The sequence below is a fragment of the Pseudomonas fildesensis genome (assembly GCF_001050345.1).
GTDB lineage: Bacteria > Pseudomonadota > Gammaproteobacteria > Pseudomonadales > Pseudomonadaceae > Aquipseudomonas > Aquipseudomonas fildesensis.
Window position 1 is genome coordinate 1 of sequence record NZ_LFMW01000003.1, and the last position, 57,026, is coordinate 57,026.

A 57,026-nucleotide genomic window follows, 5' to 3' on the forward strand; every position below is an offset into this window, starting at 1 on the left:
CCGCTTTCGACCGAGAGGATCGAAACGTTAATAGAGCCAAACTACACCGCTCTATCAACTCCTTCTGGGCTTCGATGAACTGAAGCAACCCGCTGTCGAATCTCGCATAACTCTTTGTTTACCAAGGAGTTTTCCGTTTCGACTGCGCCGGAAGTGGGGCGAATTATAGACTTCCAGGATCTGCCGTCAACCCTTAATTTGTCTTTTCTATCAATTAGTTATGTTTGGTTAAAAAACCACCAATACATTCATGGAAAAGGCCTCGCCAGCTTCCTCTATATAGAAGAGAAGATTCAAATAACCCCCGCCGCCTTCAAAGCCGCAACACTATCCGGCCCCAACCCCAGCACTCCCCGCAACACCTGAACCGTATGCTCCCCTAATAGAGGAGGCGCGCTACGGTACTCCACAGGCGTCTTGGACAGCCGTATCGGACTGGCAACCTGAGGCACCATCCCCGCCAGTACATGAGGCAGCTCCATCACCAATCCACGCGCCTTGACCTGAGGATCGGCAAATACCTGCGCCAGGTCGTTGATAGGCCCACACGGCACACCCACCCGTTCCAGTTGCGACACCCACTCCGCCGTTGTCTTGAAGACCGTGGCCTGACGAATCAACGGGATCAGCTCCGCACGATTGGCAACCCGCACCTTATTAGTCGCGAAACGCGGATCAACCGCCCACTGCGGCTGGCCCGCCACTTCAGCAAACTTGCGAAACTGCCCGTCATTGCCCACCGTCAGAATGAAGTCGCCATCGGCAGTGGGGAAATCCTGATAAGGCACGATATTCGGGTGCGCATTACCCAAGCGCTTTGGCGCCACCCCCGTCGTCAGGTAATTCATTGCCTGGTTGGCGAGACACGCCACCTGCACATCCAGTAGCGCCATATCGATATGCTGGCCACCACCGTCGTGATCTCGATGCGCTAGCGCCGCCAGGATAGCCACGGTCGAATAGAGCCCCGTAAGGATGTCGGTCACCGCTACCCCAACCTTGACCGGCCCAGCCCCCTCATCCCCCTCTGGCCGACCGGTCAGACTCATGAGCCCTCCCAGCCCTTGAATCATGAAGTCATATCCGGCGCGAGCGGCGTAAGGACCCGTCTGGCCGAAGCCCGTGATCGAGCAATAGATCAACTCCGGATTGACCTCCCTGAGCGACTCATAGTCCAACCCATACGCTGCCAGACCACCCACCTTGAAATTCTCGATAAGGATGTCCGACTTGGCCGCCAAATCACGCACCAGCTTCTGCCCCTCCGGTCGCGTGAAGTCGATGGTCACTGACTCTTTATTACGGTTGGCCGACAGGTAATACGCCGCCTCACTGGTGTTCTCTCCATAGGCATCCTTAAGGAAGGGCGGCCCCCAGGCGCGCGTGTCGTCGCCATTACCCGGCCTTTCGACCTTGATCACCTCAGCCCCAAGGTCTGCAAGAATCTGCCCGGACCAGGGGCCCGCCAATACTCGCGATAGATCCAACACCCGCAGATGCGAAAGCGCGCCCATGCCCATGCTCCTATTAATAGAACGCCTGAAGACCGGTTTGCGCGCGCCCCAGAATCAAGGCGTGCACGTCATGGGTACCTTCGTAGGTGTTTACCACCTCCAGGTTGACCAGATGACGCGCCACTCCGAATTCATCAGAGATGCCGTTGCCGCCCAGCATGTCCCGCGCCATGCGCGCGATATCCAGGGACTTGCCGCACGAGTTGCGCTTCATGATCGATGTGATCTCGACCGCTGCAGTGCCTTCATCCTTCATCCGTCCGAGGCGCAGGCAGCCTTGCAGGGCCAGGGTAATCTCGGTTTGCATGTCGGCCAGCTTCTTCTGAATCAGTTGGGTGGCTGCCAAGGGGCGGCCGAACTGCTTACGATCAAGGGTGTACTGGCGAGCGGTATGCCAGCAGGACTCGGCAGCACCCAAAGCCCCCCAGGAGATCCCGTACCGCGCCGAGTTAAGGCAGGTGAAGGGACCTTTCAAACCACGCACATCCGGGAAGATGTTTTCTTCCGGCACGAACACGTTGTCCATCACAATCTCACCAGTGATGGAGGCCCGCAGCCCCACCTTGCCGTGAATCGCCGGAGCGCTCAGGCCTTTCCAACCTTTTTCCAGGACAAAACCTCGGATATCGCCCGCATCGTCCTTACCCCACACCACAAACACATCAGCGATCGGGCTGTTGGTGATCCACATCTTTGCGCCGGTCAGGCTGTAGCCGCCATCCACCTTGCGCGCACGGGTAATCATCGCGCCGGGGTCTGAACCGTGGTCGGGCTCGGTGAGACCAAAGCAGCCAATCCATTCGCCTGATGCCAGTTTCGGCAGATACTTCTGCTTTTGGGCTTCGGTACCGAACTCATTGATCGGCACCATGACCAGTGACGATTGCACACTCATCATCGAGCGATAGCCGGAGTCGACACGTTCCACTTCACGCGCAATCAACCCGTAGCTGACGTAGTTCAGACCACTGCCACCGTACTGCTCCGGAATCATTGCGCCGAGCAAGCCGGTTTCACCCATTTCACGGAAAATTGCAGGGTCGGTCTTTTCATGGCGGAAAGCTTCCAGCACGCGGGGTGCCAACTTGTCTTGGGCGAACTGCTCGGCACTGTCGCGCACCATGCGCTCTTCTTCGGTGAGCTGTTGATCCAGCAGCAGTGGATCAATCCAGTTGAAGCTTGCCTTGCCAGCCATGAATAAGCCCTCGCGGAAAAAATCAGAAGTCGTGCTTGCAGCCTAGGCCGGGCTAACCCAGAGGGCAAACGAGGTTTCTGCATAGGGTTGTGCTAATTTCTCACTTCGAAAAGACGAAGATGGTCGCAGACGCGCTTTATAAGTGAGCACAACGTACATGCGCAGAAAAATTCCCAGCACTACCGCCCTGGTCAGCTTTGAAGCGGCGGCCCGCCACGAGAGCTTTACCAAGGCGGCACACGAGCTTTCCATCACTCAGGGCGCCATCTGTCGACAAATCGCGAGTCTTGAAGAGTTTTTAAGTGTCGAGCTGTTTCGGCGCTCGCGGCGCGGAGTAAAACTGACAGAAGCAGGGCTGTCCTACAGCCGTCGCGTGGCGACGCAATTGGATGCCGTAGAACGCGACACCTTGTCAGTTATGGGCCAGCAGGGCGCGAACGTCATCGAGCTGGCCGTGGTACCGACCTTTGGCACCCAATGGCTAATCCCCCGCCTCAAGGACTTTCAGCGCCAGCACCCGGAAGTCACGGTGAACCTCACCAACCGCACGCGGCCGTTTCTATTTGCCGATACCGAATTCGACGCTGCGATCTACTTTGGCGATGCCGATTGGTCCGGCACTGAATCTCACAGACTGATGGGAGAAAACCCTGTCCCCGTGTGTAGCCCGCGGCTACTGGGCAACCACACGCACTTCAGCGCTCAAGACATCGCAGAGCTGCCACTGCTGCAGCAGACCACCCGACCTTACGCCTGGCGCCAATGGTTCAATGCCCAACAGCTGAACGTGCCCCGCGACATGACAGGCCCCCGTTACGAGCTATTCTCGATGTTGTCCCAAGCGGCCATGCATGACATGGGCATCGCGCTGATTCCACCCTTTCTTATTCAACGAGAGCTGGAAGAGCAGCAACTGGTGATCGCGAGCCCCAAGGCACTGAGCAGTTCGAAGGCTTATTACCTGATGATTCCCGAGAGAAAGGTCGAATCCGCGTCATTACATGCATTCAGGGACTGGCTGATGGACGCGTCGCGACGCTATAGCCCCAGCATTTAAAGGGCACACCCGGATATCTGACCTTGTAGTCAAATAATTAATGACCCTACAGATATACATATATGTCGCTTTTCAACAGACTGTACTTGTCAGCCATAAACAAGGCTATAAGCCATGATTTTCATGGCCTGTAGCGACTATTACCGGCCAATGTCCGACTATTCACACCGGCCATGTAAAAACGCCGACTGAACTCCTTTAGCCCTTTAAACACCTGTATTTAAAGAGGTTATTTCCAAGTGTTGCGACAATCAGTCACAGGGTGACTTGTAGTTAATTTTTCGTCACCCGTCATAATCCCTTGAAGGCCGTAAAGTTCGCCTGCAAAATGCCGCGCCCCGCTGTCATTTCAGCGGGATCGTGCTGATCGGCCGCCCCAGATGCGCCACTCACGGTGCACTGGCCTTTTTACAAAAAGATCAAAAGCAAAAAGATCATGCAGGAGATTTGACGTGCACATTGGTGTTCCTCTCGAAACCCAGACCGGTGAAACGCGGGTGGCTGCCACCCCGGAAACCATCAAGAAGCTGATCGGCCAGGGCCATAAGGTCACTGTACAAAGCGGAGCAGGTATTAAAGCCAGCGTCGTCGACAGTGCTTACGAAACAGCAGGTGCCACCATTGGCAGTGCCAACGATGCGTTTGGCGCCGAGCTGATCCTCAAGGTGGTTGCCCCAAGCGACAGCGAACTGGCGCTGATTAAAAGTGGCACCGTGTTGGTGGGCATGCTCAATCCGTTCAGCAACGAAACCATTGCCAAGCTGGCCGAGCGTGGCATCACAGCCTTCGCGCTCGAAGCCGCACCCCGTACGTCGCGCGCCCAGAGCCTTGATGTGCTGTCCTCCCAAGCCAACATCGCCGGTTACAAGGCCGTGTTGCTTGCCGCCCATCACTACCCGCGCTTTATGCCGATGCTGATGACCGCTGCAGGTACAGTGAAAGCCGCGCGCGTGCTGATCCTAGGTGCTGGCGTCGCCGGCCTGCAGGCAATTGCCACGGCGAAACGTCTGGGCGCGGTTATCGAAGCGTCTGACGTACGCCCGGCGGTAAAAGAGCAGATCGAATCTCTCGGTGCCAAGTTCGTCGACGTGCCTTACGAGACCGATGAAGAGCGTGAATGCGCCGTCGGCGTCGGCGGTTACGCACGCCCGATGCCAACCAGCTGGATGCAGCGCCAGGCCCTGGCTGTGCACGAACGCGCGAAGCAAGCGGACATCGTCATCACCACCGCGCTGATCCCCGGCCGCAAGGCACCAACACTGTTGAGTGCCGACACCGTCGCGCAGATGAAACCCGGTTCGGTGGTCATCGACCTCGCCGCTGCCCAGGGTGGCAACTGCCCGCTGACGGTCGCCGACCAGGTGGTGGTGGAAAATGGCGTGATCATCTGCGGCCCGACCAACCTGGCAGGTGCCGTCGCCGCCGATGCTTCGGCCCTGTATGCGCGCAACCTGCTGGACTTCCTGAAGCTGGTCTTCAACAAGGAAGGGCAGTTTGAAATCAACCTCGAAGACGACATCGTCGCCGCGTGCCTGATGTGCCGCGACGGCCAAGTCATCCGCAAAAACGCCTAAGCAGGGATTCAGACGATGGAAGAGCTTATCTCCCCCGGTATCTACAACCTGATCATCTTTGTGCTGGCGATTTACGTCGGTTACCACGTGGTCTGGAACGTTACGCCCGCACTGCACACGCCATTGATGGCGGTGACCAACGCGATCTCGGCGATTGTGATCGTCGGCGCGATGCTCGCCGCAGCACTCACTGTGACACCGTTGGGCAAGACCATGGGCACCCTGGCCGTGGCCCTGGCGGCGGTCAATGTGTTCGGCGGCTTCCTGGTGACGCGCAGGATGCTTGAGATGTTCAAGAAGAAAGCCCCGAAAGCAAAAGAAGAGGCGCCATCGGCATGAGCATGAATCTGGTCACGACGCTCTACCTGATCGCGTCGATCTGCTTTATCCAGGCCCTCAAAGGCCTGTCGCACCCCACCACGTCCCGGCCCGGCAACTTGTTCGGCATGCTCGGCATGGCACTGGCCGTGCTCACCACCGTAGGCCTGATCTATAAGCTCGGCGCTGAGCTGGCGACTGCCGGCATCGGCTACGTGATCGTCGGCTTGCTGGTCGGCGGCACTGCCGGCTCGATCATGGCCAAGCGTGTAGAGATGACCAAGATGCCGGAGCTGGTGGCCTTCATGCACAGCATGATCGGCCTGGCAGCAGTGTTTATCGCTATCGCAGCGGTGGTAGAGCCGCAGTCCCTGGGCATCGTCAAACACTTGGGCGACTCGATTCCTGCGGGCAACCGCCTGGAGCTGTTCCTCGGCGCTGCCATCGGTGCCATTACCTTCTCCGGCTCGGTAATCGCATTCGGCAAGCTGTCAGGCAAGTACAAGTTCCGCCTGTTCCAGGGCGCACCGGTACAGTTCGGCGGGCAGCACAAGCTGAACCTGGTGCTCGGCTTGGCAACGTTGGGCCTTGGCCTGGCGTTCATGTTCACCGGCAACCTCACCGCCTTCGCGCTGATGCTGGCGCTGGCGTTTGTGCTCGGCGTGCTGATCATCATCCCTATCGGCGGCGCCGATATGCCGGTGGTGGTCTCGATGCTCAACAGCTACTCCGGCTGGGCAGCGGCAGGGATTGGCTTCTCGCTGAACAACTCGATGCTGATCATCGCAGGCTCCCTGGTGGGCTCAAGCGGCGCGATCCTCTCGTACATCATGTGCAAGGCGATGAACCGTTCCTTCTTTAATGTATTGCTCGGCGGTTTCGGCAACACGCCGGATGCCGGCGCCGCAGCAGGCTCGAAAGAAGCGCGCCCGGTGAAGTCCGGTTCGGCCGACGACGCCACCTTCCTGCTGACCAACGCCGACACGGTAATCATCGTACCGGGCTATGGCCTGGCAGTAGCACGCGCGCAGCATGCGCTCAAAGAGTTGACCGAGAAGCTGACCCACCGTGGCGTGACCGTGAAGTACGCGATCCACCCGGTGGCCGGCCGCATGCCCGGGCACATGAACGTGCTGCTGGCCGAGGCTGAAGTGCCTTACGACCAAGTGTTCGAGATGGAAGATATCAACTCCGAGTTTGGCCAGGCCGACGTGGTGCTGGTACTGGGCGCCAACGACGTGGTCAACCCGGCCGCGAAGAACGACCCGAAATCGCCTATCGCTGGCATGCCGATTCTGGAAGCGTTCAAAGCCAAGACCATCATCGTCAACAAGCGCTCAATGGCCAGCGGCTATGCCGGCCTGGACAACGAGTTGTTCTATCTGGACAAGACCATGATGGTCTTCGGTGACGCCAAAAAGGTCATCGAAGACATGGTCAAGGCCGTCGAATAACACTGCGCCAGCGCAATACCCGAAACTCTGGCCTCTTGTAGGCTGGGGTTTTTTTATCATTCCCATGCTCTGCGTGGGAATGCAGCCAGGGATGCTCTGCGTCCCGCTTTACACACTCACATGAAACCCGACCAAAGACTCTAAATCGCTACCCGGCATTCGACCATGGTAGCGGGCCGAAACTTTTTGAAATCACTAAACTGCGCACCTTGCCTCCGTAGCCCGAGATAACAATCCATGTACCGTGATCGTATCCGCTTGCCGTCGCTGTTGAACAAGGTCATGAGTGCGGCAGACGCCGCCGCACTGATCGAGGACGGCATGACCGTCGGCATGAGCGGCTTCACCCGTGCCGGTGAAGCCAAGGCCGTCCCCCACGCCCTGGCCGAACGCGCCAAGACCTCCCCGCTGAAAATCACCTTGATGACCGGCGCCAGCCTGGGCAACGACCTGGACAAGCAACTGACCGAAGCCGGCGTGCTGTCCCGACGCATGCCGTTTCAGGTCGACAGCACCCTGCGCAAGGCGATCAATGCCGGCGAGGTGATGTTTATCGATCAGCACTTGTCGGAAACCGTCGAACAACTGCGCAATAACCAGCTCAAGCTGCCGGACATTGCCGTGATCGAAGCTGTCGCGATCACCGAACAGGGCCACATCGTGCCGACTACGTCCGTGGGCAACTCGGCCAGCTTCGCGATTTTCGCCAAACAAGTGATCGTCGAGATCAACCTGGCGCACAACCCAAACCTGGAGGGGTTGCACGACATCTATATCCCGACCTACCGGCCCACCCGCACGCCGATCCCGTTGGTGAAAGTCGACGACCGCATCGGCAGCACCGCGATCCCGATCCCGCCGGAAAAAATCGTCGCCATCGTGATCACCAACCAGGCCGACTCCGCCTCCACCGTGACGCCGCCCGACAGCGACACCCAGGCGATCGCGGATCACCTGATCAACTTTCTCAAGCAGGAAGTGGACGCCGGCCGCATGACCAACAAGCTCGGCCCGCTGCAGGCCGGGATTGGCAATATCGCCAACGCAGTGATGTGCGGCCTGATCGACTCGCCGTTCGAAGACCTGACCATGTACTCGGAAGTGTTGCAGGATTCGACGTTTGACCTGATCGACGCCGGCAAGCTGAGCTTCGCCTCCGGCAGTTCGATCACGTTGTCGGAGCGGCGCAATGCCGACGTGTTCGGCAACCTCGAACACTACAAGGACAAGCTGGTACTGCGCCCGCAAGAGATCTCCAACCACCCGGAAGTGGTCCGCCGACTGGGCATTATCGGTATCAACACGGCGCTGGAGTTCGATATCTACGGCAACGTCAACTCCACACACATTTGCGGCACGCGGATGATGAACGGCATTGGTGGCTCCGGCGACTTCGCACGCAACGCACACTTGGCGATCTTCGTGACCAAGTCGATTGCCAAGGGGGGCGCGATTTCCAGCGTGGTGCCGATGGTCAGCCATGTGGACCACACTGAGCATGATGTCGACATCCTGGTGACCGAGATTGGCCTGGCCGACCTGCGGGGCCTGGCTCCACGCGAACGCGCGCGGGTGATCATCGATAACTGCGTGCACCCAGCCTACCGCGATGCGCTGAACACTTACTTCGAAACCGCCCGAGCGATCGGCGGGCACACCCCGCATATCCTTCGCGAAGCCCTGAGTTGGCACATCAATCTGGAAGAAACCGGGCATATGCTCAAGGCTTGATTGATACAGATTCGGGCTGATGCAAATACAGTTTCATCAGCTCGACTGTATCCAGGTCACTTTCTCAGAAAACTGTACTGCTGTACTGGTCATTTCCTACCGAAATATCCCACACCCACAGACGAATTTGCCTATTTCGCACTGTTTGAGTGCAGACAGGTACAGTTGCCCCATTTCCGTACAGTACAGCCGCTATAAACAGTTAACTGGCCCCTCACAATACAGGTGAACTGTATCTAGAGAGTCTTGCGCGGGAGGAGGATCATTGGCATCAGTTAAACCACTACCTAATCCCGCCACAAGCGGAAGGATGTCATCATGGAACGTACACTCAGTTCCGATCTGTTCTTCGAAGAAAAAGCTGTAAACACCCAGGCTTCCATGCCTTTGCGCGTTCTCGCCAACCTGATGTTGTGGCAGCGCCGCATCTCCAGCCGCCATCAACTGGCTCGTCTGGATTCGCGTCTGCTGGCTGACGCAGGTATCAGCGAAGCTCAACGCTACGAAGAGCTGAGCAAGCCGTTCTGGCGCTAATTGGCGCTCGCTGGCCCTGACCCACCGGGTCCACCGCCAGCACTCAGATTTGTCAAAGCAAAGCCCGCCCCGGGTAACCGGAGGCGGGCTTTGCTGTTTCCGGGATTTGGGTTTTCAGCCGCCAAACAGAAGCCTGTCATATAAACAGGTACAGTTTAAAAAACATAACAATTAAGCAGTACAATTTAGCCTCGGTGTATCTGTATCGGTAGAAACAGGCCGCCCAACATGGTGTTCCAACACTTCATGAAAGGGACACCTCATGAATACCCTCACCTCGCCCTATAAACGACTGCTGAGCCGCGCAGCCCGCGCATTCGTCAGGTGGATGCGCCATAGCCATGAGCGTCGCCAGTTGGCCCAACTCGATCCGCGAGAATTGTCCGATGCTGGTATCAGCCAGGGCGATCGAATGGCTGAGCTGTCCAAGCCGTTCTGGCGTGACTAGACGGTCAAGAGGCTTCCCGAACGGACAAGCGTCGGCTTAATATCCCCTCACCACGTGGCGAACCTTGTAGAACGGGCGTCTGATGCCCAATGGCAACAATGTCCGTTTCACAGTGGCCGTTCTGCGCCGCTTTATTTGTTCATCTACAGGAGTCACCCCATGTCCCGTCTTCGCCTGCTGAGTGCTGCCGCCCTGTTGGCCCTGGCTGCCAACGCCACCGCGAGCAGTTTCATCGTGACCACCGACTCGATTGTCGGCGCACTTAAAGCCACCTCCGACGCCAGTTCCGATGCCACGTCCTCCCTGCGTGACAACAAGGTGGTACGCGCCGCCCGTGACGACGCCGCCAGCTTCGTCGCCAGTGAAGGCGCCATCCGTGGCGTGAAGCTGGAAAGCGCCCTGGCACAAATCCGCCAACAAGCTCCGCAACTGAACATCGCGACCGACGCACAGTTGGCACAGGCCATCCTGGCTATCTGACTGCGGGTAACACGAAGGGAGCGCCAGCCGCTCCCGGACGCCTCGGCGCTGGCTCTCGCCCGGGCATTGCAGTAGCCTTGGCGCTCGCTTTCAGTTGTCGAGTCCCATGGCTTTTTCATACCGCCTGTTGATTGTTCCTGTGATGTTTTCTGCCTGCTGGTCGCCATTGGCTTCGGCCTTTGACCTGTCCATCCAGAGCACCGTTGTGAGCGCGTATGCCACCAGCAAGGTGACCTCCGCGCCCTTTGATAGAAAGTGGGTACTGGCCGCCCAGGATGACGCTGCCGCTTTCATTGCCACTGACGGCCAATGGCGGGGAGCCCGGCTGGAGTCAGCGCTGGATTACCTGCGCCGAACCAGGCCAAAACTTAACGCCAGCGACCTTGAACTGGCGCAAGCAATTCTCGTCCAATAATCATCTTTGTATTTCGGAGTCATTCCATGCGTAGCCCGCTGATTGCCGCCACCCTTGGCCTGCTGTTGTTGGCCGACGTTGCCCAGGCACAAACCCTGGTGGCCACCAGTAACATCATTGTTCGCGCCTCAGGCCGCACTATCGATTTCACCTCGGACACCACCACCTCCATCCGTGACTCCAAAGTCGTGCGCGAAGCCCACGATGATGCTGCCAGTTTCGTCGCCACTAATGGCGCAATCCGCGGCGCGCAGCTCGAAGCGGCCTTCGATACGCTGCGAACCCGCGTACCGGAAGCCCGCGATGCCAGTGACCAGACCCTCGCCGAAGCCATTCTCGCGCTGTGAGGCACCTTGCCACCTGGCTCTTGGCCGGGACTGTGCTGCTGTGTGCCGGCGCAGCCCAGGCCAGCCTGCAACTGCGGCTCAAGACCGACGGCTTGAGCCCGGCCGAACAGCAGGCCAGCCAGGCATTGCTCGATGAAGCACTGCGTTCATTGCCGCCACGCTTTATCGAGCAGTTGGACCGGCGCATCGATGTCGGCTGGACTGACAAGATGCCCGAGAACGCTTACGGCCAGGCGTCCCTGGTGTCCGAGCTGGACCTAAACAGTAACTTGCTCGCTAGCCTGACCGGCGGCAGCGCCGCCACCCAAAAGACCAATCGCCCCCACGGCACCGTGCGCAGGGAGATGCTCGCCACCGTGCTGCATGAACTGACTCACATCTATGACCGCGCGCGGCTGTGGCCCAACGACGAGCGCGCGCTGATCCAGCGTTGCAGCCGCCAGAACAGCATCACCGGCCTGATCGGCCTGCCCGATCAATGCCGAGGCCAGAACGATCGGCGCTTCACCCTCAGCGATGACCCGCGCTTGCTGGACCTCGCCGGCTGGCCGCAATACGTCGGCCGCCGTGGCGAGCGTGAGCAGCACAACCGTCAGGTCGTACGCAGCCCGGACATCTACGAAACCACCAGCCCGCTGGAATTCGTGGCGGTCAACATGGAGTATTTCCTCCTCGACCCGAGCTACGCCTGCCGTCGCCCGGCGCTGTTCCGCTATTACAAACAACACTTTGGCTGGGCCCCACCCGAGCAGGACACCTGCGCCAAGACCTACGCCTTCCTCAACGCCGGCAACGATTTCGCCAAGACGCCGCTAGGCCAGGTCGACCCCGAGCGCGTGTATGAAATCGACTACCTGCTGGCCGAAGCCAACCAGAACCTGGTGAGCCGCTGGGGCCACAGCATGTTGCGCCTGGTGATCTGCGCGCCCGGTCGTCCCCGAGGCCCGGATTGTCGGCTGGACCTGGACCAGCATCTGGTACTGTCCTACCGCGCCTTCGTCGGTGACGTACAGCTGTCGAGCTGGGATGGCCTGGTGGGCAAGTACCCGTCACGGCTGTTCGTACTGCCGCTGGCCCAAGTGATCGACGAGTACACCAAGACCGAACTGCGCGGCCTGGCCTCCGTCCCGTTGAAACTGTCACGCCAAGAGATCAACGACACCGTCGAACACGCGGCTGAAATGCACTGGAGCTACGACGGCAACTACTTCTTCATTTCCAACAATTGCGCCGTCGAAAGTTTGAAGCTGTTGCGCAGCGGCAGCGCCAACCCGCAACTGACCGGCCTGGACAACATCACCCCCAATGGTTTGCTCGAAGTACTGCAGGCGCGCGGCCTGGCCGACACCAGCGTGCTGAACGACAAGCGCGAGGCGTTGCGCCTGGGTTATCACTTCGACTCGTTCCGCGAGCGCTACCAGGCCATGTTCGATGTGCTGCGCAAACACTTGCCGATCAAACAGACTCAGGTTGAAGACTGGTTAGCGCTGAGCGCAGCCGAACGCCGCCTGTGGTTCGCCCAGGCCGACTTGCGCACCAGCGCCGCGTTGTTGTTGCTGGAACAAGCGAGCTTTCGCAAGCAACTGATGTTGGCCCAGGACGAAGTCAAACAACGCTACCTCGGTGCCCGCGAGCTGAAAAACGGCGGCATGGAGAAGGCCAACGCGACCTTGCAACAAATCCTCGCCAACAGCGGCTTTCTCAGTCGCCCGGCAGAACTGTTGGGCAGCGGCGGCTACGGCCTGCCGCAAACGTCGGAATCCAAACGCCTGGAATCGGAAAGCGCCGAGCGCCAGAAGCAGCTGCAATCCTTGACCGGCGAGCTGGATAAAGAGGTGAGGGCGCTGCTGGAGCCTTCCCGCGCCGCCGAAATTGCCGCCTGCGAAGCCAACCTCAAGGAAGTTGGCGAGCATTTGCGGGCACTGCACAAGGCGGCGGGAGGGCTGGAACTGCCCTGACATGCCAGACAACCCTTCATCATCTGTTTTCCCGGCGAAAGCTGGCTGAAAGGTTCCCAGACTAGGATCGCCCCCACTGCCGGCAATAGACCGGCCGTTAACAACAACAATGGTGATTCCCGATGTCCGCCCGTACCCGCCTGTTCGTCCCAACTCCACCCGTACGCCTCGTGCCTTTCGTTCTGCGCTGACCCCAACCGGTTCGCCATTCCCTAGCCGCGCTACGCCTGGAGTATTCCTATGCTGACTTTCCTTGGCTTTGCCATGGTCATCACGTTCATGTTCCTGATCATGACCAAGCGCCTGTCCGCGCTGATCGCCTTGATCATCGTGCCTATCCTGTTCGCGCTGTTCGGCGGTTTCGCACCGAAGATCGGCCCGATGATGCTCGAAGGCATCACCAAGCTCGCGCCGACCGGCGTGATGCTGATGTTCGCCATCCTCTACTTTGCCCTGATGATCGACTCCGGCCTGTTTGACCCGGCCGTGCGCAAGATCCTCAAACTGGTCAAGGGCGACCCGCTGAAAGTCTCCGTCGGTACCGCCGTGCTGGCTCTGGTGGTGTCCCTCGACGGTGACGGCGCCACCACCTACATGATCTGCGTGGCCGCCATGTTGCCGCTGTACAAGCGCATCGGCATGAGCCCGCGGATCATGGCCGGCCTGATCATCCTCGCCGGTGGCGTGATGAACATGACCCCCTGGGGTGGTCCGACCGCCCGCGCCGCCAGTGCGCTGCATGTGGACCCGTCGGATATTTTCGTGCCGATGATCCCGGCGATGCTGGCCGGTGTGGTCGCGATCCTGGTGATCGCCTACATGTACGGCAAGCGCGAACGCGCTCGTTTGGGTGAACTGCACCTGCAGGGCGACGAGATCGATCACAGCGAGATCAGTGTTTCGCAATTTCCGGATGCCCGCCGTCCAAAGCTGATCTGGTTCAACGGCGCCCTGACGCTGGCCCTGATGTGCACCCTGATCGCCGGCCTGTTGCCGCTGCCAGTGCTGTTCATGGTGGCGTTCAGTATCGCGATGATCGTCAACTACCCGTGCCTGCAACAGCAGAAAGACCGCGTCGCCGCCCACGCCGGCAGCGTATTGGCGGTAGTGGGGCTGATCTTCGCCGCCGGTATCTTCACCGGCATCCTGTCGGGCACCGGCATGGTCGACGCCATGTCCAAGAGCCTGCTGGCGGTCATCCCTGACGCGCTGGGCCCTTACCTGGCAGTGATCACCGCACTGGTGAGCATGCCGTTTACCTTCTTCATGTCCAACGATGCGTTCTACTACGGCGTGCTACCGGTACTGGCCGAAGCAGCCAGCCATTACGGCATCACCGCCGTGGAAATGGCCCGTGCCTCTATCGTTGGCCAACCCGTGCACTTGCTCAGCCCGCTGGTCCCATCGACCTACCTGTTGGTGGCCCTGGCCGGTATCGAGTTTGGCGATCATCAGCGCTTCACCCTGAAGTGGGCAGTACTGGTTTGCCTGTGCATAATGTTCGCCGCATTGCTGATGGGGATTTTTCCGCTGTTCAGCACTCTATAATCCTACCGACTCACCGCGCGGCGCTGCAGCTTGCGCGGTTTAACACTTGCTCAAAGGAATACACATGGAATGGCTGACCAATCCGGAAATCTGGATTGCCTTCTTCACCCTGACGGCCCTCGAGATCGTCCTGGGCATCGATAACATCATCATGATTTCGATCCTGGTCAGCCGCATGCCCAAGCATATGCAGGCCCGCACCCGGATCTTCGGCCTGGCCCTGGCCATGGTCACGCGAATTCTGTTGCTGCTGTCCATCACTTGGGTCATGCGCCTCACCGACGACCTGTTCGTGGTGTTCGGCGAGGGCATCTCCGGCCGCGACCTGATCCTGTTCTTCGGTGGCCTGTTCCTGTTGTGGAAAAGCTCCCAGGAGATGTACCACGCTCTGGAAGGTGAAGACGAAACCCACGAAGAGCCAGGTGGCAAGGGTGGCAAGTTCATCTACACCATCATCCAGATCGCGATCATCGACATCGTGTTCTCCCTGGACTCGGTGATCACCGCTGTCGGCATGGTTTCCCACGTGCCTGTGATGGTTGCTGCGATCATCGTCGCGGTACTGGTGATGATGCTGGCTGCCGGCACCATCAGCGACTTCATCGACAAGCACCCGTCGCTGAAAATGCTCGCGCTGTCGTTCCTGCTGGTGGTGGGTACCGTGCTGATCGCCGAATCCTTCGACGTGCACGTGCCAAAAGGCTACGTCTACTTCGCCATGGCGTTCTCGCTGGCGGTGGAAGCGGTCAACATCAAGATGCGCACCGCCATCGCGAAAAAGAGGAAACAGCAGGACCCTGTGAAACTGCGCAAGGACATTCCGGGTCAATAAACCTGACCCGCTGCTGAAATGGGGCGTTCGCGCCCCATTTTTTCATCTGCAAAAAATTGATTTCATGACAGTTTTGTTTCAATCCCCACTTTAGCTATGCGATGCTGGCGCACAGCCCATTCGCCAACTACAGCTTAAGTACAAGACGTAGAACGGCACGCGGCAATTCTCCTTTGCTCCTGTTGGAGCGCACCCACACGGGGGGCCGAGCATGCTGACCTTGCTCAATCTGCTTTCCGCCGTGACCCTGCTTATCTGGGGCACGCATATCGTCCGTACCGGCATCCTGCGGGTCTACGGTTCCAACTTGCGTCAAGTCATCGGGCATAACATGTCCAAGCGCTGGCTGGCTTTTGTCGCCGGTATCCTGGTGACGGCCATGGTGCAGAGCAGCAACGCCACGGCGATGCTGGTCACCTCCTTTGTCGGCCAAGGGCTGATGGGCCTGATGCCCGCCCTGGCCACCATGTTAGGCGCCGATGTCGGTACCGCGTTGATGGCCCGGGTGCTGACGTTCGACCTGTCGTGGCTGTCGCCGCTGCTGATCTTTCTCGGGGTGATTTTCTTCCTGTCGCGCAAACAGACGCGGGCAGGGCAGTTGGGCCGGGTAGGGATCGGCCTCGGGCTGATCATCCTCGCGCTGCAATTGATCGTCGAAGCCGCTGGGCCGATCACCCACGCCCAGGGTGTGAAAGTGCTGTTCGCCTCGTTGACCGGCGACATCCTGCTCGACGCCCTGGTCGGCGCCTTGTTCGCGATGATTTCCTACTCCAGCCTGGCCGCCGTCCTGCTGACCGCAACCCTTGCCGGTGCCGGCGTAATCAGCCTGCACGTGGCCATCGGCCTGGTGATCGGCGCCAACATCGGCAGCGGCGTGCTCGCGTTCCTCAGCACCAGCATGCAGAACGCCGCCGGTCGCCAAGTGGCGCTGGGCAGCCTGCTGTACAAATTGATCGGCCTGCTGCTGATCATCCCGGTACTTGACCCGCTCGTACTCTGGATGGACGGCCTGGACTACAGCGCCCAAGGCATGGTCATCACCTTCCACCTGCTCTACAACGTCAGCCGCTGCCTCATCCTGCTGCCCACCATCGGCCCGATGGCCCGTCTGTGCGCGTGGCTGCTGCCCGAGCATGAAGAGGTCAACGGCAAAGCCAAGCCCCGTCACCTTGATCTTGCAGCCCTGGCCACACCGAGCCTGGCCTTGACCAACGCCGCGCGGGAAACCCTGCGCCTGGGTGACCTGATCGACAACATGCTCGCCGCGATGCTGGAAGTCCTGCGCGGCAAACAAACCGCCATCACCCAGGAAATGCGCAGCCTCAGCGACGACGTCGAGGCGCTCTACAGCGCGATCAAACTCTACCTGGCGCAAATGCCACGCGAAGACCTCAGTGAACAGGACAGCCGACGCTGGGCTGAAATCATCGAGCTGTCGATCAACCTGAAGTTGGCCGGCGACCTCATCGAACGCATGCTGCGCAAAGTCCAGCAGCAGAAAACCTCCCAGCGCCGCCAGTTCTCCGAAGTGGGCCTGGAAGAACTCGCCGGCCTGCACAGCCAGTTGATCGCCAACCTGCGTCTTGGCCTGTCGGTCTTCCTCAGCGCCGACCCGGAAAGCGCTCGCCAATTACTGCGCGAAAAACGCCGCTTCCGCGCCCAGGAACGCCGCCTGGCCCACGCTCACGTCAGCCGCCTGCAGCGTAAAGTCGTGCAAAGCCTGGAGACCAGCTCCCTGCACCTGGAACTGATTGCCGACATGAAACGCTTGAACTCGTTGTTTTGCAGCAGTGCCTATGTAGTGTTGGAAACGTCCGACACCGGCGCGCTCTCCGCCGAAGATATTGCCGACATTACGCATTCGCCCTGAACGTACGATGGCCCGTGAAGTCAGTTAAAGCTGACCTCACTCGCCAGGAAGCCAGTTATGCGTCGCCTGTTATTCGCCTGCCTGCTCATGGGCTCTGCACACGCCTTTGCCTTTGACCGCCTGCAAGTCGAGGGCTACACCTTGCCCAACGGCCTGCAATTACTGCTCAAACCGGGCACCGAGCGCGGGCACGTGGCCATTCGTCTGGTGGTGGGTGTTGGCCTGGATGACTTCAGTTGCGAGGACAAGGAACTGCCGCACCTGCTCGAACATCTGCTGTTCAGCGGCATCGACGGCGGCGGCGAAGGCGACCTGGAAGACCGCATGCAGGCCTTGGGCGGCGAGTGGAACGCCTACACCAGCAATGCCGACACCACCTTCGTGATCGAGGCACCCGCGCAAAACCAGCGCAAGGTGCTCGACCTGCTGCTGGCGATCATCACCCGCACCGAACTGACCGACGCGAATATCAACGCGGCCAAGCAGGTGGTCGAGCGCGAAGACGGCGGCCATTACTCACACCTCCAACGCCTGCTGGACCGCCAGGACCTGGGCCACACCGCCAGTAACCAATTAGCGATCGAGCTGGGCCTCAAGTGTGCCGAACGCGCCGAAGTCGGCCACCTGACCCGCGACCAACTGGAGAAGCTGCGCAAGAATTGGTACGCCCCCAACAACATGACCCTGATCATCGTCGGCGACCTCGACAAACTGCTGCCGGCCTACCTGGAACGCACCTATGGCGAACTCGACCCCGTCGATCCTACCGAGCACTTGCCCCTGCCGGACATCCAGCACGCCGCCGCCAGCCACCGCGACCTGATACACGGCTGGGTCGGTGACAGCGCCAAACTGCACTGGCTGTTTCCCGAACCGATGCTGGACGACCAGCATGATGAAACCTACGACCTGCTCAAGGACTACCTCGACTGGGCGCTGTACCGCCAATTGCGCCTCAAGCACGGGTTGTCCTACGGCCCGTGGAGCGAACGCGAAGTGCTCGGCGGTGTCGGCTTCCTCAGTCTGAATGCCGATCTCGAACGGGAAAACCTCCCCGAAGCCGAGCAGGTTCTGCAAGACCTCAAGGCGCAGTTGCTCAAGGACGGCCTCGAGCCGGCGGTGTTCGCCCGACTGCAACAAGCCGCGATCGCGCGCCAGGCCTGGGCGGTGCAGGGCAACAGCGCGCTGGCCGACTATTACTGGAGCGCCTCGGGTGACTATGCCAAGGGACGTATCAGCGACCCGGTCAAGCGCATCAAGGCCGTGAGCCTGGAGCAGACCAACCAGGCCATGCGCGAAGTCTTCAAACAGCCGGGTTACTGGCGCATCGAGAAACCACTGCTGAGCTACGACATGCTCAACTGGATCGCTGCCGGCGTGCTGGTGCTGATCGCCATTGTGTTGATCGGCGTACGCAGTTATCGCAAACGGATCACGTAATGAGGCACCGTACCCAGGGCTAAGACGTTATTCTGTCTGGGATTTTTTCCTACAAAGACTGCGAACCGCCGAATGCCAAACCTGACCCACTACATCCAGCGCATCCTCGAATTGATGAAGCGCTACCCAGGGGTGATCGCACTCGGCGGCTTCATTTCGGGTGTGAGCAGCTTCATCCTGGTGGATCGCCAGCAGGGCATGGCCAGCTGGATCGCCGTCATCATGCTGGTGAGTTGGTTGTGGCTGATGCTGGAAAACAGCTTTACCCAGCTGTTCACCAAAGTCTTCAAGCGGGAAATCCCCGAACCGCTGTTGCGTTACGCCACCCAGATGATCCACCAGGAAAGTCTGTTTTTTGTGCTGCCGTTCTTTTTCATCACCACCACCTGGAACAGCGGCCAATCGATCTTCACCGGGCTGCTCGGCGCGGCAGCACTGGTGTCGATCGTCGACCCGCTGTATTACAAGTGGCTGGCGCCCAAGCGTTCACTGTTCCTCGCGCTGCACACCCTGACCCTGTTCGCCGCGCTGCTCACCGCGTTGCCGATCATCATGCACCTGACCACCGCCGAGAGTTACAAGCTGGCACTGGGTGTGGCCATGGCCCTGTCGATCCCGAGCCTGGCCGTCAGCTTGCCACTGCGCAGCGTCAAAGGGTGGGCGATGCTGCTGGGGGTCACGGCTGCCATCGGCGCAGCGGGTTGGTTCCTGCGCAGTTGGGTACCGCCGGCCACCCTGTGGATGACCGAAGTGGCCATCAGCACGCAACTGCAAGACCGCACACCGGGCGATGACCTCAAGGAAGTCACTGCCGCCCAACTGCGCAGTGGCGGGCTGTACGCCTACACCGCGATCAACGCACCGCGGGGGTTGGATGAGCGGATCTACCACGTGTGGAAATTCAACGGCAAAGAAGTCGACCGCATCGCCCTGGATATCCATGGCGGGCGCAAGGAAGGCTATCGCGCCTGGACCCACAAGCAGAACTTCCCGCCCGATGCCGTGGGCCGCTGGCAAGTGCGGGTACTGACGGAGGACGGTCAGGTGATCGGCGTGCTGCGTTTCAAAGTGACCGACACAGCACAAACGGACAACCCAAAGTAGGCAGGATCGTGCTATTACGTAGGAATTGTGGATAGCCAGACAAGCTCGGAGCTTATGACCAGTAGTACGACGGCCGGCGCGGCCTCCCTCGATACGTCCACCGCTCCTCCGTTACTCAGGATTACGGGGGACTGGACGCTTGCCCACTACGCCAACCTGAAGAAGCTGTCGGACAAACTCGACGGCCAATACGACGCCGGCGCCCGCATCGACCTCAACGGCCTCGGCGCGCTGGACACCGCCGGTGCCTCACTGCTGGTGGAGCTGCTGGGCCCTGACCGCATCGAGCAATCCGCCGAGCAGACCGACTGTAGCCTCTCCGCCGCCGACCGGGCGCTACTCAAGACTGTTTACCGTTCCCTGAATGATTTCTGCGTACCGGACAAAGCGCCGGAAGAGGCCACCGGCATCCAAGTGCTGGCGCGTATCGGCCGGGCAGTGGACACGGTCTGGCAGGACAGCAAGAAACTGCTGGGCTTTATCGGCCTGATCCTCGAAACCTTCGCCCGTAGCATTTTCAGGCCCAAGCGCTGGCGCCTGACGCCGATGGTTGCGCATATCGAACAGACCGGCCTCGACGCCGCCCCCATCGTCGCCTTGCTGACCTTCCTGGTGGGCGCTGTGGTGGCCTTTCTCGGCGCTACAGTGCTCAAGAGCTTTGGCGCGACGATTTTCACCGTCGACCTGGTGGCGTTCTCCTTCCTGCGCGAATTCGGCGTGTTGCTCACCGCGATCCTCATCGCCGGCCGCACCGCCAGTGCGTTTACTGCGCAAATCGGCTCGATGAAGGCCAACGAAGAAATCGACGCCATCCGCACCTTGGGCCTGGACCCGATGGAGCTGCTGGTGTTGCCGCGCGTACTGGCGTTGCTGGTGGCGCTGCCGATGCTGACGTTCGTGGCAATGCTCTCGGGGATAGTCGGCGGCGGCGTGGTGTGCGCCGTGGCCCTGGATATTTCCCCGGCGATGTTCCTCTCGCTGCTGCAATCGGACATTGGCGTGCAGCATTTTCTGGTGGGCATGGTGAAAGCGCCGATCTTCGCCTTCCTGATCGCGGCCATCGGCTGCCTGGAAGGTTTCAAGGTCAGCGGCAGTGCCGAGTCGGTCGGCGCCCACACCACGTCCAGCGTGGTGCAATCGATCTTTGTGGTGATCGTGCTGGATGCGGTCGCCGCGTTGTTCTTCATGGAGATGGGCTGGTGAGTCGTGTACACCGTTCGCCCACTGAGGCGGTGATTGAGGTGCGTGGCCTGTGCAATCGCTTTGGCAGCCAGAGCGTGCACGAGCACCTCGACCTGGATTTGTACAAAGGCGAAATCCTTGCAGTGGTCGGCGGCTCCGGCAGCGGCAAGTCGGTGCTGCTGCGCAGCATTATCGGCCTGCGCCGACCCAACGAAGGCGAGGTGAGGGTGTTCGGCAAGAACCTCCCGAGCCTGTCGGAGCACGAACGCTCGCGGGTGGAACGGCGCTTTGGCGTGCTGTTCCAGAAGGGCGCGCTATTTTCCTCGCTGACCGTCACCGAGAACGTCGCACTGCCGCTGATCGAACACGCAGGCCTCAGCCGCGCCGACGCCGAGCATTTGGCCGCGGTCAAACTGGCGCTGGCCGGGCTGCCGCTGTCGGCGGCCGACAAATACCCGGCGTCGCTGTCGGGCGGCATGATCAAGCGTGCGGCCTTGGCCCGCGCGCTGGCGCTGGACCCAGACATCCTGTTTCTCGACGAACCCACCGCCGGCCTCGACCCGATTGGCGCCGCACAATTCGACCAGCTGATCCTGACCCTGCGCGATGCGCTGGGCCTGAGCGTGTTCCTGGTCACCCACGACCTCGACACGCTGTACACCATCACCGACCGCGTGGCGGTGCTGGCGCAGAAGAAAGTGCTGGTGGCCGATGCCATCGATGTCGTCTCCGAAACGGACGACGCCTGGATTCACGAATACTTCCACGGCCCCCGGGGCCGCGCGGCATTGGATGCCGCTCAACCGCTCAACGAGGTATGACATGGAAACCCGAGCCCATCATGTGATGATCGGTCTGTTCAGCGTAATCGTGGTGGCCGGCGCGATGCTGTTTGGCCTTTGGCTGGCCAAATCCAGCGTCGATACGGCCTTCCAGGATTACGAAGTGATCTTCAACGAAGCGGTCAGCGGCCTGTCCCAGGGCAGCTCGGTGCAGTACAGCGGGATCAAGGTGGGCGATGTGATCAGCCTGCGCCTGGACCCCAACGACCCGCGCCGCGTACTCGCGCGCATCCGCCTGGCCGGCGAGACGCCGATCAAGGAAGACACCCAGGCCAAACTGGCGCTGACCGGCATCACTGGCACCTCGATCATCCAGCTCAGCGGCGGCACGCCCCAGAGCCCGGAACTCAAGGGCAAGGACGGCAACTTGCCGGAAATCATCGCCTCGCCATCGCCCATTGCCCGGTTGCTCAATAACAGCAATGACTTGATGACCAGCATCAACCTGTTGCTGCATAACGCCAACGGCATGTTCTCTGCGCAGAATGTCGAGCGCATCAGCAAAACCTTGGACCATCTTGAGCAAACCACAGGGGCAATTGCCGACCAGCGCGGCGATATCAAAGTGGTGATGCAACAGCTGATGCAGGTGAGCAAACAGGCCGGTGCCGCCCTGGAGCAGACCACCGTGCTGATGCGCAACGCCAACGGTTTGCTCACCGAGCAAGGCAAGCAGGCCTTCGGCAGCGCCGAGCAGGCCATGAAATCCCTCGAGCAAAGCACCGCGACCATCAATACCTTGCTGACCGACAACAAGGACTCGGTGAACAGCGGCATGCAAGGCCTTAACGAACTGGCACCGGCCGTGCGCGAACTGCGCGAAACCCTCGGTTCGCTGCGCGCCATCTCCCGTCGCCTGGAAGCCAACCCCAGCGGTTACTTGCTGGGCAGCGACAAGAACAAGGAGTTCACGCCATGAAGCGTGCTTACCAACTGATCGCCCCTGTGGCCCTGGCCCTGAACCTGGCGCTGCTCAGCGCGTGCTCGATCCTGCCTCAGGCGGACCCGTCGGACGTGTACCGCCTGGCTTCGGCCCAGACCGCTACCCAAGGCACGCAGGTAACCTGGTCGCTGCGCGTGGCCAAGCCACAGACCAGTGAGTTTCTCGACAGCCCGCGTATTGCCGTGGTGCCCAATGGCAACCTGATCAGCAGCTACGCGAACTCACGCTGGAGCGATCCGGCGCCGGTGTTGTTGCGCAATCGCTTTATGGATGGCTTCCAGCGCGATGGCCGGGTGACGCTGTTGAGTACCGACGACACCAACCTGCAAGCCGACTATGAGTTGGGCGGGCAGTTGCAGGCGTTTCAGAGTGAATACCATGGCAGTGCGGTTGAGGTGGTGATCCGCCTTGACGCGCGGTTGGTGCGCGGGAGTGATCAGCGGATTATTGCCAGCCGGCGGTTTGAAATTCGCCAACCAGCCAGCGATACCAAGGTGCCGGCCGTAGTGGTCGGGTTTGGCCAAGCCGGGGATGCATTGAATAAGCAGGTGGTGGATTGGGCGGTGCAGCAGGGCAACGCAGCACTTGTGGCGAGGTAGCTTGCTCCCGCTGGGCTGCGCAGCAGCCCCAAAACCAGCCAATGAGCTTTGACTGACACACCTGCAAAATCTTGTTGGGGCTGCTTCGCAGCCCAGCGGGAGCAAGCTCCCTCGCCACAGGGATTGGAGTCTTAACCGAAGAACCAGTAGCACACCGCAATCGCCGCGACCACACCGGCAAACTCCGCCAGCAACGCACACCCTACGGCATGCCGCGCCCGCTGAATCCCCACCGATCCAAAGTAAACCGCCAACACATAAAAGGTGGTTTCCGTACTGCCCTGAATCGTCGCTGCCACCAATGCCGGGAAGCTGTCCACGCCCTGGGTCTGCATCGTCTCAATCAACATCGCCCGCGCCGCGCTGCCGGAGAACGGCTTGACCATCGCCGTCGGCAAGGCATCGACAAAGCGCGTGTCCATGCCCGTCCAGGCCACCAGATGGCGAATACCCTCAAGGCCGAAGTCCAGCGCCCCGGAGGCGCGCAACACGCCTACCGCACACAGCATCGCCACCAGGTACGGCAACAGGTTCTTGGCGACATCGAAGCCCTCTTTGGCCCCTTCGACAAACGCTTCATACACCTTCACCTTACGCAACGCGCCGATCACCAGAAACAGCATGATCAACCCGAACAACGTCAGGTTGCCCAGGATCGACGACAAGCCAGCCAGCGCCGTGGCGGACAGGGTCGCCAGCAACGCCATAAAGCCGCCCAGCACCAGCGCGCCCGGAATCAGGTAAGCCAGCACCACCGGATCCCACAGCCGCAGGCGCTGCATCACCGCCACCGAGAGCAGCCCCACGAGTGTCGATGCGCTGGTGGCCAGCAGGATCGGCAGGAACACCAGCGTCGGGTCGGCGGCGCCTTGTTGGGCGCGGTACATGAAGATCGTTACCGGCAACAGCGTCAGCGAGGACGCGTTAAGCACCAGGAACAGGATCTGCGCGTTACTCGCAGTATTGGGTATGGGGTTGAGTTCCTGCAGCGCCTTCATGGCTTTCAGGCCGATAGGCGTCGCGGCGTTGTCCAGGCCCAGGCCGTTGGCGGCGAAGTTTAGGGTGATCAAGCCGATGGCCGGGTGGCCGGCCGGGACTTCCGGCATCAGGCGGCGAAACAGTGGGCCCAGGGCCTTGGCCAACCAGTCGACGATCCCGGCTTTTTCGGCGATACGCAAAAAGCCCAGCCACAACGTCAGGGTGCCGAACAGCAGCACCATCACTTCCACCGACAATTTGGCCATGGCGAAAATGCTTTCCACCATCGCCGCAAAAATCCCGGCATTACCGCCCACCAGCCATTGCGCCAGTGCTGACACCATTGCCACGACAAAGAAGCCAAGCCACAGGCCATTGAGCATCAGTTAAATCCCCCGAAAGATGGGGCGAATGATAGCGGGGCTGGCAGAAACGACAAACCCCGGATTTACCGGGGTTTGTTCATATCACGCCGGCATCAGCCGCGGCTGGCCTCACCGACCGGCAGCGCTTGCTTGGTGCGCCAGTGCGGCAGGGAGTTCCAGTAGCGCTCGCCCTTGGCATCGTCGTACATGCCTTCCCAGCGGGAGATGACCAACACAGCCAGGGCGTTGCCGATTACGTTGAGTGCGGTACGCGCCATGTCCATGATGCGGTCGACACCGGCAATGAACGCCAGGCCTTCCAGCGGGATGCCCACGCTGCCCAGGGTGGCCAGCAGCACCACGAAGGACACACCCGGCACGCCGGCGATACCTTTGGAGGTCACCATCAGGGTCAGCACCAGCATCAGTTGCTGGCCGATCGACAGGTCGATGCCATACAACTGGGCGATAAAGATCGCCGCGATGCTCTGGTACAGGGTCGAACCGTCGAGGTTGAACGAGTAGCCGGTCGGCACCACGAAGCTGCAGATGGCCTTCGGCGCGCCGTAGGCTTCCATCTTCTCGATCACACGTGGCAACACGGTTTCGGAACTGGCGGTGGAGTAGGCCAGCACCAACTCATCCTTGAAGATGCGCATCAGCTTGATCACCGAGAAACCGAACAGGCGAGCGATCAGGCCGAGGATCACAAAGGCGAAGAACAGGATGGCGACGTAAACCAGGATCACCAGCTTGGCCAGCGGCAGCAAGGAGGCGAAGCCGAAGTTGGCGACGGTCACCGCGATCAGTGCAAAGACGCCGACCGGGGCGTACTTCATGATCATGTGGGTGACTTTGAACATGCTCTCGGACACGCCCTGGAACATCGTAACCAGCGGCTCGCGCAGATCGGGTTTGAGGCTCGAAAGGCCAAGGCCGAACAGCACCGAGAAGAAGATGATCGGCAGCATTTCACCACGGGCAACGGCGGCGAAGATGTTCGACGGGATCAGGTTGAGGATCGTCTGGATGAACGCATGCTCATGCTGCACTTCGGCGGCGGTCGCCTGGTACTTGGAGATATCGACGGTACCCAGGGTACTCATATCGATGCCCGCGCCCGGATGGAACACATTGGCCAACAGCAGGCCGACCACAATGGCGATGGTGGTGACGATCTCGAAGTAAAGGATGGTTTTGACGCCGATACGCCCGAGCTTTTTCGCGTCGCCCACACCGGCAATGCCGACGATCAGCGAGGAAATCACAATCGGGATCACGATCATCTTGATCAGGCGGATAAAGATATCGCCCGCCGGCTGCAACACGTTGCTGATCCACCAGGCCTTTTCAGCACTGAAATGGTTGAGCACAGCACCGATTGCGATCCCCAACACCAAACCGATGAGGATCTGCCAGGCGAGGCTTAGCTTTGCCTTCTTCATGTCATTACCCTTACTTCAAGTGGACTTAAGGCAAATGCGCCAGCTGCAACGCTCGAAAGCGAAAAAGTGTGTGCATCTGCCTCCGTAGAAGGTCACCGCAGCGTGGCCGAAATGGCTTACTGGCAGGCGAAAAAAGGCGCAACTATTCCGATGCAACAGGGCGGCGTCTAATGCCGTAAACGCCTACCCTATGCCGAATCGGCATGGCTTTTTTCTATAATAACTGTCCGATCGGTCAGTTCAAATGTGACATTTTGTCAGGTGAATATGCCGTGGACCTGCCAATACAGGCTCGTTCAGAGATTCAGCACGACTTGCCACCATTGGCAAAAATGCCCGGCAATTCATGGGGCTGGCGTCGGAAACGGCCTATAGCGGCGGCAAAACTTTCTCGATAGATGGTCGCGCCGATACACCAAGTAATGGCGAGGAACGCGCAAAAAGAGAATTCTCAGCTATGGGCGGCATGAGCGTTGGGGAGATAAGAATCATAAGCCCGCCGCAAGTTCAGCAAGCTTGAGGACTTGTGAACTTGCGTCGCAGCTTTTCGCCTGACCCGGCCCTCGCGCAGGCACTCCGTGTGCCCGTAGGTCACGCCGATCTCGATTGATCAGAGCAACCCGGCCCCCTGGTCATGCACCACCCTTGGCGAGCGATGCAGACAGAAAGAAGCGGGGGGCTTCTTTCTATGGACGCTGGCCCCGCAGACGACGTATGCGTCAGACGGAACCTAGTACCAATTAGGATCTTTCTTAAGCTGCTCCATCAGCAGCTTTTGCATGCCTTCATCCGGCTTACCGATAAAACGGTAATCGGCGTGCCGCGTTGGGGACTTGTCTGCCGGCAGACCGGCTGGGACTTCTACCAACATGGCGTAGGCATCTTCCTTGTCGAGGCTGAAGGCAACGATCAGGCGCTTGCTCAGGCAGGTGTCTGCTGTTTCGCAGAGCGGCCCGACCAGATACTTGTCGCCATCCTCTTCAACGGCGTTCATTTGTTCAGCCGTACCGGACAGGTTCATCACCCATTCCGGCAGGCGCTCCTCTTTCTTCACCACGCCTTGCCAGGTTTCACGGTACTGAGCGTCCGCGCTGAGCAATTCGTTGGCCCGGGATTGGCCGTCATTGGCGGCCATCGTCAGGCCACTGCCGCCCAGAAGCAGGACGGCAGCAATGGCTTTGAGAGACAAAGTGGTCATATTCAGCCTCGGCCGCGACGACCAAAGAAGAACGAAGCAATGAACATCACCAGAAAGACGACAAAGAGAATCTTGGCGATACCCGTGGCGGTGCCCGCGATACCACCGAAGCCCAGGACTGCAGCCACAATGGCGATGATCAGAAATGTGATTGCCCAACTCAACATGGTGATTCTCCTTACGCTTCTATAGGGGTAACAGCGGTGGTGCGGTACAGCCGCTCAATACGAGCGGTTGTTTGTTGCCTAGAACACCCAACGGTCCTGGGATGGCAGTTCACTCAGGGAAGATTCCTGGTCAACCATCCGCAGTTGCGGGGCTGTTACATCGGCAGAAACGCTGCCAACGGAACGGAAGTGGGTCTGGGTCATGACAGGACGTTCAAATTGTGGGGTTTGCTGCTGACTCTGCTGCCAATGCTGAATCTGCTGGCCTGCAATCAACGTGACCATCAAGGCCAGGCTGGCAAACAGACCTTGCTGCAGGCGCAGTGGCGATACATGCAATTGGCTGAGGGTTTGGCGAGTCATGCTGCATTTCTCCCGCATTCGGATTATTCGTTCATGACGCTCTTGGGATAGGTATTGCAGCGCGCGTGCCAGCTTTTTTACAAAATAATACTTAATAAAATCAATGACTTATTTATTATCGATAAGTACTACAGATAGCATCCTGCACGATGCCGCTTTATACGCCGTGCGAAATGCACGATGGCCAGTGGTCGGATCAGCGGATAGAAAGCGCACAGCGAGTTGCCGAACTGGCAAGAAGGCATGAAAACGCCACCAGCAGGGGCTTTGTTGGAATGCGTGCAGATACCTGCACGAGTTTGCGTTTTATCAATCAGAATGAACCATGCAACTTGCCCGATTATTCCGGGACTAAACACCATCACTTATAGTTAAGGAGCGCGGGACAGATGGAATCAGCCAAGGAACTTCAAGGCCGCATTCTTTTAGTGGATGACGAATCCGCGATCCTCCGTACCTTCCGTTACTGCCTGGAAGATGAAGGCTACACAGTGTCCACAGCCAACAGCGCCGCCCAGGCCGATGCCTTGATGCAGCGCCAGGTGTTCGACTTGTGCTTCCTGGACCTGCGCCTGGGTGAGGACAATGGCCTCGATGTATTGGCGCAGATGCGCATTCAGGCGCCGTGGATGCGTGTGGTGATCGTCACCGCACATTCGGCCGTCGACACGGCCGTGGATGCGATCCAGGCCGGTGCCGCTGATTACCTCGTTAAACCATGCAGCCCGGACCAACTGCGACTGGCCACCGCCAAGCAGCTGGAAGTGCGCCAACTTTCGGCGCGCCTGGAAGCGCTGGAAGGCGAAGTGCGCCAACCGAAGGACGGCCTCGACTCCCACAGCCCTGCAATGATGGTGGTGCTGGAAACCGCGCGCCAGGTTGCCGGGACTGACGCCAACATATTGATCCTGGGCGAGTCCGGTACCGGTAAAGGGGAGCTGGCACGGGCGATCCACGGCTGGAGCAAACGCGCGAAAAAATCCTGCGTCACCATCAACTGCCCGTCGCTGACGGCCGAGCTGATGGAAAGCGAATTGTTCGGCCACAGCCGGGGCGCCTTTACCGGCGCCAGTGAAAGTACCCTGGGCCGGGTCAACCAGGCGGACGGCGGTACGCTGTTTCTCGACGAGATCGGCGACTTCCCCCTCACCTTGCAACCCAAACTGCTGCGCTTCATCCAGGACAAGGAATACGAGCGCGTGGGCGACCCCGTGACCCGGCGTGCCGACGTGCGCATCCTCGCGGCCACCAACCTGAACCTGGAAGACATGGTGCGCGATGGCCGCTTCCGTGAAGACTTGCTGTACCGCCTCAACGTCATCACCTTGCACTTGCCGCCGCTGCGTGAGCGCAGTGAAGACATCCTGACCCTGGCCGAGCGGTTTCTGGCGCGCTTCGTCAAGGAGTACGCCCGACCGGCACGCGGCTTCAGCGATGAAGCCCGCGAAGCGCTGCTCAACTATCGCTGGCCGGGCAATATCCGTGAGCTGCGAAATGTGGTGGAGCGCGCCAGCATCATTTGCCCACAGGAAAAGGTCGAAATCAGCCACTTGGGCATGGCCGAGCAACCGACCAACAACGCTCCACGAATTGGCGCGGCGTTGAGCCTGGACGAGCTGGAGAAGGCGCATATAGGCGCGGTACTGGCCACTAGCGACACGCTGGATCAGGCTGCACGCACCCTCGGCATCGACGCGTCGACCCTGTATCGCAAACGCAAACAGTACAACCTGTGAGCTGTACCTTATGAAGCTAGCGATGAAACTGCGCACTCGGCTGTTCTTGAGTATCTCGGCGCTGATCACCGTCGCCTTGCTGGGATTGATCCTGGGGCTGGTCAGCGTGATGCAAATGGCCAAAAGCCAGGAGTCATTGATCCGCAGTAATTTCGTCACCCTGGACCTGGGTCTCAAACTGCGCCAGACCCTGGGCGACCAGTTGATTCTGATGCTGGAAGAGCAACCGGACCCCACCGCCCTGCAAGCCTCAAAGCAACAATATTTCGCGCTGCTGGATCAGGGCATCGCCCATGAGGAGCAAGACGGCCGCAGCAGCGGGTTCACGCAGGCGCGCCTCGATTACCTGAACTTCCTCAAGGCGTTCGACGAGTCCCAGCAAAAATCTCTGGTTCACAATAAAAACGAAAAGCTCACCGCAACCTTCAATGCGTTGCGCAACGGCCTGATCGCCGAACACAAGCTCGCGTTGGAAAATATCAACACCAGCGAACACAAGTCCCGCGACCGTGCGCTGTTGATTGCGGGCCTGCTGGGGCTGGTTGGCCTGGCGGTACTGATCATCGGCTTCATCACCGCCCACGGCATCGCCCGGCGCTTCGGTGGGCCTATCGAAGCCTTGGCCAAGGCAGCGGACAAGATCGGCCAGGGTGACTTCGAAGTGACGCTGCCCATCTCCTCGGCGGCGGAGATGAACCAGCTGACCCGCCGCTTCGGCATCATGGCCGAGGCGTTGCGCCAGCATCAGGCGACCAATGTCGATGAGCTCCTGGCTGGCCAGCAGCGCCTGCAAGCGGTGCTCGACAGCATCGACGACGGCCTGCTGATGATTGACCGCCAGGGCCACCTGGAGCACCTCAACCCCGTGGCGCAACGCCAGCTGGGTTGGGACGAGCAACGTCTTGGCCAAGGTTTGGGTGAAGCACTGGGCCGCCCGGAAATGGATGAGCAACTGCAACTGGTACTGCGCGGCGGCAACCTGGAGCGAGCACCGGATGATCTGGAAGTGGAAGTCGAGGGCGAATTGCGCCTGCTGACCTATAGCCTGACGCCGGTCAGCCACACCCAGGGGCATATCCTCGGCGCGGTGATGGTGCTGCATGACGTTACCGAGCAACGCGCCTTTGAGCGGGTGCGCAGCGAATTTGTGTTACGCGCCTCCCATGAATTGCGTACGCCGGTGACCGGCATGCATATGGCGTTCGGTCTGTTCCGCGAGCGGGCGAAGTTTCCTGCGGATTCGCGTGAGGCGGACCTGCTGGACACAGTCAACGAAGAGATGCAGCGCTTGATGCAGTTGATCAATGACCTGCTCAACTTCTCGCGCTACCAGAATGGCCTGCAAAAACTCACCTTGGGCGCGTGTGACGTCACCGATCTGCTGGAGCATGCACGGGCCCGCTTCGCTGAACCGGCGAATGCGCAAAATATAGAATTGCTGGTGGAAGCCCAATCCGATCTGCCCCGGCTCTATGCCGACCAGGCGCAGCTGGAACGCGTACTCGACAACCTGCTGGGCAACGCGCTGCGTCATACCGCCGAAGAAGGGCAAATACGCCTGCAGGCGCGGCGCCATGGCGAACGGGTGATTATCAGCGTGGAGGATAATGGCGAAGGAATCGCCTATGGCCAGCAAGGGCGCATCTTCGAACCCTTCGTGCAGGTGGGCCGCAAGAAAGGCGGCGCCGGCCTGGGGCTGGCGCTGTGCAAGGAAATTGTGCAATTGCACGGAGGCCGCATGGGCGTGTATTCACGGCCGGGGCAGGGTACGCAGTTTTATATGGCACTTCCCTTGTAGGAGCGCGGCTTGCCGGCGATGACGGTCTTGAGGTCGCCATCGCTCACAAGCCGTGCTCCTACAGAATCAGCGGCGATTCAACGCCCGCAGGATCGCCGCACTTTCAGCATCCGGCGCGCCATCAAACAGCGACGGACGGAAATGCATCTGGAACGCCGCGATCACATGACGCGTAGCGACATCCAGTTCACCGGTCTGCGGTGTTTGATAGCCAAGGTGAGCCAACTCTTCCTGAAACCAGGTGATGCTCGGCAGGTCGGTGGCGTACTGCACTTGGAAGCGGGCGACTGCCTGCGCGTCGGGCCATATCCCCAAACCTTCATCCGCCAAGCGCTTCCACGGGAACAACGGCCCCGGGTCCAGCTTGCGCAACGGTGCGATATCGCTATGGCCAATAATGTTCTTGGGGTCGATGCCATTACGCTTGCTGATGTCCTTGAGCAACACCACCAGCGATTTCACCTGCGGCTCCGAGTATGGGTACCACACGCGGCCTGTCGGCGTGTCGCGATACCCCGGGTTGACGATCTCAATGCCGATGGAGCTCGAGTTGAGCCAGGTGCGGCCCGCCCACTCGCTTTCCCCGGCATGCCACGCGCGCTGGCTTTCATCCACCAGCTTGTAAATGGTGGCTGAGGCATCGTCGCCGATCAGGTAATGGCTGCTGACCTGACCGTGGGTCAGCAGGGCCAGCGAGCGTTCAAGGTTGGTCGAGGTGTAATGAACGACGACGAACTGCACACGGTTGTCGTGGTTTACCGAGGGGTGACTGGTGTCCAGCCGGGGGCCACTGGCACAGCCGGCGAGCAGAAGAAACACAAAGGCGAAGTACAAGGATTTCATGGCAGATAACGTTACGCTAAAGACGATAATGCAACAGTGTAACGTACCGATTGTAGCCCGACAGTCAAATTACAAAATGGAACCTCTTTTACGCCGCCTGTACCTGGTTACGCCCCGCTGCCTTGGCCCGGTACAACGCCTCGTCGGCGCGCTTGAGCGCCAGGTCACTGCGCTCGCCGGGCTGGAACTGCGCCACGCCCATCGACACCGTGATCGTCACTGGCTCGCCCTTGAAGTGAAAGGGGCAAGCCTCGATCCCGGCGCGCAATACTTCACCAGCGGCGAGGGCATCCCCCAGGGATGAGTCAGGCATCACCAATACAAACTCTTCACCGCCAAAACGCGCAATAAAGTCGGTTGGACGCAGGCTTTTGCGCAGCACGTTGGCGATGATTTTCAGCACCTTGTCACCGGCTAGGTGACCGTAACCGTCGTTGATGCGCTTAAAGTGGTCCAAGTCCAGCATCGCCAGCGACAGGCTGTTACCGCGCTGGTGCCACGTATTCACCTCATGGTCGAGACGTTCACTCCAGGCCGCACGATTGGGCAGACCGGTGAGCGGATCGATCAGGGCCTTCTGGCGCTGTACCTCCAGGTGCACGCGATAGCCCTGGGCCTCCTGCTCCATATTGGCGACGCGTTCCGCAAGCCCTTGCAACCGCGCAGCGACTTCCTGCTCGCGCTGGTCACGCTGCTGCTGGTGCTCATCCATGGTGCCCAGCAAGCCTTCAAGGTGGCTTTCCAGCACATGCTTGAGGCTGTCAAGGTCGGCCGCGTCCTGCACGCTGCTTTGCAGGCCATCGACCTGCTCACGAATTTGCGTGTCCAGCTCCCGGGCGGCCGAGCGGCTGTCGGCATGACCTTCACTGGCTACCTGCAGATGACCCTGGAATGCTTCCAGACGCTCATTGAGCTGCTTGAGGTAAGCCTCGAACTCGTGCTGGCCGCTGTCGGTGATCGCCAGCATCAGCACGGCCAGGTCATCAAGGATCGGCAGCAGTTCGTACCAGTTCAAGCCGTGGGCCAGGCGCTCGCGCATGGCTTCAGCCTGGGGCCGGTGGCGCTCGGGCAGGGATAGGTCCTCCAGCAGGCCGAGCAGGGTGTCTTCGATGTGCTTGGCCACAGAGCTGTAGGACGGCTCGGGCGAATCGGGCAGGGCGTAGACGCCATCCGATTGCAGCTCGTCGGGATCGGTATCTTCCAGCACAGGAGGCAGTGACAGGCTGCCGATGACCGTTTCATCCGGCGCATCGACCACTGTCTCAGGCGCTTCGATAAAGGCTGCGAGTGCACTTTCGGTGGCGGGCTCCTCCGTGCGTGCCTCAGCCTCTGCGGGGACAGATGCCTCGACCGGCTCAGCGGCAGAGGCTGTCTGCGCAGGGGCTTCGAATACAAAGGTTTCGTTGGAAACCTCAACCGCCTTGGCGGGCACCGCAGACTCGGGCTGCGCAGTAGCCGGGGTTTTCGGCAGTGGCGCGAAGGCGCGCAAGGCTTGGGCCAGCTCTTCGGATTGCGCGGGCGGCTGAAGCTTGGGGGCCGGCTCAGAGGCCGGTTCGGCTGCAGGCTTGGACACAGCGGGTTGGGGCACCGGAGCCGGCACAGGTTCGTTTACCGGTACCTCATTGCCGGCCTCCTTGGCGCCAAACAAGCGCTGCAGCAGGCCTGGTCCTGGGCGCGGGGTTTCGCCGTCCGGCTCCAGGTTATTCAACGCCTGCCCTTGCAGGCTGCTCAACTCGCTGAGTAGCAGCGGGATCTCTCGAGCTTGTCCCACTCGGCCGTCCAGCTGCTTGGCGAAGGTCTTCAACGGCCGCGCCACCTCGCGGGGCAGTGGCAACTTCTGCAACTGCGCGACCAGGGCAGTCAGCGCGGTACTGATCTGGTCGACCCGGGTTTCGCGACGCTGCTCTGAATCCAGTACGGCTTTTTCCAGACGTGGCAGCAAGGCAGCGAGCGCGGCGTCCATATCGTCCGTACGCACAACGTCGCGCATTTCCTTCATGCATTGGTCGACCGCGAGGTCAGTCCCCTCAGCGGCCAGCGTGCTGCGCACCAGCCCTCGGCGCAACAGGTCGAGGCGGGCAGCCCAACGGCGTTCGAGCTTGTCTTGTTGCTCGATGCTTAACAGGTATTTTTCTTTCCAGCGCTGGGCGTCGTCGCTCATGCAAGGGTTCCGCGAGGGCCGGGGCTCAACGCGGGTAATGCATCAGCCGTGAGCGAACCCGGCAGACGAATCTCTACCGCGACCGGCAGGTGATCGGAGATGGGCTGCGCCAGTACCTGCACACTTTCGAGGGTGAGGGTCGGACTGAGCAGGATATGGTCCAGGCAGCGCTGCGGGCGCCAACTGGGAAACGTGGCTTCGACTTGCGGCGCCAATAAGCCGAGGTCGCGCAACGGGGAATTCTGCAACAGGTCGTTGGCATGGGTGTTCATGTCACCCATCAGCACCTGGTGCTTGTAGTTGGCAATCAACTCACGCACGTAGGCCAGTTGCAGGTTGCGCGTACGCCCCCCGAGCGCCAGGTGCATCATTACCACCACCAGGGCTTCCGGGCCTTCGCCGAAACGCACAAGGATCGCGCCACGCCCCTTGGGGCCCGGCAGCGGATGATCTTCGATGGCGGTGGGCTTCAAGCGGCTGAGCACACCATTGCTGTGCTGGGCCAGGCGCCCGAGGTTGCGATTGAGTTGCTGGTACCAGTAGGGGAAGGCACCGAGCTGGGCCAAGTGTTCAACCTGATTGATATAGCCGGAGCGGATGCTGCCGCCGTCAGCCTCCTGCAAGGCGACGAGGTCGAAGTCACTCAACAGGTCGCCAATCTTTTGCAGGTTACCGGCCCGCCCGTTGTGGGGCAGCAGATGCTGCCATCCACGGGTGAGGTAGTGCCGGTACTTCTCGGTGCTGATACCGACCTGGATGTTGAAGCTGAGCAGGCGCAAGCGGCTGTCTGGCGGCAGGCCTGTGGATTCCAGGTGATGTTCGTTGACCTGCGGGTCATGCAGACCAACGACGCGTTCGGTGCCCCAGCGGCGCATGGCAGGCCCCTTACTTGGCTGCGCGCTCTTTGGCGATCAGCTGGTCGGCGACATTTAGGGTTTGTTCAGGACCACCGGTGGTGCCCAGGTCAAAACGGTATTTACCATTGACGATCAGGGTTGGCACGCCTTGCACGCCATACTTCTGCGCGAGTTCCTTGGCTTGCTTGATCTGGCCCTGGATGGCGAAGGAGTTGAAGGTGGCCAGGAACTTGTCCTTGTCGACACCCTGGGTAGCGACGAATTCTGCCATTTCGTCTGGCTTGGTCAGACGCTTGCCTTCTTTCTGAATCGCGTTGAACACGGCGTTGTGCACCTTGTGCTCCACACCCATGGCTTCCAGGGTCAGGAACAGTTGGCCGTGGGCATCCCACGGGCCGCCGAACATGGCCGGGATACGCTTGAAGTTCACGTCGGAAGGCAGCTTCTCAGCCCATGGATTGATGGTCGGTTCAAAGGCGTAGCAATGCGGGCAGCCGTACCAGAACAGCTCCACCACCTCGATCTTGCCCGGTACCGACACAGGTACAGGGTTAGCCAATTCAACGTAGGTTTTTCCGGCTTCAAGCGGCACATCGGCAGCTTGTGCGGTCATGCCGAAGAGGCTGGCAGTGACGAGAGCGGCGCTGAGGATCAGATTACGCATGCTTTACTCCTGGACAAATAAAGTCGCCTCACGCGACCTTTGTTGTGACAGGTCTACGCGGGCATGAGTTCGTTAGTGTAACGGCACCGGCCACAAAAAAGGGCGGCCCGGGCCACCCTTTTTATGCTTGCATCGACGGATTAATCGAGCGTTAACGTAGCCAGAACACTTAATGCAGGCCTTGAATGTAGCTGGAGATGGCGGCGATGTCTTCGTCGCTCAGCTTACGGGCAATCGTACGCATGGTCATCGCATCACCATCGTTGGCTCGACCCGCTTCTTCCTTGCGGAAATCGGTCAACTGCTTGGCGATGTATTGAGCGTGCTGTCCACTCAGGTGCGGAAAGCCCGCGGCGGCAATACCAGCGCCATTCGGCGAGTGACAGCCGATGCAGGCGGGCAGGCCCTTATCCAGGTCACCACCACGGAATAATTTCTCTCCGCGCGCCACCAGTTTGGGGTCAGCAGCTCCCACACTGCCTTTCTGGCTGGCAAAATATGCCGCGATATCTGCCATGTCCTGATCGCTGGAGTTGGCCAGCAAACCGGTCATTTCCAGCACCGTTCGCTTGCCATCCTTGATGTCGTGCATCTGCTTGGTCAGGTAACGTTCACCCTGGCCGGCCAGTTTGGGGAAGTTCGGCGCCGGGCTATTGCCGTCCGGTCCATGGCAAGCACCACATACGGCGGCTTTCGCCTGGCCCGCTGTAGCGTCGCCTGCGGCATGGGCAACACCGGTGATGCCCAAGGTCAACAGCAGACTCACGATCAGTTTGTTCATCAGCTAATCCAACTACGGCTAAGGGTTTAAGAGTTATCAACCGGGTTTACTCACCATCAAACGAATGATGGCCTGGTAATCCTCAGTACTGCAGTCCATGCACAAACCACGCGGCGGCATTGCCTTGAAACCCTGAGTCACGTGTTGCACCAGCGTGTCCATGCCCTGCGCCAGTCTGGGCGCCCAAGCTGCTTTATCACCCCGCTTCGGAGCGTTCGGCAGTTGGCCGGCATGGCAAGCCACGCAAACTCGGTTGTACACCGCTTCCGGATCCTGTGTAGCCTGAGCGCCGAAAAGCGGAATCAGGACACCGACAGCGAGCAACCATCTGGTCATACATCGACCTTTTCAGGGTTTGAGAGCGTTTTGCGTTCTAATGCGCAATAAAGGTCTTTCGCTCCCGTGAACTTCATCCTTCGCTGGGACAAAGCACACACAAAATCTGCGGCATTATATACTGGCGCTACTGAAACGGAAACGACACCGCTTGCCGCACCCTTTTTCGGCACCGCCCACATCGGAAATCTCATGCAACTCAAGAATCCCATCCTCGGTCTGTGCCAACAGTCCACCTTCATGCTCAGCGCCGCCAAAGTTGACCAATGCCCCGATGACGAAGGCTTTGAAGTCGCCTTTGCCGGTCGTTCCAACGCCGGTAAATCCAGCGCGCTGAACACCCTGACCCATGCCAGCCTGGCGCGCACCTCGAAAACCCCGGGCCGCACGCAACTGCTCAATTTCTTCAAGCTAGACGATGATCGGCGTCTGGTCGACCTTCCCGGCTACGGTTATGCAAAAGTACCTATCCCGTTGAAGCTGCACTGGCAGCGTCACCTTGAGGCTTACCTGGGTGGCCGGGAGAGTTTGAAGGGCTTGATTCTGATGATGGACATCCGTCATCCAATGACCGACTTCGACCTGCTGATGCTCGACTGGGCCGTCGCCAGCGGCATGCCGATGCATATCCTGCTGACCAAGGCCGACAAGCTGACTTACGGCGCGGCCAAGAACACCCTGCTCAAAGTACAGGCTGAAATTCGTAAAGGCTGGGGCGACACGATCACTATCCAGTTGTTCTCGGCGCCAAAACGCCTGGGCCTGGAAGACGCCTACACCGTTCTGGCGGGCTGGATGGAATTGGCGGACAAGGGCGCGGAAATCGCGGAGTAACTTTCCTGCGGGCAAAAAAAACCCCGGACTTCGTATGGGGAGGGGAAGTTCGGGGTTCAAGTTCCGGACCGCTAGGGCGGGGTCCAGATATCTGCCAACACTTAACACAACATAGGAGCATTGAAGGGCTTCACCACCCATTCAGTAACTCTGAGTAGCATTTCATGAGTTAAGTTCCGGCAGGGTCAAAAAACGATTGGAAATAACTGACGACAACTTCTGATCTAAAGCGCTCTGCCACCACGCAAGGTGGTGGCAAACCCCGGAATCAGTGCGCTTCGTCCCAGTTATCGCCCACGCCCACTTCCACCAGCAACGGCACATCCAGCGTCACCGCCTGGCTCATGTGCTGGCGAATTTCGTCACGCACCTTGTCCACCAGGTCTTCGCGAACCTCCAGCACCAATTCATCGTGAACCTGCAGGATGACTTTGGCGTCCAGCCCCGACTCGGCCAGCCAGTTATCCACCGCCACCATAGCTTTCTTGATGATATCGGCCGCCGTGCCTTGCATGGGCGCGTTGATCGCCGTGCGCTCGGCGCCTTTGCGAAGCGCCGGGTTTTTCGCGTTGATCTCCGGCAGGTACAAGCGACGACCGAAGATGGTCTCGACATAACCCTGCTCGGCCGCCTGGGCGCGGGTACGTTCCATGTACGCCAGCACGCCGGGGTAGCGGGCGAAATAACGGTCGATATATGCCTGGGACTGCTTGCGGTCGACACCGATCTGCTTGGCCAAGCCAAACGCGCTCATGCCGTAGATCAGGCCGAAGTTGATCGCCTTGGCGCTGCGGCGCTGGTCGGTGGTGACCGCGCCAAGCTCTACGCCGAAGACTTCGGCAGCGGTGGCCTTGTGCACGTCCAGGTCATTGCGGAAAGCGTGTAACAGACCTTCGTCCTTGGCCAGGTGAGCCATGATCCGCAACTCGATCTGCGAGTAGTCCGCCGCCAGCAGCTTGTAGCCTTTTGGCGCGACGAACGCCTGACGAATCCGCCGGCCTTCGGCGGTACGAATCGGGATGTTCTGCAGGTTCGGATCACTGGACGACAAACGCCCGGTGGCCGCCACCGCTTGATGATACGAGGTATGAATACGTCCGGTGCGCGGGTTGATCTGCTCAGGCAAGCGGTCGGTGTAGGTGCTTTTCAGCTTGCTCATCGAGCGGTACTGCATCAGCACTTTGGGCAGCAGGTAGTCCTGCTCGGCCAATTCAGCGAGTACTGCTTCGGCGGTCGATGCCTGACCCTTGGCGGTCTTGCTCAGCACCGGATAACCGAGTTTCTCGTAAAGAATCGCGCCCAACTGCTTGGGCGACCCCAGGTTGAACTCTTCACCCGCAATGGCGAAGGCCTCACGCTCCAGCGCGACCATCTTGTCGCCCAGTTCGACGCTCTGCACACCAAGCAGTTTGGCATCCACCAGCGCGCCCTGGCGCTCGATACGCGCCAGTACCGGCACCAGCGGCATTTCGATATCGGTCAGCACGCTGGCCAGGCTCGGGATGGCTGCGAGCTTTTCATGCAGGGTCTGATGCAGACGCAGGGTCACGTCGGCATCTTCGGCGGCATACGGGCCGGCCTGTTCCAGGGAGATCTGATCAAAAGTCAGCTGTTTGGCGCCTTTGCCTGCAATATCCTGGAAGCTGACAGTGCTGTGGCCCAGGTACTTCAGCGCCAGGCTGTCCATGTCATGGCGCGTTGCAGTGGAGTCGAGGACGTAGGACTCAAGCATGGTGTCGTAGGCAATGCCCTGCACGGTAATCCCACAATTCTGGTCACCACCGATGGCGCAGTTGGCCAGGATATTCATGTCAAACTTGGCGTGCTGGCCAACCTTGAGCTTGCTCGGGTCTTCGAGGATGGGCTTGAGCGCACGCAACACGGTGTCACGGTCCAGTTGCTCCGGTACACCCATGTAGGAATGGGTCAGCGGGATGTAGGCCGCTTCATAAGCCTCGACCGCGAACGACAAACCGACCAACTGCGCTTGCTGGGCATCGATACCGGTGGTCTCGGTGTCGAAGGCAAACAGCTTGGCGTCACTGAGCTTTTTCAGCCAGACGTCAAAACGCGCCTGGTCGAGAATGGTTTCGTACTTGAGCTCGGTATCCACAGCCGGCGCTTCCTCAACCGGTGCAACGACCTCCTGCCCGGCGCGCTTGGCATCGCGCTGAACTTCGTCAAACCAGCTTCTGAACTCCAGGAGGGTATACAGCTCCAGCAGTTTTTCGCGATCGGGCTCAATCAGGTGCAAATCATCCAGGCCCACTTCCAGCGGCACGTCGATTTTGATCGTCGCCAGTTGGTAGGACAGGAACGCCATCTCCTTGTGCTCCTCCAGCTTGGCTGGCAGCGTCTTGGCCCCGCGAATAGGCAGGGTCGGCACAATGTCCAACTGCTCGTACAGCTCTTTCAGCCCGCCATTCACACCCACCAGCAAGCCGGAAGCCGTCTTCGGGCCAATGCCCGGAACGCCTGGGATGTTGTCGGACGAATCCCCCATCAGCGCCAGATAGTCGATGATCTGCTCGGGAGCGACGCCAAATTTCTCCTTTACGCCCTCCACGTCCATGGCGCTACCGGTCATGGTATTGACCAAGGTAATGTGCCCGTCCACCAACTGAGCCATATCCTTGTCGCCGGTGGAGATCACCACCGGGCGATCAGCGGCCGCGCTGCTGCGGGCCAGGGTGCCGATCACGTCATCGGCCTCGACGCCTTCGACGCACAGCAGCGGGAAGCCCAGGGCGATCACGCTCTGGTGCAACGGCTCGATCTGCACGCGCATGTCATCGGGCATGCTGGGGCGGTTGGCCTTGTATTCGGCGTACATGTCATCGCGAAAGGTCCCACCCTTGGCGTCGAACACAACCGCGAACGGGCTGTCCGGGTACTGCTTGCGCAGGCTTTTGAGCATGTTCAACACGCCCTTGACCGCACCGGTCGGCAGGCCTTTGGAGGTGGTCAGCGGTGGCAGTGCGTGGAAGGCGCGGTACAGATATGAAGAACCGTCCACCAGGACGAGGGGGGCTTGGCTCATGAGCAGGATCAACCTTTTCGGCGGGTCAGGCGCTAGAATAGCCGGACCAATGACAACAAAGGGACAAGGTTATCATGCGTACATTCAATCGCCTGCTGTTCACTGGCTTGATTGCACTCGCTCCGATGGCTGCCATGGCGGCAGACGGCGCCCCGTCGGCAGACCCGGAAGTCACCATTCGCACGGAAGGCGACCGCACCATTCAGGAGTACCGCCAAAACGGTTTCCTGTACGCAATCAAGGTCACCGTGAAAGGTGCCCCACCGTATTTCCTGGTGCGCGCGGACGGAACCGATGCGAACTTCATCCGCTCTGACCAGCCGGATATGCTGATCCCGTCATGGAAGATCTTCGAATGGAAATGATTTCTTAACTTTAATCGGCGCTGCTCCCGCAGCGCCCGTAACGGCAGTTTACCCATGTCTGTGTTCACCCCCCTGGCTCGGCCCGAGCTGGAAACCTTTCTCGCCCCGTACGGGCTCGGCCGCCTGCTTGACTTCCAGGGGATTGCCGCTGGTAGCGAAAACACTAATTTCTTCATCAGCCTGGAACAGGGCGAGTTCGTCCTGACCCTGGTCGAGCGCGGTCCTGTGGCAGAAATGCCGTTCTTCATCGAACTGCTCGACGTGCTCCACGATGCCGACCTCCCGGTGCCTTACGCATTGCGCACCACCGATGGCGTGGCCTTGCGCGAACTGGCAGGCAAACCGGCGCTGCTGCAACCGCGTCTCGCGGGCAAGCACATCAAGGACGCCAACGCCCAGCACTGCGCCCAGGTCGGCGACTTGCTGGGGCATCTGCACCTCGCAACCCAGGGCGACAAGGTGCTGGAGCGCAAGACAGATCGCGGACTGGACTGGATGCTCAGCGAAGGCAAGCAGCTGATTTCGCACCTGAACCCAGCGCAACAGCGCCTGCTGCAAGACGCATTGGATGAGATCGAGACTCTTAAGGAACAGATCCTCGCCCTGCCTCGCGCAAACGTGCATGCCGACCTGTTTCGCGACAACGCGATGTTCGAAGGCACACATCTCACAGGCCTTATCGACTTCTACAACGCCTGCTCGGGCCCGATGCTGTACGACGTGGCGATAGCCCTGAATGACTGGTGTTCGGACGCTGACGGCATCATTAATGGGCAGCGCGCTCGTGCACTGCTGGGGGCTTACGCAGGGCTGCGGCCGTTCACCGCCAAGGAAGCGGAACTGTGGCCGACAATGTTGCGGGTAGCGTGCGTGCGGTTCTGGCTGTCACGCCTGATCGCCGCCGAGTCGTTTGCCGGCCAGGATGTGTTGATCCATGACCCGGCGGAGTTCGAGCACCGGCTGGCGCAACGTCAGCAGGTCATTGTCCAACTGCCGTTCGCCCTGTAACACCTTCTTCCTCTGTAGGAGCGAGCTTGCTCGCGAAGAACGTTAACGATGACGCAGTGCTATCGGATAGCCCGCGTCGCCTATGCGTTTTTCGCGAGCAAGCTCGCTCCTACAGAGGGGTTATAGCGAATCCAGGCAACCCGCCAGATCATTCCCCAGCTTTTCCAGCACCTGCTCGTAACCCTGGGCCGTGGCCGGCGTGTAGCCGCCCAGTGCATCCAGCTCCGCAAGTTTCACCGGCAGGCCAGCCACCAGCGTCTCAGCCAAACGCGGGCGCAATGGCGGCTCGCTGAACACACAGGTCTTGCCGACCTCCTGCAAACGCGACCGCATCGCCGCCACATGCTGGGCGCCGGGCTGTACTTCGGCCGCCACGCTGAACACGCCGGTGTGCTTGAGGCCGTAGGCGTCTTCAAAGTAATCAAAGGCTTCGTGGAACACGAAGTAAGGCTTGTCGCCGATACTCGCCATGCGCTTTTTCAGGCGCGCATCCAGCGCATCGAGGCGCCCATCGAATGCCTTGACGTTGCTCTGATAACGCTCGGCATTGGCCGGGTCGGCAGTGCTCAGGTCCGCCGCCATGCGCGCCGCAATCACCCGCGCATTGACCGTCGACAACCACAAGTGCGCATCCACGCTGCCTGGGCGATGATCGTGATCATGTTCGTCGGCATCGTCGGCGTGAGAGTGACCATCTTCGGCGAAACGTCGCAACTTCATCCCCGGAAGATCCTGAACGGCCACCGTTGAAGCCGTACGACCTTTCAGCACACGAGGCAGGAAGGTCTCCATGTCTGGCCCGATCCAATACAACAGGTCCACCGACTGCACGCGCCGTACGTCGGATGGTCGCAACGCGTAGTTATGCGGCGATGCACCGGGTGGCAACAACACCTCAGTAACGGCCACGCCGTCCTGCACAGCGGCAGCAATCAACTGCAGCGGCTTGATGCTGGTCAGCACCTTGACCTCGGCCTGAGCGGCGCCGGCCATGAACAAACTGGTGACAAATACGACAAAAACGGGAAAAAGTCGGGACACGATGACCACTCAATGACGTAGGAACGGGTAACATAATAACGTCTCTCACAAAAGTCTGTCGCCGCTCATGCCTATAACACCGCTTGCCAGCCGTCCCCACGACCACTCTCACTGCGTGCATACCGCACTGTCGGAGGCCGATACCCTGTGCGCACGCCAAGGCCTGCGCCTGACCGCTTTGCGTCGGCGGGTTCTGGAATTGGTCTGGCAGAGCCACAAGCCGTTGGGCGCCTACGACATTCTTGGCGTGCTCAGCGAGCAGGATGGCCGCCGCGCAGCACCGCCCACCGTTTACCGCGCACTGGACTTCCTGCTGGAAAACGGCCTGGTGCACCGCATCGCCTCGCTCAACGCCTTCGTGGGTTGCAACCACCCGGAACACGCGCACCAGGGCCAGTTCCTGATCTGCCGCGAGTGCCACGCCGCCATCGAGCTTGAACAAAAAAGCATCAGCGACGCCATCATCAAGAGCTCCGCCGACGTCGGCTTCAAGGTCGAAGGACAAACCGTCGAAGTGGTCGGTCTCTGCTCCGGTTGCCAGGGGGCTTGATGAGCAACGCGTTAATCCGCCTGGAGCAGGTCGGGGTCACGTTCGCCGGGCAAAACGTGCTGGACAATATTGCGCTGAGCGTCGAGCCGGGGCAGATCGTCACGTTGATCGGCCCGAATGGCGCCGGCAAGACCACCCTCGTGCGCGCCGTGCTCGGCCTGCTCAAGCCCGACACCGGCAGCGTGTGGCGCAAGCCCAAGCTGCGCGTCGGCTATATGCCGCAGAAGCTGTACGTTGATCCGACCCTGCCCCTGTCAGTACTGCGCTTCCTGCGACTGGTACCGGGAGTAGACCGTGTACGCGCACAGGCCGCGCTCAAGGAAGTCGGCGCCGAACAGGTGATCGACAGCCCGGTGCAAAGCATCTCCGGCGGCGAAATGCAGCGCGTACTCCTGGCCCGCGCCCTGTTGCGCGAGCCTGAGTTGCTGGTACTGGACGAACCCGTGCAGGGCGTCGACGTCGCCGGCCAGGCCGAGCTGTACAGCCTGATCACCCGCCTGCGCGACCGCCATGGCTGCGGCGTGCTGATGGTCTCCCACGACTTGCACCTGGTGATGAGCACCACCGACCAGGTGGTGTGCCTCAACCGTCACGTGTGCTGCTCCGGCCACCCGGAACAGGTCAGCGGCGACCCCGCGTTCGTCGAATTGTTCGGCAAGAACGCGCAGAGCCTGGCGATCTACCACCACCATCACGACCACGCCCATGACCTGCATGGCGCCGTCGTCGACGACCCCGCAACACCCACTCACGTTCATGGAGATAGCTGCAAGCATGGCTGATTTTCTGCTCTACGCCCTGCTGGCAGGCTTGGCTTTGGCACTGGTGGCGGGCCCATTGGGCTCGTTCGTGGTCTGGCGGCGCATGGCCTACTTTGGCGACACCTTGTCCCATGCCGCACTGCTCGGCGTGGCCATGGGCTTCTTGCTCGATGTGAGCCCGACTATTGCGGTGACCGTCGGCTGCCTGCTGTTGGCGGTGCTGCTGGTGACCCTGCAACAGCGCCAGCCGCTGGCCTCCGACACGCTGCTGGGCATCCTGGCCCCAAGTACCCTGTCCCTGGGCTTGGTGGTGCTGAGCTTCATGCATGAAGTGCGCATTGACCTGATGGCCTACCTGTTCGGCGACCTGCTGGCGATCAGCCCGACCGATCTGGCCTGGATCCTCGGCGGCAGCGCGGCCGTACTGGTGTTGCTGGTCGCCCTGTGGCGCCCGTTGTTGGCGATTACCGTGCATGAAGAGCTGGCCACGGTCGAAGGCTTGCCCGTGCCGGCCCTGCGCATGACCCTGATGTTGTTGATCGCCGTGGTGATCGCTGTCGCGATGAAGATTGTCGGCGTATTGTTGATCACGTCGCTGTTGATCATTCCCGCAGCGGCGGCCCAGCGCCACGCCCGCTCACCGGAGCAGATGGCGATCGGCGCCAGTGTGCTGGGGATGTTTGCAGTGTGCGGGGGCCTGGCGTTGTCCTGGTTCAAGGACACACCGGCCGGCCCATCGATTGTGGTCACTGCCGCCGCCCTGTTTCTGCTGAGTTTTGTCCTGCCCCGTCGAGGGGTGTAGACTTGCTCGCTTTTTGCGCAAATAGAGAGTCGCAGGAATGAAGCCGTTCACCTCCCGTTATCTGCTCCTTGCCGCATTTTCACTGCTGCTGGGCGCCTGTCAAAGCACACCGCCCGCGGCCCCCGAGGTCCCGGACGCACGCGCTGCGGCCATCGCGCAGCTGGAACAAAACCTCGCCAGCAGCGAATTGGCCACCGCCGAAGACGAACTGGCAGCGTTGCAGGCCCAATCGCCCAACGATCCGGCGCTGGAGCCTTACCAGCGCCAATTGGCCGAAGCCTATCTACAGCGCAGCCAGATCGTGCTGCAAAAAGGTGATGTCAACGCCGCCGCCACGGCCCTGAGCCGTGCGCGTGCGCTGATGCCCAAGGCGCCAGCGCTGACCGGCGGCGTAAACAGCGCCATCACCCACGCCCGCAAAGCCGAGCTGGATAAGGCCGAGGCCGACCTGAAAGCCGCCGAAGCCAAGCCTGTTGCCAAGGTCATCGACCCGGCCGCTCAAAGCACTACCGTGGCACTGAACCTCACCAACATTGAAGAACTGCGCCATCAGTTGGATGCAATCGCCACGGACGTGGTGAATTACCAGTGCGACGTGAGCATCCAGGCGCCGCGCACCCAGGATTACCCGTGGCTGGCCACGCTGCTGACCAAACGGGTGAAGCGAATTGATTCGGGGTATGACCTGAAGATCCACCGGCAGATTCTGAAGAATATTCCGGCGCAGGTTGTGCTGATTCCGCGCAAGGCGGAATGAAGCCAATCGGGAGCAAGCCCCCTCCCACATTTTGAATGTATTCACAGTTCAAAATGTGGGAGGGGGCTTGCTCCCGATAGCAGTTTAGAAAACAACCAATGACTTAAGCCGGAATCGCCTTGGCCTTCGCCTCACGATCCCAAACCCGGTGCTGGCCGATCGCAGCAAAAAACGCTTTGAACGCCTTGGCATCCGCGCCAATAATCAGACCCGCATCCACTTCCAGCTTGAGCAGATCCAGCAATGGCTTCGCGTCATTGGCAACGGCGATCGCCTTCAGGTGCTTGTACGCCTCCAGCAGGAAGTGCAACGCCACCCCATCCCCGCTCAACGCCTTGATCGACTCTTTACCGCCAGGTACGAACACCGCGTCAAACGCAATCGACGGCATGCCTTCCATCGACGCATCCACCGGCAGGCTCTTGCCATCGGCCGTGGTCACCGGCGCCGAGGTAGGCCCCAGCAGCTTGGCATGTGCGCCTTCGGCTTCAAGCGCCTTCTTCAACGCGGCAATCGCCGCACCGTCCACGCCGTTCGCCGCCAGAATCGCCACCTTGCGGGTCTTGATATCACCCGGCAGCAAATTCGCCTGGCTCAATGCCGGTGAACGCTCAGGTTGGGTCTTGCGCTCAGGCACGGTGCCTTTGGTCGGCGCTGGCAGCCCGAGGTTCTGCGCCACACGCTTGGCCAGTTCCAGATCGATATTGGCCAGGATCTCGTTGACCTGACGCACGCGAATAAACTCACGCTCCACCTTGCCCAACTCAAAGCTGTACGCCGCGATGATGTGCTCTTGCTCGTGCTTGCTCAGGCTGCGGAAAAAAAGGCGAGCCTGGGAGAAGTGATCGCCGAACGACTCGCTGCGCTCACGGATCTTGTGGGCGTCGATGCGCTCTGGATACGTCTCGAAGCCACCGTCCTGCGCCGCCGGCGGGGTTTCTTTCGGCCAGCCTCCATCAATCGAGTTCGGCTCGTAAGACGCGCGGCCTTTATCGATGGTGCTGCGGTGCATGGCATCGCGCTGGTTGTTATGCAGCGGCGTGACCGGCTGGTTGATCGGCAGTTGGTGAAAATTCGGGCCGCCCAGTCGGCTGATCTGCGTGTCGGTGTAGGAAAACAACCGGCCTTGCAGCAACGGGTCATTGGAGAAGTCGATACCCGGCACGATATGGCCGGGGCAGAACGCGACCTGCTCGACCTCAGCGAAAAAATTATCCGGGTTGCGGTTCAGCACCATTTTGCCCAGCGGCGTGATCGGCACCAGCTCTTCGGGAATCAGCTTGGTTGGGTCGAGAATGTCGAAATCGAACGCGTGTTCCTTGTCCTCGGGAATCACCTGCACGCCCAATTCCCACTCCGGGTAATCGCCCTGCTCGATGGACTCCCACAGGTCGCGACGATGGTAGTCGGTATCTTTACCGGCGAGCTTTTGCGCCTCGTCCCACACCAGCGAGCAGGTACCTGCCGTAGGGCGCCAGTGGAATTTTACGAAGTTGGATTTACCCTCGGCATTCACCAGGCGGAAGGTGTGCACCCCAAAGCCCTGCATGCTGCGCAGGCTTTTTGGAATGGCCCGGTCAGACATCGCCCAGATCACCATGTGAGCGGATTCCGGCTGCAGCGAGACGAAGTCCCAGAACGTATCGTGGGCCGAGCCGCCGGTAGGAATTTCGTTGTGCGGCTCAGGTTTTACCGCATGCACGAAGTCAGGAAACTTGATCGCGTCCTGTATGAAAAACACCGGCATGTTATTGCCCACCAAGTCGAAGTTGCCTTCGTCGGTGAAGAATTTCACGGCAAAACCGCGCACGTCACGTACCGTATCGCCGGAGCCTCGCGGGCCCTGTACGGTGGAAAAGCGCGTAAATACCGGGGTTTTATGGCCCGGATCACGCAGGAAGCCAGCCTTGGTCAGCGCCGAATGGTTTTCATAGGTCTGGAAATAGCCATGAGCGCCCGTACCGCGGGCATGCACGATGCGCTCTGGGATACGTTCATGGTCAAAGTGCGTGATTTTTTCACGCATGATGAAATCTTCGAGCAGCGAAGGGCCACGGGAGCCGACCTTCAAGCTGTTCTGGTTGTCAGAAATCTTCACGCCTTGGTTGGTGCGCAGCGCCTGGCCGGTAGCATCGGAACGGAATGCCTCCAGGGCCTGCAGCTTGGCGTTGGTGTTGCCACGGTCCAGGGTGTCGGTACCCGCAAGTTCACTCTTCGGCGGGGTGGCTGGCTTCTTGGTACTCATCAGACAAAACTCCTTATTCAAAGTGGCCAGAGCGGTCCCCGGCTCGTTTGAGCAAAACCCCAGGCACGGCACCTGGGAAATCGAGTTGCTTAAGTAATGACTGACTCGGTTTTGCACCGTTCCTTTTTTATGACCTTTGATCGCGTTATTGCCAAATCACTGGTTGAATGCGAAATAAATGCTAAGAAACGCTATACGGACAGGCTAAAATGCGCGCCCGGCTAACCGCTGATCCCTTTTCCATGCGCCCCACAAGGTTCGCTACGTGATCGAGTTTCATAACGTCCATAAAACCTACCGCGTCGCCGGTAAGGAAATCCCCGCGCTGCACCCCACCAGCCTGCGCGTCGAGAACGGCCAGGTGTTTGGCCTGATTGGCCACTCCGGTGCGGGAAAAAGTACCCTGCTGCGTCTGATCAATCGCCTGGAACAACCCAGCGGCGGTCAGATCAACGTCGACGGCGATGAAGTCACCGCGCTGGACGCCAGCGGCCTGCGCCGTTTCCGCCAGCAGGTCGGGATGATTTTCCAGCACTTCAACCTGCTGGCCTCCAAGACCGTCGCCGACAACGTAGCGCTGCCGCTGACCCTGGCCGGCGAGTTGTCGCGCAAGGCAATCGACCTGCGCGTCGCCGAATTGCTGGCCCGCGTCGGCCTGACTGATCACGCCAAGAAGTACCCGGCGCAGCTTTCCGGCGGCCAGAAGCAGCGCGTCGGCATTGCCCGCGCCCTGGCTACCAAGCCAAAAATCCTGCTGTGCGACGAAGCCACCAGCGCCCTCGACCCGCAGACCACCGCCTCCGTGCTGCAACTGCTGGCCGAGATCAACCGCGAGCTGAAGCTGACCATTGTGCTGATCACCCATGAAATGGATGTGATCCGCCGCGTGTGCGACCAGGTGGCCGTGATGGACGCCGGCGTGATCGTCGAGCAAGGTTCGGTGGCAGACGTGTTCCTGCACCCCAAGCACCCGACTACCAAGCGTTTCGTGCAGGAAGCCGAGCAGGTTGATGAAGGCGAGCAGCGGGATGACTTCGCTAACGTGCCGGGCCGCATCGTGCGCCTGACGTTCCAGGGCGAAGCGACCTACGCGCCACTTTTGGGTACCGTTGCCCGGGAAACGGGAGTGGACTACAGCATCCTTGCCGGTCGGATCGACCGCATCAAAGACATCCCCTACGGGCAACTGACCCTTGCCGTCACCGGCGGTGACATGGAAGCGGCGTTCGCCCGCTTTGCCGAAGCCGATGTGCACATGGAGGTCCTGCGTTAATGGACGTGTTACTGCATTACTTCGACAAGGTTGATTGGGCTGACATCTGGGTTGCTACCGGCGACACCATGTTGATGCTCAGCACATCGCTGCTTTTCACCGTGCTTATAGGCCTGCCGCTGGGCATTCTGCTGTTTCTGTTCAGCCCACGTCAGTTGCTGGACCAGAGAGCCGCGTATGGCGTCCTGGCTTTCATCGTCAACGCTATACGTTCGCTGCCGTTTATCATTCTGCTGATTGTGATGCTCCCTGCGACGATCTTAATCACTGGCACTTCGCTTGGCGTGGCCGGTGCGATTCCACCCCTAGTGGTAGGCGCCTCGACGTTCTTCGCACGCTTGGTGGAAACCGCGCTGCGCGAGGTGGATCGCGGCATTATCGAGGCCACTCAAGCCATGGGGGCCACCACTCGGCAGATCATCATCAAGGCGCTTCTGCCCGAGGCGAAGCCCGGCATCATTGCAGCCATCACAGTGACCGCTATTGCTCTGGTGGGCTACACCGCCATGGCGGGGGTAGTGGGTGCCGGTGGGTTGGGTGACCTGGCGCTCCGTTATGGATACCAGCGATTCCAAGACGACGTCATGGTCGTCACCGTGGTGATGTTGATTGTGCTGGTACAAATTCTGCAGACCATCGGCGATAAGCTGGTGACGCACTTTTCTCGAAAATAACGGCCATTGCCGGCTATTAGCTGGCAGATGCCCGAACAAGGAGCTTGTTGGATGAAAAAACTACTGGTTGCTTTCGCCGCCGTTGCCGCGTTTTCCGCCCACGCCGCCGAGACCCTCACGGTCGCCGCATCACCGGTGCCCCATGCGGAAATCCTCGAATTCGTGAAGCCTGCCCTCGCCAAAGAAGGCGTGGACCTGAAGGTCAAAGTCTTCACCGACTACGTGCAGCCCAACGTACAAGTGGCTGAAAAGCGCCTGGACGCCAACTTCTTCCAGCACCAGCCGTACCTGGATGAGTTCAACAAAGCCAAGGGCACTCACTTGGTGAGCGTTGGCGCGGTGCACCTGGAACCGCTGGGTGCTTACTCCAGCAAGTACAAAAAACTGGCCGACCTGCCTGACGGCGCCAACGTGGTCATCCCGAACGACGCCACCAACGGCGGCCGCGCGCTATTGCTGCTGGCCAAAAACGGCCTGATTACCTTGAAGGAGCCGAACAATATCCTGTCGACCATCAAGGACATCACTGGCAACAGCAAAAACCTGAAATTCCGCGAACTGGAAGCCGCCACCCTGCCGCGCGTGCTGACCCAGGTCGACCTGGCGCTGATCAACACCAACTACGCGCTGGAAGCCAAGCTGGATCCGTCCAAGGACGCACTGGTGATTGAAGGCAATGACTCGCCTTACGTCAACATCCTCGTGACCCGCGAAGACAACAAGGATTCGGACGCGGTGAAGAAACTGGTTGCAGCCCTGCACACGCCGGAAGTGAAAGCGTTCATTCTCGAGAAGTACAAAGGCGCAATCCTGCCGGCGTTCTGATCCTTCCCCTGATCGTTCCCACGCGGAGCGTGGGAACGATCAGCGGTGTGAGCGCCAGGCTTATTTACGCTGCAACAACCCCGGCAACTGCGACACCAGCTTCTGGTTGTTCAACGGGCCGCGGATGAACCCACGCTGGGTGCCGTCCGGCCCGATCAGCGCGAGGTTGCCGCTGTGGTCGACGGTGTAGTTGGGCTTGCTTGTGTCGGCGGGGATGAACGGGATGCTCACCGCATTCGAAACCTTTTGCACATCATCCACATTCGCGCCAGTCAGGCCCTGGAATTGCGGGTCGAAGTAGCCCAGGTATTGCTTGAGCTGGGTTGGGGTGTCGCGATTCGGGTCGACGCTGACCAATATCACCTGCAATTTATCCACTACGTCCTTGGGCAGCTCGCTCTTGATTTGGCGCAGTTGGGCGAGGGTGGTGGGGCAGATGTCCGGGCAAAAGGTGTAGCCGAAAAACAGCACACTCCACTTGCCTTTCAACTCATTGACCAGCACCGGCTGGCCATCCTGGTTGGTCATGGTCACCGGCGGCAGAGTGCGGCTTTGCGGCAGCAGGATGATCCCTGCGTCGATCAACGCGGTGGGGTCGCCCTGGCCTTTGCCCGAGAGCACTTTGTTGACGGTCAGGCCCATGATCAACGCGACGATGGCCACCAGGATAAAGACGGTTTTTTGAGTTCGAGTCATAGGTTCAACAGTAAGTAGTGGTCTACGAGCAGGGCGATAAACAGCAAAAACAGGTACCAGATAGAGTACTTGAAGGTGTTGATCGCCGCGTGCGGCCGACTGCCACGGTACAGCACCCAGGCCCATTGCAGAAAGCGCCCGCCCAACAACAGTGCGCATGCCAGGTAGAGCACGCCGCTCATATGGATCACATAGGGCATCAGGCTCACCGCCAGCAGGGCGAAGGTGTAGAGCAGGATATGCACCTTGGTGTAGTGCTCGCCATGGGTCACCGGCAGCATCGGAATGTCGGCCTTGGCGTATTCCTCCTTGCGGTGGATGGCCAGGGCCCAGAAGTGGGGCGGGGTCCAGGCGAAGATGATCAGCACCAGCAACAACGGCTCGGCGCTGACATGGCCGGTGACGGCGACCCAGCCCAGCAGCGGCGGAGCGGCACCGGCCAAGCCGCCGATGACGATATTTTGCGGCGTCGCGCGCTTGAGAAAGCCGGTGTAGATCACGGCATAACCCAGCAGCGACGCCAATGTCAGCCAGGCCGCCAGGGGGTTGGTGAACGCCAGCAACAGAGCCAGGCCTGCAACCGCCAGAAACAATGCAAACGCCAGTGCGGCAACGGGCGATACACGCCCTTCTGCCATTGGGCGTTTATGGGTGCGCGCCATCACCGCATCGATGCGCCGGTCCACCACATGATTCACCGCCGCCGCGCCACCCGCACACAGGGCGATCCCGAGGTTGCCAAAGATCAACACCATCCACGGCACCCCCGCACGCGTGGCGAGAAACATACCCACCAGCGAGGTGATCAGCATCAGCACCACCACTTTTGGCTTGGTCAGCTCCAAGTAGTCACGCCAGATCGCCTGACTGTGACGCGCGCCGATCAAGGTCGCCATGGCATCTCTCCTTTGAGGGTGATGAGGCCCGAAACGTGTTTACGCGGGCTCAAGCGCCAGCCGAACAGCAACGGGTGACGCGCCCGGATCAAGCTGGTGCGGGCGTGGTAATTGACCAGCACCAGGCTCAGCAACAAGGCTGCGCCGCCGGCGTTATGGGCCACTGCGACCGGCAGCGGCAGATGAAAATACACGTTGCTCAGGCCCAGGCCGATTTGCACGGCCAGGGCAATCAGCAACAGGCCCGCCAGGCGCGTCATGCCGACCCCCTTGAGTTGCCAGGCCAGCCCCAGCAATACCAGGGTGAGGATCAGCGCGCCTAAACGATGCGTCAGATGGATGGCCGTGCGCGCATCGCTGTCGAGTTGGCCGCCCAGGTAATTGGGGCCGATGTGCTGGGTCAGGTGAAAACCGTTGGCAAAGTCCGCCGCCGGCCACCACTCGCCATGGCAAGTGGGCAGATCAATACAGGCCACCGCCGCGTAGTTGGAACTCACCCAGCCGCCCAGCGCAATCTGCCCGATCACCAGCACCAACCCCGCCGTGGCCCAATATTGCAGGCGCCTGGGCACGATCAGTGCGGGCAGCACGCCGGACAGCCGCAAGGTCAGCAAAAACAACAAACTCAAGGTCGCAAAGCCGCCCAACAGATGGCCGGTCACCACTTGCGGCCACAACTTCAACGTCACCGTCCACATGCCGAATGCCGCCTGGGCGAACACCACCACCAAGATAAACAGCGGCAACTTCACCGGATGGCCAGGATCACGTCGATGACTCCACGAACGCGCCGCCAGCAGCACGATCAGCAACCCCAGAGTGCCGGCAAAGTAGCGGTGGACCATCTCGCTCCAGCCTTTGTCGGCCTCCACCGGCGTATCCGGAAAATGCAGCTCGGCATGGGCCAGTTGGGCTTCGCTTTGCGGCACGCTGATAAAGCCGTAGCAGCCGGGCCAGTCCGGGCAACCTAGGCCGGCGTGGGTCAGGCGGGTATAGGCGCCGAGCAGTACGACAATCAGCGCCAGCAAGGTGGCAAACAACGCGAGGCGAAATCCAGGTTTGGCCATGACGATGCCCTTATCCGATGTTCGACAGTTTCAGCAGGTGGCGCAGGTCGTTGAGCAAGTCCTTGCCCTTAGCCTTCGCGTCGTAGCGCAGCACCAGGTTGCCGTGGGGGTCGACGATCCATAATTGCGCATCACCCGGTGCGGCGGCATTTTTGGAGAAGGTCGACAGGTCCAGCGAGTAACGCTGCAATTGCGGGTATTCGATTTTCAGTTTCACGTCGTACTCGGCGCCCACAGGTAGCGCGCTGGCCAAGGCATGACTGGCACGAGAGGCATCGCGACCCAGGCCGATCTGCAATTGGCGCGCGAGATACACCAGTTGCTGGCAGTCGGCGGCACAGACGGCGGGCGCAGTGACCAGCAGTTGCCAGCGCTGTTCGTCCGCTTGGACGCCGATGTCGGCGCGGGTCTGGCCATTACCAATCATCTCGCCGTGATAGCTACGATTGTCCGGGACCCAGAACTGAAGTTTGTACATGAAGGTAGCGAGCGCCATCGGGCCGATCACCATCAGCAGGATCAGGATCAGCTGCCAGCGGCCTTTACGCCGGTCGGGCGTGTCAGACATGTTGAGTGGATTCATGGCCGCTCCCATGGTGCTTCTCCTTTGCGTTGTGCCATCCGAGGTAGAGGTAAAGCGCCAGCAGCGCCAACGACATGGCGAACCACTGCACGGCATACCCCAAGTGTTTTTCCGGGCCCATGGCAACCACGGGCCAGTTGGTTTCGTACGTGCCGGGGCCTGCTTCGGCGCGCAGTTCGTAGGCAAAACCGCTACGGCCCAGCTCGGCCCACAGGGCGGCGGGATGCAGCGCGGTCAGCAGGCGCGGCCATTGCGCGCTCATAGGGTCTGCGTGTAACTGGAAGGTTTCGCCGGGCGCCACATAGACCCAAGCGTCAAGATTCACAGACTGTTCAGGGGTGGTGAAGGCGGGCGGGGTGCGCCGGTCCGGCCAGGGCAGCCAGCCACGATTGAGCAACAGCCATAGGCCGCTGGCCTGGTCGTGAAAGGGCTGCAGCAGCTCCACCCCCGCCTTGCCGTCGCGCATGCGGTTATCCAGCAACACGCCGTGTTTGGCGTCGAACTGACCGCGCAGATGGACGCGGCGAAAGGCTGGATCAGCCATGTCATTGAGCCGCTCACTGCTAACCGGCTCAGCCGCACGCCGCTCTGCATAGCTGTCCACCAGCAACTGTTTCTCATGCCCGCGGGACAGTTGCCAGAACCCCAGGCCCACCATCAACGGCAACAACACCAGCACCACCAACGTTGGTGCGAGCCCTGGGCGAAAGCGTTTTGTGGCGCTGGCTATACTTGTTTTCATTGCCGCACCTCCCTATCAATCAATGCCCACAAAGCCCAGGAACCAGACCATGCTCAAAGCAGCCATTGCCCTGATGCTGATCGCGACCGTCGTGAGCCTGTTCAGTGGCTTGTTCTTCCTGGTCAAGGACGAGGGCAACTCCAACCGCCTCGTCACTGCCTTGACCGTGCGTGTCGTGCTGGCCGTGATCACCGTGGCGTTAATCGCCTGGGGCTTTTTCAGCGGCCAGTTGGTATCTCATGCGCCCTGGTAGGGCGCGCCTCAAAGCACGTAGACAAAGAAAAACAGCCCGATCCACACCACATCCACAAAGTGCCAATACCAACTGGCCGCCTCGAAGCCGAACTGGTGCTCGGCATTAAAATGCCCACGCAGGATACGCATCAGCATCACAAACAAAATGATCGTGCCTATTGTCACGTGGGCGCCGTGAAAGCCCGTGAGCATGAAGAACGTCGCGCCGTACACGCCCGAACCCAACGTCAGGCCCAGTTCTTTATAGGCGTGGATATATTCCTCGGCCTGGAACCCGAGAAACGCCAGGCCCAGCAGCACGGTGATCGCCAGCCAGATTTTCAGCGCGCCGCGATGGCCCTTGCGCAGGGCATGGTGGGCGATGGTGATAGTCACGCTGGAGCTCACCAGCAGGATGGTGTTGACCAGCGGCAGGCCCCAAGGGCTGATGGTGCCTTCGGGCGCGGGATACAGCTTGGGGTCAGGGTTGTTGAGCAGCGGCCAGGCAAACTCGAAATTCGGCCACAGCATGTGCGCGACGCCCTTTGAGCCTTCGCCCGCCAACCACGGCGCCGACAGGTGCCGCACATAAAACAGCGCGCCGAAGAACGCGATGAAGAACATCACTTCGGAAAAAATGAACCAGGTCATGCCCCAGCGGAACGACCTGTCCATCTGTGCGCTGTACAACCCGGCGCGGCTTTCCTTGATCACCGCCCCGAACCAGCCGAACAGCATGTAGGCCAGCAACAGCCCACCGACGAAAAAGATCCACGGGCCGTGGGATTCCGGGCGCGCAGCCTTCAGATCGTTGAACCACACCGCCAAGCCATACACCGTGACCAGCATGCCAATCGTGGCAATTATCGGCCATTTGCTTTGCGCTGGTACGTAGTACGTATCATGAGTCGACATGTATTCGCTCTCCTGATTGAGCGTGCAAACAGTAGCTAGCCGCCTGTGTGGACAGCCACGGGCGGTTGGCGCGCGGTGATATCGAACAGCGTGTACGCGAGGGTCAAATGCTTCACATCCTTGGGCATGTCGCGGTCGACTATGAAGCGCACCGGCATCTCAATGCGCTGGCCTGGCTGCAGTACCTGTTGGGTGAAACAAAAGCACTCGGTCTTGTGGAAGTACATCGCCGCTTCAGCCGGGGAAATACTCGGCACCGCCTGGGCGGTCATCGGCTTGTCGCTGGGGTTGTAGGCCACGAACAGCATCTCGTTGACCGCCCCCGGGTTGACCACGATCTCGTCAGCCTTGGAATGGAACTCCCAGACCATGTCGATGGCATTGGTCGACAGGAACTGCACCCGCACCTGACGTGTGGGGTCCACCACTTGCGACCCCTCGTACTGCCCCGCGGTCTTGCCGTTGATGCCGAACGCCTTGCACATCACGTCGTAGATCGGCACCAGGGCAAAACCGAAGGCGAACATCGCCAGCACCAGAATCAGCAGGCGGGTGACCAGGCGGTTGAGGGGCACGGAGTCAGCCATGACACCGCCCACCTGTAGGAGCGAGCTTGCTTTCGAGGGGCGTTAACGGTGACG

56 protein-coding genes are annotated in these 57,026 nt (G+C 60.2%); 33 read left to right on the forward strand and 23 right to left on the reverse strand.

Annotation, left to right across the window (positions count from 1 at the left end; genetic code table 11):
- Positions 1-293: 293 nt before the first annotated feature.
- Both ACR52_RS05475 and ACR52_RS05480 read right to left on the reverse strand, forming a co-directional pair.
- Positions 294-1,514, reverse strand: coding sequence for a CaiB/BaiF CoA transferase family protein (locus ACR52_RS05475; RefSeq protein ID WP_048721383.1), 1,221 nt, complete (start codon positions 1,512-1,514; stop codon positions 294-296).
- Positions 1,515-1,527: 13 nt separating this feature from the next.
- Positions 1,528-2,709: an acyl-CoA dehydrogenase gene (locus ACR52_RS05480; protein WP_048721385.1), complete on the reverse strand. Its 1,182-nt coding sequence runs from the start codon at positions 2,707-2,709 to the stop codon at positions 1,528-1,530.
- A gap of 157 nt (positions 2,710-2,866) precedes the next feature.
- Between ACR52_RS05480 and ACR52_RS05485 the strand changes: the two genes are divergently transcribed.
- From ACR52_RS05485 to ACR52_RS05580, 20 genes are all read left to right on the forward strand, one after another.
- A complete protein-coding gene (locus tag ACR52_RS05485) occupies positions 2,867-3,766 on the forward strand; it encodes a LysR family transcriptional regulator (protein WP_048721387.1) in 900 nt (299 codons plus the stop codon).
- Between the two features lie 452 nt (positions 3,767-4,218).
- Positions 4,219-5,340: a Re/Si-specific NAD(P)(+) transhydrogenase subunit alpha gene (locus tag ACR52_RS05490; protein WP_048721389.1), complete on the forward strand. Its 1,122-nt coding sequence runs from the start codon at positions 4,219-4,221 to the stop codon at positions 5,338-5,340.
- A gap of 15 nt (positions 5,341-5,355) precedes the next feature.
- Positions 5,356-5,679, forward strand: coding sequence for an NAD(P) transhydrogenase subunit alpha (locus tag ACR52_RS05495; RefSeq protein WP_048721391.1), 324 nt, complete (start codon positions 5,356-5,358; stop codon positions 5,677-5,679).
- Positions 5,676-7,112 (forward strand): NAD(P)(+) transhydrogenase (Re/Si-specific) subunit beta, encoded by a 1,437-nt coding sequence (locus tag ACR52_RS05500; RefSeq protein ID WP_048721393.1) that lies wholly within the window; start codon positions 5,676-5,678, stop codon positions 7,110-7,112. The genes ACR52_RS05495 and ACR52_RS05500 overlap by 4 nt, the downstream gene beginning before the upstream one ends.
- A 237-nt stretch (positions 7,113-7,349) precedes the next feature.
- Positions 7,350-8,843, forward strand: coding sequence for an acetyl-CoA hydrolase/transferase family protein (locus ACR52_RS05505; RefSeq protein ID WP_048721396.1), 1,494 nt, complete (start codon positions 7,350-7,352; stop codon positions 8,841-8,843).
- A gap of 318 nt (positions 8,844-9,161) precedes the next feature.
- Positions 9,162-9,377 (forward strand): DUF1127 domain-containing protein, encoded by a 216-nt coding sequence (locus ACR52_RS05510; protein ID WP_048721398.1) that lies wholly within the window; start codon positions 9,162-9,164, stop codon positions 9,375-9,377.
- Between the two features lie 262 nt (positions 9,378-9,639).
- The gene (locus ACR52_RS05515) at positions 9,640-9,825 is read left to right on the forward strand and encodes a DUF1127 domain-containing protein (RefSeq protein ID WP_048721400.1); all 186 of its coding nucleotides are present in this window, start codon (positions 9,640-9,642) and stop codon (positions 9,823-9,825) included.
- Between the two features lie 159 nt (positions 9,826-9,984).
- Positions 9,985-10,305 (forward strand): DUF2388 domain-containing protein, encoded by a 321-nt coding sequence (locus ACR52_RS05520; RefSeq protein ID WP_048721403.1) that lies wholly within the window; start codon positions 9,985-9,987, stop codon positions 10,303-10,305.
- 106 nt (positions 10,306-10,411) lie between these two features.
- Positions 10,412-10,720, forward strand: a complete 309-nt coding sequence (locus ACR52_RS05525) for a DUF2388 domain-containing protein (protein ID WP_048721406.1) — start codon at positions 10,412-10,414, stop codon at positions 10,718-10,720.
- 26 nt (positions 10,721-10,746) lie between these two features.
- The gene (locus ACR52_RS05530; RefSeq protein ID WP_048721410.1) at positions 10,747-11,067 is read left to right on the forward strand and encodes a DUF2388 domain-containing protein; all 321 of its coding nucleotides are present in this window, start codon (positions 10,747-10,749) and stop codon (positions 11,065-11,067) included.
- A complete protein-coding gene (locus tag ACR52_RS05535; protein WP_048721412.1) occupies positions 11,064-13,025 on the forward strand; it encodes a DUF7844 domain-containing protein in 1,962 nt (653 codons plus the stop codon). Before ACR52_RS05530 ends, ACR52_RS05535 begins: the two co-directional genes overlap by 4 nt.
- A gap of 240 nt (positions 13,026-13,265) precedes the next feature.
- Positions 13,266-14,573, forward strand: a complete 1,308-nt coding sequence (locus ACR52_RS05540; protein WP_048721415.1) for a CitMHS family transporter — start codon at positions 13,266-13,268, stop codon at positions 14,571-14,573.
- Between the two features lie 64 nt (positions 14,574-14,637).
- Positions 14,638-15,405, forward strand: coding sequence for a TerC family protein (locus ACR52_RS05545; protein WP_048721419.1), 768 nt, complete (start codon positions 14,638-14,640; stop codon positions 15,403-15,405).
- Between the two features lie 211 nt (positions 15,406-15,616).
- On the forward strand, positions 15,617-17,275 hold the full coding sequence (locus ACR52_RS05550) for a Na/Pi cotransporter family protein (RefSeq protein ID WP_048721421.1): 1,659 nt from the start codon (positions 15,617-15,619) through the stop codon (positions 17,273-17,275).
- A 57-nt stretch (positions 17,276-17,332) separates the two neighbouring features.
- On the forward strand, positions 17,333-18,715 hold the full coding sequence (locus tag ACR52_RS05555) for a M16 family metallopeptidase (protein ID WP_048721424.1): 1,383 nt from the start codon (positions 17,333-17,335) through the stop codon (positions 18,713-18,715).
- A gap of 72 nt (positions 18,716-18,787) precedes the next feature.
- On the forward strand, positions 18,788-19,819 hold the full coding sequence (locus tag ACR52_RS05560) for a DUF5924 family protein (RefSeq protein ID WP_048721427.1): 1,032 nt from the start codon (positions 18,788-18,790) through the stop codon (positions 19,817-19,819).
- Positions 19,820-19,873: 54 nt separating this feature from the next.
- A complete protein-coding gene (locus tag ACR52_RS05565) occupies positions 19,874-21,022 on the forward strand; it encodes an ABC transporter permease (protein WP_048721430.1) in 1,149 nt (382 codons plus the stop codon).
- Positions 21,019-21,822, forward strand: a complete 804-nt coding sequence (locus ACR52_RS05570; protein ID WP_048721433.1) for an ABC transporter ATP-binding protein — start codon at positions 21,019-21,021, stop codon at positions 21,820-21,822. The genes ACR52_RS05565 and ACR52_RS05570 overlap by 4 nt, the downstream gene beginning before the upstream one ends.
- Position 21,823: 1 nt before the next feature.
- Positions 21,824-22,762 carry an MlaD family protein gene (locus ACR52_RS05575; protein ID WP_048721436.1) on the forward strand — a complete coding sequence of 313 codons (939 nt, stop codon included), beginning with the start codon at positions 21,824-21,826 and terminating at the stop codon, positions 22,760-22,762.
- The gene (locus ACR52_RS05580; protein WP_048721439.1) at positions 22,759-23,385 is read left to right on the forward strand and encodes an ABC-type transport auxiliary lipoprotein family protein; all 627 of its coding nucleotides are present in this window, start codon (positions 22,759-22,761) and stop codon (positions 23,383-23,385) included. The genes ACR52_RS05575 and ACR52_RS05580 overlap by 4 nt, the downstream gene beginning before the upstream one ends.
- Positions 23,386-23,516: 131 nt before the next feature.
- Here ACR52_RS05580 and ACR52_RS05585 read toward each other — a convergent pair whose 3' ends face one another.
- The 5 genes from ACR52_RS05585 to ACR52_RS05605 all read right to left on the reverse strand — a co-directional run bounded on the left by ACR52_RS05585 (position 23,517) and on the right by ACR52_RS05605 (position 27,901).
- The gene (locus ACR52_RS05585; RefSeq protein ID WP_048721443.1) at positions 23,517-24,746 is read right to left on the reverse strand and encodes a nucleoside recognition domain-containing protein; all 1,230 of its coding nucleotides are present in this window, start codon (positions 24,744-24,746) and stop codon (positions 23,517-23,519) included.
- Between the two features lie 95 nt (positions 24,747-24,841).
- Positions 24,842-26,173: a glutamate/aspartate:proton symporter GltP gene (gene gltP, locus ACR52_RS05590; RefSeq protein WP_048721447.1), complete on the reverse strand. Its 1,332-nt coding sequence runs from the start codon at positions 26,171-26,173 to the stop codon at positions 24,842-24,844.
- Between the two features lie 730 nt (positions 26,174-26,903).
- On the reverse strand, positions 26,904-27,371 hold the full coding sequence (locus ACR52_RS05595; protein WP_048721450.1) for an inhibitor of vertebrate lysozyme family protein: 468 nt from the start codon (positions 27,369-27,371) through the stop codon (positions 26,904-26,906).
- A gap of 2 nt (positions 27,372-27,373) precedes the next feature.
- Entirely contained in the window at positions 27,374-27,538 is a 165-nt protein-coding gene (locus ACR52_RS29165; RefSeq protein ID WP_003170804.1) for a DUF1328 domain-containing protein, read from the reverse strand.
- 78 nt (positions 27,539-27,616) lie between these two features.
- The gene (locus ACR52_RS05605) at positions 27,617-27,901 is read right to left on the reverse strand and encodes a hypothetical protein (protein WP_048721469.1); all 285 of its coding nucleotides are present in this window, start codon (positions 27,899-27,901) and stop codon (positions 27,617-27,619) included.
- A gap of 389 nt (positions 27,902-28,290) precedes the next feature.
- On the opposite strand from ACR52_RS05605, the gene algB reads away from it, so the two are divergent.
- Both algB and ACR52_RS05615 read left to right on the forward strand, forming a co-directional pair.
- Positions 28,291-29,637, forward strand: a complete 1,347-nt coding sequence (gene algB / locus ACR52_RS05610) for a sigma-54-dependent response regulator transcription factor AlgB (RefSeq protein ID WP_048721471.1) — start codon at positions 28,291-28,293, stop codon at positions 29,635-29,637.
- A 10-nt stretch (positions 29,638-29,647) separates the two neighbouring features.
- The gene (locus ACR52_RS05615) at positions 29,648-31,435 is read left to right on the forward strand and encodes an ATP-binding protein (protein WP_048721473.1); all 1,788 of its coding nucleotides are present in this window, start codon (positions 29,648-29,650) and stop codon (positions 31,433-31,435) included.
- Between the two features lie 66 nt (positions 31,436-31,501).
- On the opposite strand, the gene ACR52_RS05620 is transcribed toward ACR52_RS05615, so the two are convergent.
- The 6 genes from ACR52_RS05620 to ACR52_RS05645 form a co-directional block, all read right to left on the reverse strand.
- Positions 31,502-32,278 (reverse strand): N-acetylmuramoyl-L-alanine amidase, encoded by a 777-nt coding sequence (locus ACR52_RS05620; protein ID WP_048721475.1) that lies wholly within the window; start codon positions 32,276-32,278, stop codon positions 31,502-31,504.
- A gap of 88 nt (positions 32,279-32,366) precedes the next feature.
- Positions 32,367-34,439 carry a GGDEF domain-containing protein gene (locus ACR52_RS05625; RefSeq protein ID WP_048721478.1) on the reverse strand — a complete coding sequence of 691 codons (2,073 nt, stop codon included), beginning with the start codon at positions 34,437-34,439 and terminating at the stop codon, positions 32,367-32,369.
- Positions 34,436-35,314: an endonuclease/exonuclease/phosphatase family protein gene (locus ACR52_RS05630; protein WP_048721480.1), complete on the reverse strand. Its 879-nt coding sequence runs from the start codon at positions 35,312-35,314 to the stop codon at positions 34,436-34,438. Before ACR52_RS05630 ends, ACR52_RS05625 begins: the two co-directional genes overlap by 4 nt.
- 10 nt (positions 35,315-35,324) lie before the next feature.
- Positions 35,325-35,960, reverse strand: coding sequence for a thiol:disulfide interchange protein DsbA (gene dsbA / locus ACR52_RS05635; protein ID WP_048721482.1), 636 nt, complete (start codon positions 35,958-35,960; stop codon positions 35,325-35,327).
- 169 nt (positions 35,961-36,129) lie between these two features.
- Positions 36,130-36,741 carry a c-type cytochrome gene (locus ACR52_RS05640; RefSeq protein ID WP_048721483.1) on the reverse strand — a complete coding sequence of 204 codons (612 nt, stop codon included), beginning with the start codon at positions 36,739-36,741 and terminating at the stop codon, positions 36,130-36,132.
- Positions 36,742-36,777: 36 nt separating this feature from the next.
- The gene (locus ACR52_RS05645) at positions 36,778-37,077 is read right to left on the reverse strand and encodes a c-type cytochrome (protein ID WP_048721485.1); all 300 of its coding nucleotides are present in this window, start codon (positions 37,075-37,077) and stop codon (positions 36,778-36,780) included.
- A gap of 192 nt (positions 37,078-37,269) precedes the next feature.
- Here ACR52_RS05645 and yihA point away from each other — a divergent pair, with 192 nt between their 5' ends.
- Entirely contained in the window at positions 37,270-37,911 is a 642-nt protein-coding gene (gene yihA, locus ACR52_RS05650) for a ribosome biogenesis GTP-binding protein YihA/YsxC (RefSeq protein ID WP_048721487.1), read from the forward strand.
- A 268-nt stretch (positions 37,912-38,179) separates the two neighbouring features.
- On the opposite strand, the gene polA is transcribed toward yihA, so the two are convergent.
- Positions 38,180-40,951: a DNA polymerase I gene (gene polA / locus ACR52_RS05655; RefSeq protein WP_048721490.1), complete on the reverse strand. Its 2,772-nt coding sequence runs from the start codon at positions 40,949-40,951 to the stop codon at positions 38,180-38,182.
- A gap of 74 nt (positions 40,952-41,025) precedes the next feature.
- Here polA and ACR52_RS05660 point away from each other — a divergent pair, with 74 nt between their 5' ends.
- Entirely contained in the window at positions 41,026-41,316 is a 291-nt protein-coding gene (locus ACR52_RS05660) for a DUF2782 domain-containing protein (protein WP_048721492.1), read from the forward strand.
- Between the two features lie 54 nt (positions 41,317-41,370).
- On the forward strand, positions 41,371-42,324 hold the full coding sequence (locus ACR52_RS05665) for a homoserine kinase (RefSeq protein WP_048721502.1): 954 nt from the start codon (positions 41,371-41,373) through the stop codon (positions 42,322-42,324).
- 120 nt (positions 42,325-42,444) lie between these two features.
- Here the strand turns inward: ACR52_RS05665 and ACR52_RS05670 are convergent, their stop codons facing one another.
- Positions 42,445-43,374, reverse strand: coding sequence for a zinc ABC transporter substrate-binding protein ZnuA (locus ACR52_RS05670; protein WP_082143106.1), 930 nt, complete (start codon positions 43,372-43,374; stop codon positions 42,445-42,447).
- A 58-nt stretch (positions 43,375-43,432) separates the two neighbouring features.
- Here ACR52_RS05670 and zur point away from each other — a divergent pair, with 58 nt between their 5' ends.
- Genes zur through ACR52_RS05690 form a run of 4 tightly spaced genes read left to right on the forward strand, consistent with a single transcriptional unit; the run spans position 43,433 to position 46,235 of the window.
- Entirely contained in the window at positions 43,433-43,915 is a 483-nt protein-coding gene (gene zur, locus ACR52_RS05675) for a zinc uptake transcriptional repressor Zur (protein WP_048721508.1), read from the forward strand.
- Complete coding sequence (gene znuC, locus ACR52_RS05680) at positions 43,915-44,697, forward strand: zinc ABC transporter ATP-binding protein ZnuC (RefSeq protein ID WP_048721512.1); 783 nt, start codon at positions 43,915-43,917, stop codon at positions 44,695-44,697. Before zur ends, znuC begins: the two co-directional genes overlap by 1 nt.
- A complete protein-coding gene (gene znuB, locus ACR52_RS05685) occupies positions 44,690-45,478 on the forward strand; it encodes a zinc ABC transporter permease subunit ZnuB (protein ID WP_048721515.1) in 789 nt (262 codons plus the stop codon). Before znuC ends, znuB begins: the two co-directional genes overlap by 8 nt.
- A gap of 37 nt (positions 45,479-45,515) precedes the next feature.
- A complete protein-coding gene (locus tag ACR52_RS05690) occupies positions 45,516-46,235 on the forward strand; it encodes a PA5502 family lipoprotein (protein ID WP_048721518.1) in 720 nt (239 codons plus the stop codon).
- 103 nt (positions 46,236-46,338) lie between these two features.
- Here ACR52_RS05690 and katE read toward each other — a convergent pair whose 3' ends face one another.
- The gene (katE, locus tag ACR52_RS05695; RefSeq protein ID WP_269084141.1) at positions 46,339-48,501 is read right to left on the reverse strand and encodes a catalase HPII; all 2,163 of its coding nucleotides are present in this window, start codon (positions 48,499-48,501) and stop codon (positions 46,339-46,341) included.
- A 244-nt stretch (positions 48,502-48,745) separates the two neighbouring features.
- On the opposite strand from katE, the gene ACR52_RS05700 reads away from it, so the two are divergent.
- Genes ACR52_RS05700 through ACR52_RS05710 form a run of 3 tightly spaced genes read left to right on the forward strand, consistent with a single transcriptional unit; the run spans position 48,746 to position 51,252 of the window.
- The gene (locus ACR52_RS05700) at positions 48,746-49,753 is read left to right on the forward strand and encodes a methionine ABC transporter ATP-binding protein (RefSeq protein ID WP_048721524.1); all 1,008 of its coding nucleotides are present in this window, start codon (positions 48,746-48,748) and stop codon (positions 49,751-49,753) included.
- Positions 49,753-50,427, forward strand: coding sequence for a methionine ABC transporter permease (locus ACR52_RS05705; protein ID WP_048721525.1), 675 nt, complete (start codon positions 49,753-49,755; stop codon positions 50,425-50,427). The genes ACR52_RS05700 and ACR52_RS05705 overlap by 1 nt, the downstream gene beginning before the upstream one ends.
- Before the next feature lie 51 nt (positions 50,428-50,478).
- Positions 50,479-51,252, forward strand: coding sequence for a MetQ/NlpA family ABC transporter substrate-binding protein (locus tag ACR52_RS05710; RefSeq protein WP_048721527.1), 774 nt, complete (start codon positions 50,479-50,481; stop codon positions 51,250-51,252).
- Positions 51,253-51,312: 60 nt separating this feature from the next.
- Here ACR52_RS05710 and ACR52_RS05715 read toward each other — a convergent pair whose 3' ends face one another.
- The 5 genes from ACR52_RS05715 to ACR52_RS05735 are packed head-to-tail and all read right to left on the reverse strand — an operon-like array spanning position 51,313 to position 55,236.
- Entirely contained in the window at positions 51,313-51,948 is a 636-nt protein-coding gene (locus ACR52_RS05715) for an SCO family protein (protein WP_048721531.1), read from the reverse strand.
- The gene (gene cyoE / locus ACR52_RS05720; protein ID WP_048721533.1) at positions 51,945-52,844 is read right to left on the reverse strand and encodes a heme o synthase; all 900 of its coding nucleotides are present in this window, start codon (positions 52,842-52,844) and stop codon (positions 51,945-51,947) included. The genes ACR52_RS05715 and cyoE overlap by 4 nt, the downstream gene beginning before the upstream one ends.
- On the reverse strand, positions 52,832-53,911 hold the full coding sequence (locus tag ACR52_RS05725) for a COX15/CtaA family protein (protein ID WP_048721536.1): 1,080 nt from the start codon (positions 53,909-53,911) through the stop codon (positions 52,832-52,834). Before ACR52_RS05725 ends, cyoE begins: the two co-directional genes overlap by 13 nt.
- A gap of 10 nt (positions 53,912-53,921) precedes the next feature.
- Positions 53,922-54,506, reverse strand: coding sequence for a hypothetical protein (locus ACR52_RS05730; protein WP_048721538.1), 585 nt, complete (start codon positions 54,504-54,506; stop codon positions 53,922-53,924).
- Positions 54,472-55,236: an SURF1 family protein gene (locus ACR52_RS05735; RefSeq protein WP_048721539.1), complete on the reverse strand. Its 765-nt coding sequence runs from the start codon at positions 55,234-55,236 to the stop codon at positions 54,472-54,474. The genes ACR52_RS05730 and ACR52_RS05735 overlap by 35 nt, the downstream gene beginning before the upstream one ends.
- Before the next feature lie 49 nt (positions 55,237-55,285).
- Here ACR52_RS05735 and ACR52_RS05740 point away from each other — a divergent pair, with 49 nt between their 5' ends.
- Complete coding sequence (locus ACR52_RS05740) at positions 55,286-55,489, forward strand: twin transmembrane helix small protein (protein ID WP_016978774.1); 204 nt, start codon at positions 55,286-55,288, stop codon at positions 55,487-55,489.
- An 8-nt stretch (positions 55,490-55,497) separates the two neighbouring features.
- Here ACR52_RS05740 and ACR52_RS05745 read toward each other — a convergent pair whose 3' ends face one another.
- Both ACR52_RS05745 and ACR52_RS05750 read right to left on the reverse strand, forming a co-directional pair.
- Complete coding sequence (locus ACR52_RS05745; protein WP_048721542.1) at positions 55,498-56,385, reverse strand: cytochrome c oxidase subunit 3; 888 nt, start codon at positions 56,383-56,385, stop codon at positions 55,498-55,500.
- A gap of 35 nt (positions 56,386-56,420) precedes the next feature.
- Positions 56,421-56,972, reverse strand: coding sequence for a cytochrome c oxidase assembly protein (locus ACR52_RS05750; protein WP_048721543.1), 552 nt, complete (start codon positions 56,970-56,972; stop codon positions 56,421-56,423).
- Between the last annotated feature and the right edge of the window lie 54 nt (positions 56,973-57,026).

Coding starts and splice junctions, on each gene's coding strand:
- ACR52_RS05475 (WP_048721383.1), bottom strand. CDS start 1,514: ATGGGCGCGCTTTCGCATCTGCGGGTGTTGGATCTATCGCGAGTATTG.
- ACR52_RS05480 (WP_048721385.1), bottom strand. CDS start 2,709: ATGGCTGGCAAGGCAAGCTTCAACTGGATTGATCCACTGCTGCTGGAT.
- ACR52_RS05485 (WP_048721387.1), top strand. CDS start 2,867: ATGCGCAGAAAAATTCCCAGCACTACCGCCCTGGTCAGCTTTGAAGCG.
- ACR52_RS05495 (WP_048721391.1), top strand. CDS start 5,356: ATGGAAGAGCTTATCTCCCCCGGTATCTACAACCTGATCATCTTTGTG.
- ACR52_RS05500 (WP_048721393.1), top strand. CDS start 5,676: ATGAGCATGAATCTGGTCACGACGCTCTACCTGATCGCGTCGATCTGC.
- ACR52_RS05505 (WP_048721396.1), top strand. CDS start 7,350: ATGTACCGTGATCGTATCCGCTTGCCGTCGCTGTTGAACAAGGTCATG.
- ACR52_RS05510 (WP_048721398.1), top strand. CDS start 9,162: ATGGAACGTACACTCAGTTCCGATCTGTTCTTCGAAGAAAAAGCTGTA.
- ACR52_RS05515 (WP_048721400.1), top strand. CDS start 9,640: ATGAATACCCTCACCTCGCCCTATAAACGACTGCTGAGCCGCGCAGCC.
- ACR52_RS05520 (WP_048721403.1), top strand. CDS start 9,985: ATGTCCCGTCTTCGCCTGCTGAGTGCTGCCGCCCTGTTGGCCCTGGCT.
- ACR52_RS05525 (WP_048721406.1), top strand. CDS start 10,412: ATGGCTTTTTCATACCGCCTGTTGATTGTTCCTGTGATGTTTTCTGCC.
- ACR52_RS05530 (WP_048721410.1), top strand. CDS start 10,747: ATGCGTAGCCCGCTGATTGCCGCCACCCTTGGCCTGCTGTTGTTGGCC.
- ACR52_RS05540 (WP_048721415.1), top strand. CDS start 13,266: ATGCTGACTTTCCTTGGCTTTGCCATGGTCATCACGTTCATGTTCCTG.
- ACR52_RS05545 (WP_048721419.1), top strand. CDS start 14,638: ATGGAATGGCTGACCAATCCGGAAATCTGGATTGCCTTCTTCACCCTG.
- ACR52_RS05550 (WP_048721421.1), top strand. CDS start 15,617: ATGCTGACCTTGCTCAATCTGCTTTCCGCCGTGACCCTGCTTATCTGG.
- ACR52_RS05555 (WP_048721424.1), top strand. CDS start 17,333: ATGCGTCGCCTGTTATTCGCCTGCCTGCTCATGGGCTCTGCACACGCC.
- ACR52_RS05560 (WP_048721427.1), top strand. CDS start 18,788: ATGCCAAACCTGACCCACTACATCCAGCGCATCCTCGAATTGATGAAG.
- ACR52_RS05565 (WP_048721430.1), top strand. CDS start 19,874: ATGACCAGTAGTACGACGGCCGGCGCGGCCTCCCTCGATACGTCCACC.
- ACR52_RS05575 (WP_048721436.1), top strand. CDS start 21,824: ATGGAAACCCGAGCCCATCATGTGATGATCGGTCTGTTCAGCGTAATC.
- ACR52_RS05580 (WP_048721439.1), top strand. CDS start 22,759: ATGAAGCGTGCTTACCAACTGATCGCCCCTGTGGCCCTGGCCCTGAAC.
- ACR52_RS05585 (WP_048721443.1), bottom strand. CDS start 24,746: ATGCTCAATGGCCTGTGGCTTGGCTTCTTTGTCGTGGCAATGGTGTCA.
- gltP (WP_048721447.1), bottom strand. CDS start 26,173: ATGAAGAAGGCAAAGCTAAGCCTCGCCTGGCAGATCCTCATCGGTTTG.
- ACR52_RS05595 (WP_048721450.1), bottom strand. CDS start 27,371: ATGACCACTTTGTCTCTCAAAGCCATTGCTGCCGTCCTGCTTCTGGGC.
- ACR52_RS29165 (WP_003170804.1), bottom strand. CDS start 27,538: ATGTTGAGTTGGGCAATCACATTTCTGATCATCGCCATTGTGGCTGCA.
- ACR52_RS05605 (WP_048721469.1), bottom strand. CDS start 27,901: ATGACTCGCCAAACCCTCAGCCAATTGCATGTATCGCCACTGCGCCTG.
- algB (WP_048721471.1), top strand. CDS start 28,291: ATGGAATCAGCCAAGGAACTTCAAGGCCGCATTCTTTTAGTGGATGAC.
- ACR52_RS05615 (WP_048721473.1), top strand. CDS start 29,648: ATGAAGCTAGCGATGAAACTGCGCACTCGGCTGTTCTTGAGTATCTCG.
- ACR52_RS05620 (WP_048721475.1), bottom strand. CDS start 32,278: ATGAAATCCTTGTACTTCGCCTTTGTGTTTCTTCTGCTCGCCGGCTGT.
- ACR52_RS05625 (WP_048721478.1), bottom strand. CDS start 34,439: ATGAGCGACGACGCCCAGCGCTGGAAAGAAAAATACCTGTTAAGCATC.
- ACR52_RS05630 (WP_048721480.1), bottom strand. CDS start 35,314: ATGCGCCGCTGGGGCACCGAACGCGTCGTTGGTCTGCATGACCCGCAG.
- dsbA (WP_048721482.1), bottom strand. CDS start 35,960: ATGCGTAATCTGATCCTCAGCGCCGCTCTCGTCACTGCCAGCCTCTTC.
- ACR52_RS05640 (WP_048721483.1), bottom strand. CDS start 36,741: ATGAACAAACTGATCGTGAGTCTGCTGTTGACCTTGGGCATCACCGGT.
- ACR52_RS05645 (WP_048721485.1), bottom strand. CDS start 37,077: ATGACCAGATGGTTGCTCGCTGTCGGTGTCCTGATTCCGCTTTTCGGC.
- yihA (WP_048721487.1), top strand. CDS start 37,270: ATGCAACTCAAGAATCCCATCCTCGGTCTGTGCCAACAGTCCACCTTC.
- polA (WP_048721490.1), bottom strand. CDS start 40,951: ATGAGCCAAGCCCCCCTCGTCCTGGTGGACGGTTCTTCATATCTGTAC.
- ACR52_RS05660 (WP_048721492.1), top strand. CDS start 41,026: ATGCGTACATTCAATCGCCTGCTGTTCACTGGCTTGATTGCACTCGCT.
- ACR52_RS05665 (WP_048721502.1), top strand. CDS start 41,371: ATGTCTGTGTTCACCCCCCTGGCTCGGCCCGAGCTGGAAACCTTTCTC.
- zur (WP_048721508.1), top strand. CDS start 43,433: ATGCCTATAACACCGCTTGCCAGCCGTCCCCACGACCACTCTCACTGC.
- znuC (WP_048721512.1), top strand. CDS start 43,915: ATGAGCAACGCGTTAATCCGCCTGGAGCAGGTCGGGGTCACGTTCGCC.
- znuB (WP_048721515.1), top strand. CDS start 44,690: ATGGCTGATTTTCTGCTCTACGCCCTGCTGGCAGGCTTGGCTTTGGCA.
- ACR52_RS05690 (WP_048721518.1), top strand. CDS start 45,516: ATGAAGCCGTTCACCTCCCGTTATCTGCTCCTTGCCGCATTTTCACTG.
- ACR52_RS05705 (WP_048721525.1), top strand. CDS start 49,753: ATGGACGTGTTACTGCATTACTTCGACAAGGTTGATTGGGCTGACATC.
- ACR52_RS05710 (WP_048721527.1), top strand. CDS start 50,479: ATGAAAAAACTACTGGTTGCTTTCGCCGCCGTTGCCGCGTTTTCCGCC.
- ACR52_RS05715 (WP_048721531.1), bottom strand. CDS start 51,948: ATGACTCGAACTCAAAAAACCGTCTTTATCCTGGTGGCCATCGTCGCG.
- cyoE (WP_048721533.1), bottom strand. CDS start 52,844: ATGGCGACCTTGATCGGCGCGCGTCACAGTCAGGCGATCTGGCGTGAC.
- ACR52_RS05725 (WP_048721536.1), bottom strand. CDS start 53,911: ATGGCCAAACCTGGATTTCGCCTCGCGTTGTTTGCCACCTTGCTGGCG.
- ACR52_RS05730 (WP_048721538.1), bottom strand. CDS start 54,506: ATGGGAGCGGCCATGAATCCACTCAACATGTCTGACACGCCCGACCGG.
- ACR52_RS05735 (WP_048721539.1), bottom strand. CDS start 55,236: ATGAAAACAAGTATAGCCAGCGCCACAAAACGCTTTCGCCCAGGGCTC.
- ACR52_RS05740 (WP_016978774.1), top strand. CDS start 55,286: ATGCTCAAAGCAGCCATTGCCCTGATGCTGATCGCGACCGTCGTGAGC.
- ACR52_RS05745 (WP_048721542.1), bottom strand. CDS start 56,385: ATGTCGACTCATGATACGTACTACGTACCAGCGCAAAGCAAATGGCCG.
- ACR52_RS05750 (WP_048721543.1), bottom strand. CDS start 56,972: ATGGCTGACTCCGTGCCCCTCAACCGCCTGGTCACCCGCCTGCTGATT.